This window comes from Microvirga sp. P4_A5 (assembly GCF_056402495.1).
Window position 1 is genome coordinate 1 of sequence record NZ_JBFUHH010000026.1, and the last position, 44,810, is coordinate 44,810.

A 44,810-nucleotide genomic window follows, 5' to 3' on the forward strand; every position below is an offset into this window, starting at 1 on the left:
CTTATCGACCGGCTCTGGCGCCTCCAGGACGACGTTGAGGCGGTCAAGGCGGAAGCGGAGCGGACAAAAGAACTCGCCCGGCAACTTGCGGCCGACGCGACCTTGGAGATCAGCAAGTCGCTGGACCAAGCTGCCGAGCGAGCGCAGCAGCGCGTGCGGGAGGCTGAGGATGCTGTTGCCGCCATCCTATTCTCGCCGCCTGTGGCGAGGATCGTGCGTGTGATGTCTGACGGCCGGACGGTGTGGGCTGCCTTCGAGGCCGGCCCCACGACCCCAAAGGCGGTGGCCGAGGCCTTCGGGAAGGCGCTGCCTCCGCTTCTTGCCATCCTAGGCGAAATCGGGATCGCGAGAGGTGTCGAGGCGCAGGCCGCGGCTTTATGCGGATCGGTCACCGATGCGCTTCGCGCGGGAGTCGACGTAGTACTTCCGTCAGCCGGCCTCCCAGAACTATCAGCCGCTTGCCATAACGCCTTGTCTCGCGGCGAGCTTCCGAATTCGTGCCCAGATGCGGGGCTGGTCACTACGCTGTTCGATTTGAGCGCCGACCTTAAGAGGCGCACTGAGTCGCTCGGGTTCAGCCAGGAATTCAAATCCCTGCAGGCGTCGCTCGTCGCCGCGATGGTTAGCCTTGCGGCACTTGGGGAGGCTCGCCGGGCCCTTGGTACGACATTGCCAGCGGGGGGATTGGCGGCTTGCGCTCTGCCCGGACCGGATGTCGCCCTCGTTTTGAGGCAGGTCGGACTTCGCCAAGCCCAGGTGCTGGACGCGCTAAGGCGCGTTGCGGACGAGGGCTGCGCACTGGCCGAACGGTTCGTCGTCCGCACACCTGAGCAGGCGAGCCGCGAGATGCTTCAGGCTGCACTCCGGCTCGCCGCGCACGCGATCGACCAGATTCCCGTCGTCACGCTGTTGGGACTGGCCGAGGCCGCGTTCACGGAGCTCTCCCGCAAGATCAGTGCTGTCGCCCTCCTGGTCCCCCAAAATTCCGACTCTTCAGCGGCACTCAACGTCCTTGCGGAGACGGTCGCGTCAGCTCCTGCGAAGATCGTCGAGCACCGCAACCTCCTCAGGACAAGTACCGGTAAGCTTCGACAAATTGCCGATGGTGCTGCTGCCGCCACCAGCGCGAGCCTCGCAGAGGCGGTCGCAGCAGCTCGGCGCGATGCGCAGCAGCGGTCCTGCTCGCTGCCGACGAAATCCTAGTGCGTGCGGAAGCGCTGCTCGCTGGGATTCTACACGACCTGATCGATGCCGAAGCGACTCCCGTGGTCAGCCTTGTATCCGTGGCAACGGACTTGTTGAAGCAAGCAGACGGTCTCCTGGCCTTGTTGGAGGTACCGTACGACGCGCTGATCGAGGCACGTGACCTCCTCACCAAGCAGATCACGGACCAGACCAATCCTATCGTGGTCAGGCTACTGACCGCCGCGGGAAAAAGGCTCCAGGATGGTCAGGACGTCGACCGTAAGGATCTCTTCATGATCAATCCGCGTGACAATGGGGGTGTGCGGATTGACGACTTTATCGCCGAACGAAATCTCATCCAGGGCGCGCGTGACCGCCTTGAAGCGGGAGATTCAGAAGGGGCGCTGGGAAGCCTCAGAGCGCTTGGGAAAGCATATAGCAAGCCCGCGCTAGTTGTCCTTGTAGACCGGTTCGCACGCATTGACGGAACATTCCTAAAAACTGTCGTCGTCGAGGCGCTAGATTTGCGGACACTCCGAGCGGAACTTGAGAAGCTCGTCCGGGACCTCGTCCCGACAAGGGCGACTCTCAGCTATGATCTTTCCGCCGAACTCGACAAGTTTCCAAAGGGCCAGGAGATCTTCGTCCCAGCCTCGGGCACCCGGCTCGACATTGCGGCCCGCACGGTCGTCGACTTGCGGATACCAAACAAGGCGCCGGAAATCCGCGTCGACGGCAAAGTTGGTCCCTTCAAAATTGCGCTGCTGGGCAAGTTCGAGGCCGTTATCCTCCATTTCCGCGGGCTTACCTTCCAGTCTGGAGGCGGACGGACTTCCAGCTTCGACGTGCGCTTCGACAAGGTCGAAATCGGCAAGCAGGCAGAGTTCCTCAAGCAACTCGAGTCCTACATCACGCCGAAGGGTGGCCGGCCACCGATCCGTCCATTGACGGATCGGCCCGGTATTGAGGCCAGCTACGGGGTCAATCTCGGCTCCTTCGGGGTCGGTACGCTCAGCTTCTCGAACGTCACGCTGAATGCGGGCGCGCGGCTGCCATTCACGCCCACCGAGGCTGAGTTCTTCGTCTCGATCGGCAGGCCCGATGCGCCGTTCCTGATCTCCTCGACCATCTTCGGAGGCGGCGGCTACCTCGCCCTGCTCGCGAACCCACAAGGCTTTGTGGGGTTGGAGGGCAGCTTCGACTATGGCGGCGTGTTCGCGTTCGGCTTTGGTCCTTTGACAGGCTCTGGTCAGATCACGCTCGGCGTATTCTTCCGGTCGGGTCGGGGGGACCCCCAGCCACAACTCGGCGTCAACTTCATCGCACGCGGCGCCGCGAACATCGCCTGCTTTGGCTTTTCGACCTCGCTGTTCGTCCGGCTTACTTCGAAGGATGGTGGGCCGATGCAAGGCCTTGCCACATATACATTCGGTTTTTCCCTCGGATTCGACGATATCGAGTTCAAAGTCGACGTCTATGTCAACCAGGGCGCATCAGTGGGCAAGGGCGGCTCGCCCGCGAATCAGGCCAACTTGCTCGAACTGCCTGCCTTCCTGCAGACCGAGTATGCCGCGCTCCCCGCATCCAAGAAAGCGAAGCCATCCGCGAAGCAGCCAGTGGTTAGCGCCGTCGCCGACGGGCCTGAATTGCGGGTGGAAGGACCCTCGCAGGAGGCCGACTGGTTCGGCTACCGGGGTCTGTTCGACCGTTCACTCTCCCCCCTCTACCCTATCTGATAGGACACCATGACCAAGCAATCGCACACCGTTTTGCACGAGGCGCTGGGTCCCACTCCAGCCAATACCGACCTGATCTCTGTCGGTATCGGCGTCCGCGTGGTGCCGGGTGGCWTTGTCGACGTCAATGGCGTTCATGCCATACAGGCCACCCTTATCTTGGCACCAATCGCGGCTCCTGCTGCAGCCAGTGCGTGCGGCGCCTCAGTGGACCTCGCTAATTGGCCAGAGGCCGTCGAGGTTCTGCTAACCGAAACCGATGTCGTGAGCCCGTCCGCCGTACAGGCCGGGCAGTCGAACTTGCGCATCCTCCTCTCGCCTGTCACGGATGGCCCCTTGGTGCCAGCGCCGGATAGGGTGACGAAACTCGATGCATTCCGGGCGATGTTTCACCAGCAGAGTTCGACCGGCGTCAGCGATATGGGGAAATGGCGACAACAACGCCGCAGAGACATAACCGACATCGGCGAGATGTGGCGTCGTCTTATGGCACCGAATGGTGATAAGGACTGGAAGGCGCTTGCGGATGCTCTCTCCATTACGCCGGGCAAGACGCTCACTGATCTCAGCAGACCGTCGACCGATGGTGGTAGAGCGCCTCCGGACATCCGAAGCGTGGGCCGTGGCGAAGCCGCACTCCTCTTTGGGCTTGAGCGTGCAAGCAGCCTCGTCGCGAGGCTTAAATTGGCTGACGACGAGGCATGCACCGCCCGGGCCGTCGAATGCAACCTGGGCGCGCCACGCGTCCCGCCCCAGCAAAGGACGTCCTTGACGGACGCAGACCGAGACGCCGCTGCTGCGACCCGCTCGACCACCACCGCTGCAACCCAAAAGAAGGCGGCCGCGGCCCTGACCCAACTCCGAGAGGCTGGCCTGAGCCGTGCCGCCTTGGCCGAACGATTCGGTGCCTACCTCGATTGCCTCAGTGCCAGCCAGTCCTCCGAGTGCATCGCCAAGGCCGCGGACGGCGACACGGAAGCAGTTGCCGCAGCCCTCGCGAGGAGCCTAGGTCGCCACGAGGACGCGGCGAAGCCGGTCCCACCCGATGATAATCGGCTTGCCAACTCGGAACGCAAGCGAAGGGCTGCTGAGGAGGCACCGCTCACCCGTCTGCGCAGCATCCAGTCGCAGCCATCTCTTGCAAGGCTGTTCAATCTCGTCGTGGACATCCTCATCCCCTATTCGGCCTTCGAGACGGCTGCGGGATCGGCCAAGCGCTATTTGGAAAGGCCTAGCATCGAGGGGTTCTCGCGCTTCGCCTTCCTATCTGCCGCCATCGAGTGCCGAGGCGCTACGCGGCGTACCTGGACAACTACGAAGATCCGCCTCCTGGACGACGTCAGAGATCACGGGACGCCGGATGCATGGGCCTGCACGCGGGCGGAACTAGATTTGTTCGCAGCCATGTCGGATGATGCGCAGCGAACAAGTCGAGACCAGTTGATCGCCGCGGGTGCCCTGCCCCAGATCGACGGGGTAGTCGACCTCGGGGCCGCACGCGTCGTCGGCGGTCGGCGCGAACCTCGCTTCGACATCGTCACTCTCGACCCCGTGCAGGCGGCAGAGGCGCGCCAAACTGCCGAGACCGGGCAGGCGGGCCCGCGACGCGATCTCCTCACGCTGCGCAGCGTGGGTATGGCCCTCGTTGACCGGTGGCGCGAGACGTCGGCGCTAGCTCAGGCGCTGGGGAGCATCAACCGCCTCGCCGGCGGCGAAGAGACTATCATCGACGCCGAGGATCTTACCGTCGGGCATCGCCTCGATGTAGCAGTGCTGGACCGCAAGGAAAAGGTTCTTCGGTGGCGCTCGCTGTGTGACCGCACCATCCTCTTCGACGAGACTCGCGGCGCAGCCGGAGCGTCACTCGGGAATTCCGAGATCGAAGCCCTGCTCAAGCGTGCCATTCCAGACCCAACGACGCGAGCAGATCTGGACGCAGCCTCTGTCGTCCTCTCCGCACGGCTCACCGACGCAGACGGCGACAATAAGACCGCTCATGTCGATGACATAGTCGGTACTTGGACAGGATCCCCGCTCGGGATCGACCTGAACAGCATCCCAGTGAAACTGAAGGACGCCGACGCATTACGCCTCGGACAAACCTACCGTATCAGAGGGCGCCCCGGGGCAGCCGCGGCCACGCGCATACCAGTACTCGCCTTCGGTGGAGGCTATCACTTCGGTCTCACGCCCCGACTTCAAGGTGGGGTCGCTCGACGGCTCGCTGGCGGCGAATGCTACGAGCGAGCCGGGGAAAACCGCTCGGCTCTCCCTGCACGCGAAGATGGCCCCCGCCGCTTTCTGCGGCACGAGAGGATCGAGGCACCGCTGGTCACAACCCCTCTCGGCATTCTGCAACGGCGTTTTGACGGTCTAGAAGACGGCTTGCACGAGTCGGCCCGCACAATTTTAGTACGCTCGCGGTTCGCGGACAAGGATGGTGCCTCGAGGCCAGCTGATTCGTTCGACGGGTCGTACCGCGTTGTCATCCCGCCGTCAGTTTCGCCGACCTTTGCCGACCGCCATGAAGTCTTCGAAGCTCTGAGGCCAGACAGCCTCGTCAGCTACGGCGCCTCGGGTCCGGCCTCAGGACAGCGCAGGTGGAATGGCCCGCCAGACGGCCTTGAGGACGTCGACTACGACTCCGCGGCGGGCGGGTTTCCAGTTTACGGCTTTAACCGCACGAGCGGCGGGGAGGTCGAGCCAGACATGCCGGGGGAGGCAATAATCCGCCCGCGCCAAGCCGGAGGTGCGGGACGACGCGACCCCTACTACCCGGATCCGGCTGCCCGGTACATCGTGGTTGCGGCGAGAGACCTTTCGGGGCGCCTCCTTCCCGGCGCTCCGCTCGTCGTTCCCGTGAGGACGGAGGGAATGACGTTCCCTAGGGTGCGTCCGATAGCCATCGACGTTGTCCCTGATCGGAACCGTTCGGATAAGCCCCTGACGCAGGAGCGCATCCTCGGGCTTGAGACAGAGGCCCGCACTCTGATTCGCGGCGGTGCCGCACTGTTCACCCATCCGCGCCCGAAGCTGGCAACCGTTCGAGTGGGCGGGGAAACGCTCACGCGGAATGGATCGGGAATCGCAGCCTCCCGGGTCGAGGTGAGACTCGAACCGGGAGACAGCTTGGAAATCGACCTGTGGTGCCTGCCGGACGTGGATGACCTCGCGCGTTGGTTCGATTTGATAGAGACGAGCGCACTGCTCGTCGCCCACGACCCCAAGGTTGGCGCAACTTGCTACGATTGCAACGGTTTCGATCGCCGGCTGGCGCTCCTCGGATTACCACAACTGAATCGCCTCATTGATCTCGCCGGGAAAAACCGGCTGGAGGTGGATGCGCTGATCTGTGCTGCCAACCAAGACCGTATCCCTCGCGGAGCCGTTCGGTGCATGGCACAGTTGGCCCATACAACCATCCTCGCGCGACCGACGCCCGAAGTCGCCGCCCGTGTCACTGTCACAGTGACACATGCCATCGACCGCCCCCTGCGCGCGCCTGCCTTGGCCCGCGCTGTCGCCGCACCTAGGCGAGCTTTCCCGTTGCCCCCGCGCCAGGATCGGCCACTCCCGACGGTGTCAACCGTCACAATCCACCGCCTTCTGGACGAGGCGAGAAACCGAGCCCTGGCGTTCCCCGGGGTCCCCGACGGAGCCCCTCCGGTTCCGGCGTTCGAGGACGAGGCGACCAACCCCCTGATCCTCGGCGCCGTAGACGTCGACGGCCCGACCACCGGGTTCTTTGAGATCCGAGCCGAAGCGGAGTGTCTTGTCTCAAGCCAGTTTGACGACGAACGCAGGCGGCGCACCGACTCCGAAGTCGCGCGTGGTCTCTGGCCGCGTAGCGCACTGACAGGAGAAAGGCTAACTCCTTTCGACGTCTACGGGTTCGAGGTGGCTGCGGACGGTACTGTCAAGTTGCCGCGCGAAACCGCGACGCTACTTCGTGCAGATGACTCGATTCCATTCCCGTTCGAGATCGGCCGGGGCGGGCTCACAGCCCGCGACCTACGGGGGGTGCAGCAACCGCCGCGGGAGGCGAGCCCAGCACCGGGACAGCCGCCGAACGAGGCGAAGAAGGAGGATGAACCGCATAGAAGTCGCTCATCGCAGCCCTTCCGTATTGGCGATACGAAAGCGCGCATTCTTATGCTTTCGGCCGTGGCCGGGTCACGCACGGCTTGGTGCTTCCGCCAGCCGAATGATGACGTCATCGCGGAGGCGGATGCGACGCGTAAATCCGATCCTATCCGCGTCGCACTGCAGGCCACGAAGGCGCCGGCGAAGGTTTCGCCTCTGACAGTCCTGCCGGCATTTCGGCTCGTGCCTGAGGAGTCGACGAACGACAGGGTCACCTCCATCCAAAGGCAGGTGCGTCTCAGGATCAGAATGCGGCGCCCTTGGTTCAGCTCGGGCACCGGCGAACGCCTCGGCATCGTGCTCTGGCCGCCCGATATCGGGCGTCAGCGGATCGACGCATCGGGCTCACGGGTGGCTCGCGATTACGATGTCGCGGGGAACGCGCTTCGCGACATGGATCTGGAAGCGTTTAATGACGTCGATCTGGGTCCCGGAGGCCCTTACGTCACCCGCTGGGGGGGCGACCCGATTAAGGGGCCTCAGGGCCAAGTCAGTTGGTTGATGCCGCCATCTGCCTTCGCTGACCTCGCAGGCGCCGCCGTACACGATGATTCCATCTCGGTAGGACCAAATCGGTTCCGACCCGAAGACCAGGGCGCGGATGCGGTCGACGTTGCCTACGTGCCGCGCGTCTCGATGCCGGTCCCTTCCGACCCGGCAGGGACGAATACGGCAACCCAGATGGAGGTAGCGCTCCTGACCTACCGCCCGCGTTTCGACGTCGATCAGGAGACCTGGTATTGCGATGTCTCCCTGAATCCCGGAACTGTGCCGGAACCATTCGCTAGGCTAGGGCTCGTCCGATACCAGCCGAACGCGCCCGCTCACCTTCGCACGTCCGAACCGGTCGTGGAGTGGGTCCAACTCCTGAACGAGCGGAAGGTCACGGTTGAGGTCGACCGCGATAATCCGGCACTTGTCCACGTGCGGGTGGACGGAACCGGGCGGACCCATGCGCCGATCGATCCGGCAGGCTACGACCCGGCGCGCGTTGAGTGCTGGCTTCATCGGCCCATCATGAAAGTGTCCATCCTCCGCCGGCGGCGAAACGGAATCGAGGAGGCCGCCAAAATGGCAGAGGGTCCTGATGGCGCACGCCCTGGGTTCAGCCGACGGGCCGAGCGCACCTGGGTGCCCACGACGCAGACCGAATGGTCCTCCTTCCTCATGGATTGGGACGATACGCTGATATTGGGTTCGTACTGCGCCTCTCCGGGCCGCGGCGCGTCTGCCACCCCGCAGTCCCCGGGGCCGATGGAGCGGGCCGAACACGCTTCACGGGCCTACGCGGCTATTCGGCCCGACGTGCCCGGTTGCTCCGGCATGGTCATGTCGTGGAGCACACGGTTTCTGATCGCAGGCGACCTCCTAAAGCCTCCCCCCGGGGAGAGCTATTCCGTTCTCGTCGAAGAAATTGAGCCGATGCCGCCGACAACGTACTCGGATGAGCCGATCGCGTTGGATAGGCCTCCCCCAGCCGGCCGGACAATCGTCGCCGTCTCTGGCCCGCGCTTCGCGGCTCGGGTGCCCATCGGCCCAAGTAGTTGAATGGTGCCCCACTTTACGCCGTGTCTGATGAGAAATGGACCGAATGCTGGCTTCAAAAAGCTTCAGCTTGGCCAACTGTTAGGGAAGCGGACAAGTTATTCGGACTGTCAAAGGGTTTCCCCTGCGAACTCCAAGAGATCCACTGAATCGACAGGGTCGTGCGTCTCTGCAATGCGCCAAATGGCTATGGAACTGTGAAGGGGCGCCTCACTGCACTGTACGACTCGGTCCAAGGCTTTGGAGATCAAATGCCTTCAAGAAACAGCCACTATCTTATCCTTCGGGCGGGCATTCTGTCGGCAAAAACCTGAACGGCTGTTGCGATATCTCTTCGGTCCCCCGAGACCGAGATTATCTGCACGACGCGCATAGCACATTTATTATTTCGGCGGCTTACTATAGCTATTGCCTCTTCGCCGAGTTTTTGCTCTGCGCGGGGTCTCAACATTATTGACACTACGAAGTGAGTACGACCGAAGATAGTAGCTCGTAGCGTATGCCGCCACGCGATACAGTTGTCACTTCTCAGGACGCACAATAAGCTTTCTACTAGGCGATGTAGTACTTTTCGTCGACCTTACATCATCTGGCAACAACAAACTGGTCCGCGAGGGAACCTCCTATGACACGAGTTCCACACGATATTCCATCTATCCTATGTGTGGCTCTTCTGACAGCTGCACTGGGCCCGGTTGCGACCGCATCGGCGGAAACGCTCTCACTTCAAGTGAAGTCGTATATTAGTTCGGTAAATCTTCTTGATCCGAATCAATTCGATCCAGATGCCAAATCCTGTCAAGCTGCTATGGCAGCGTTGGTCAATTGCGGGACTCTCAATGAGGATCCTCCAGATGGAAAAAAGGCATCCAAAGATTATCGCTTGTGGTCGGAGGTGACCATTGATGCTACGTGCTCGGGTAACAAGCTATCGAAGTGGGACATGAAGCCAGTCCAGCAGGATTTTGGATCGGAGTTCGTAATTTTTTCRACAACTGGAAACTTAGCCAAGCCGCTGACCGCGACTCCCGCTTTAAAGGGATCAACTCCGACCGATAAGGTCGATTTTGGATACCGCTTGCGTGGCCAGCCGAATCAAGCTGGCATTGACGTGATGAACAAAGTCAAACCGCGCACCTGCAGCTTCATTTGGCATGAGGTAGCGGGAACGTTGAGCTGCCAATCTGGCAAACCCGTTCTCACCGCAAATTTGAACGGCAGCAAGTTTCCCTCCCACCGTTTGTGGTCAGCGGGGCAGCCAATAAAGCAAAATCAACAGGGTCCTTTCAAAAACCTTTGGAAGTGTAGCCCCACGGATCCTTTGATGGTTCAATGACCAACCGACGGCAGGTTCGATCATTGTTCTCGCTCAAAGCCTCGAGCCGTCCGACTGGCACAATTTTCGAGAAAAGCTGTACCCATCGTTCGGCTGCCCGGACCGAGAGAAGCGGCGTCAGTTTATTCCGGGAAAATGCCCCTAGGTGGAGTACAAGGAAGCTATCACTGCGCAACCGAGTGATGCTTCCCATACGCTTCCCAATCGAGGCTTCTGGGAAGCTTGCCTTGAAGCTACAAGAACTAACACTACTTTGGGAGATTCATTCGCGGATATGGCGGAGCCGTATTCGGCAGTGCGGACATCGTAGGAAGATCGGCGCGGGGGAAAGCGCTGTTATGACGGCGCGTCGAATGGCTGGCAGTGTCGGTTGCGGTGGGCCGTGACGGCTTCTTTTTTTCCCGCTTCGCCTGCCGCAGGCGCTGATGTTGAAGAAATGCGTACGCGATCATGATCATGAGCGTATGTCGGTGCAACCCCTGCCATGATCGCCCTTCGAAATGATCGAGACCGAGTTCTTCCTTCATTTGCTGATGGGCCTGCTCGCACACCCAGCGCGCCTTGATGGTGGAAGCGAGTGTCTTCAAGCCCGCCTCCGCTGGCAGATTGGAAAGATAGTACTTGCGCTCGCCTGACGAGCGCCATTCGCCGATCAGCCATGCCTCTTCGCCCGGCATGTGCTGCTGACCTCTGTCGAGGATGCGTTGAGGTTGCCCGTCAGCAATACGAACACGCAGGGCGGCGAAACGAACTGTCAGAGAGCCTTTTGTGCCGCGACGCCAACTGACTTTCTTCCACACTGCCGCTGAAAGCCTGGTTTCAGCCGCCACCGAGAGGATGTCGGGGATCGGGTTCTTGCGCGGCCGTCCACGGTCTGCGACGGGGAAGATCAATGAAACGTCTGCCGGATAGACCTTCTGATGCTTGGGAATGCCCACGGCCCAGGTAAGGCCCCGCGCGCTCAAGCCCTGGCGAAAGGGCGCCGACAGACCATAGCCGGCATCGGCAAGAACGGTGCCGAAGCGCAGGTCGGCTGCCATCAGGCGGTCGATCTCCTCGAGCGCCATCTCGGGCTTGCTACGGAAATGCCGATTCTGTGCGGGAACGCCGGCCTTGATCATTCGAGTGGGATCGCTCGTCCAGCTTTCCGGAAGGAACAGGCGCAACCCCACGGCAACGGGGACCTCATCGCGGGCGAGCGTCAGCGATACCAGCGTCTGACAATTGGCTCTCTTGCCCAGCATGGACGCATATTGCGGAGCGACGCCGACCGAATGCTCACCCTTCTTGGGCAGGCTCGTATCATCGATCACCAGAAAGGCATCTGGAGCACCGACAAGACGATCGGCCTGCCGAGCCAACTCCTCCTCAAGCGGGGCTGCGTCCCAAACGCCGCCCGAAATGAAATGATGGAGCCGGTCGTAACGCTCGGGCGCAAAACGCGCCGCCATCGGCTCCATGCTCTTGCGATCGCCAGGCCCGATCAGACCCGTCACATAGAGGGGACACATCTGCCGCCGTTTCTTGTGACCCAGCTTCTCAACAAACGGTTTAAGCCAATCCGTCAGTGCAGCATCCCATTCCGCCATCGCTTTGCGCTCCTGAAACAGCGCAAAGCATCACCGCTCGTCGTAACCAATCCGTTAATCTACCAAAGTAGTGCTAAGTTGTTGATTTGGAATGGTACAGCCGCCCGGCTTGAACGGGGGACCCCCAGATCCACAAACAGCAGCTTGACCCGCAGCAGGCGCAGCGCACTTCCTAAGGTGTCAGAAGCTCTAGTCGTTTAATCGAAGTGGGCGCGAACGGCGCTTGGAAAAGATCACGCTCGGCGGCCGTCGCCATCGCCGGTCCGCAGATATGACGCGACGACGGTCGGCCCTTCGGTGGCGTTCCGGGCCACCAGCCCCGAGAAGAACCGGAGAAGATCAGATGCCTTGCGCTAGCAGACCGCGATCCACCTAAATCTTTGAAAAGATTGGTGGGTGCACAAGGGCTCGAACCTTGGCCCGCCGATTAAGTCTACTCCGCAAAGCGCCTGTCTGTTTTGGCTCAGATTTTGCAGTCTCCGATATCGCTCGGCAGCTAAGCGTTGAAGCCGGATCGCACTTCTGCAGCATCCAGTGCCGTGGCCAGCGAAAGTCGTCAAAGCATAGCTCACTGCCCTCAGAAATCCCCTGTGCGACAGGAACGAGCTAGTGAGCGTCTCGCGGTTAGTAATTATTTATTCCTGCTGAAAATAGAAGGCAGCTTCGGCCACCGGTTACCCCCACCGTTACCCGAGAGACAGAATGCATAAATCAATTTCTTAAATCTTCAACACAACTATCTGATTTTATTGGCGACCCCGCCTGGGCTCGAACCAGGGACCTACTGCTTAGAAGGCAGTTGCTCTATCCAGCTGAGCTACGGGGCCGCGAAGGCCGGGGGCCTAGTGGGTCCAGGGGCCGACCCGGTTGAACTTGAAATTGTCCGAATAGGCCATCGGACGCCGCTTCACTTCCTGCGGTTCCTCGACGCGATAGGCGATGCCTTCGCGCTGGGCATAGGCTTCGGCTTCTTCGCGAGTGTCGAACCACAGGCGGAGCTGCTGCCGCGTGTCGCCGGAGCTGGTCCAGCCCATCAGGGGCTCGATCTCACGGGGATTGGCCTGGTCGAAGGCGAGCAGCCACTGCTTCGTGCGGGCCATGCCGGACTGGGTTGCGGATTTGGCCGGCTTGAAAATCCGTGCTGCCATCGATTCGGCTCTCTCACATAATCCATCGGCAGAGATGGTCGGGGCGGCAGGATTTGAACCCGCGACCCTCTGGTCCCAAACCAGATGCGCTACCAGGCTGCGCTACACCCCGATGTCTCTCAAGCCGTGACGTTGCCTAGTGTTTTTTCCGCGGGGCCGCAAGCCCCTCGCTCGTATGAAGTGAGTATAACGGACGGGAAGCGAGCGGGGTCCCGGCAGCGGCGGCCCTTGCTGGATCAGCGTTTGAATAGCGGGTGCTCGATCCGGTCGCCCGCCTTGATGCCGAGCTTGGCGGCCGTGCCCGCATTGAGTTCCAGCACCGCGAGAACCGGTTCGCCGGAGGGAATGGTTCGGGTCGAGAGCGGTTCGGTATTGGCGGCGATCCGCGCAACGGTGCCGTCCTGCCGGACGAATAGCATGTCGAGCGGCAGGTAGGTGTTTTGCATCCACATGCTGACCGGCCCGACCTTGGCGAAGTCGAACAACATCCCCTGGTCGGCCGGCATGGCGCGACGATACATGAGCCCCTGCGCCCGGTCCGCATCGTTGCGGGCCACCTCGACCTTGAAGTTCTGCCGCTGGCCGCCCTGGGTCGCAATGGACAGCGCTTCGAGCGCCTGCGCATAGGCCAAGCTTGCGGAGGCCAGCAATGTCAGGCCGACGATGGCGGACGCGAAGCGTCCCGGGAGGCTGATTGTCATGAGAAATCAGTGCGAATGGGGGAGCGCGGTATCGGCGAGCCGAACCTCGGCGGCCATGAGGCCCTTCGAGCCATCGCCGAAACGCACGAAAACCTGATCGCCAGGCTTCAATTCCATGATGCCGTAGCGCCGCAGCGTTTCCATATGGACGAAAATGTCCGGCTTATCCTCGCCCTGCGTGAGGAAACCGAAGCCCCGCAGGCGGTTGAACCATTTCACCGTCGCGGCTTCGAGCCCGCTGGTCGCGACCACCTGCACGTGGGTGCGGGGCAGCGGAAGCTCGGACGGGTGAAGAGCAGTGGATTCGTCGAGGGAAACGACCCGGAAGGCCTGGAGGCCGCGGGGCCGCTGAACCGCCTCGACCACGATCCGCGCGCCCTCGTTGGCGATCTGGTAGCCGTCGCGGCGCAGGCAGGTGACATGGAGAAGGACGTCAGGCAGGCCGTTATCCGGCAGGATGAAGCCGAACCCCTTGGCCACGTCGAACCACTTGATCCGACCGCTCACCTGGATCAGATCCAGCGAAGGCTCCGCGGGCGTATCCCGCGCGACCTCGCGATGGCTGTGATCCTGAGATCCATCCTCGCGGAGGTCGAATGATCGTGACCGAAAATCGCTAGCCATGTACAAACCCGAACTCAAAACAAAACGCCGATTCTGAAAAGCAGGATAACATCGTCCTGTCTTAGCGAAAGCCCAGAAACGCGCTTTGACGGCCGAACTTTGCCAAGCATACGCGAATCACCTCAAAGATCATTGGCAATTTTGGACAGGATCGGGCCGATTTCCCCAGCAATTACAATGTCGGCCAGGTCATCCAAAGGGGTCGGCTCCCGGTTGACGATCACCAGGCGCGCCCCGTTTTCCTTCGCCAGCGAGGGCAGCGACGCGGCCGGATACACGACCAGAGACGATCCCAGAACGAGAAAAAGGTCGCTCGCCAGAGCCAATTCAAGGGCCGCGCGCATTCTCCCGGCGGGCATTGCCTGTCCAAACGAAACGGTGGCCGATTTCACGATCCCGCCGCAAGCCTGGCAGCATGGCGCCTCCCCCGTCGCCTCGAAACGGGATCTGATGTCCGGCAGTTCGTGCCGCGTACGACAGTCGAGGCAAACCGCGTAGGTGCCGTTGCCGTGAAGCTCGATGACCTGGTCGTCCGAAAGACCGGAGGCCTGGTGCAGATTGTCGATATTCTGCGTAATGACCGCCGGCATCTTGCCGGTTGCCACCAGCGCCGCGATGCCGTGGTGCCCTCGGGACGGCGCGGCATCGCGATAGAGATCGTCCATCGTGAACTTCCGCCGCCACGCTTCCCGGCGCGCGTCCGGGCTTTGCAGGAAAAGCGCGAAGGGAATCGGCTTGTTCTTCATCCATGGGCTGTCGGGGGAGCGGAAATCGGGCACGCCGCTTTCAGTCGATATCCCCGCGCCGGTGAACCCCGCGATGGTGCGGGATCCCCGGATCATGTCCTGGAGCACTGCGATTGACGTGGCGAGGGGATCGGGCATGAAGCTAATATAGGCGTACGGATTTCCGGGTCACGCCGCCATCCTCGAGACGGATCGTACCTTGGACAAACCGCCGCTGACCGCCCCTACCCTCGCCCGCCGCCGATGGGATGTGATCGACGTGGCGCGCGGCGTCGCGATCCTGGCGATGATCCTCTATCATTTCGGCTGGGACCTGAGCTTTCTCAAGCTCATCGAGACCAACGTACTGGCCATGCCGGCCTGGCGCTGGTTCGCACGTGCGATCGCCGGGTCGTTCCTGTTTCTCTCCGGCATCGGGCTGGTGCTGGCCCACGGACAGACGATCCGGTGGCAGCCGTTCTGGCGGCGCTTCGGAATCGTCGGCGGGGCGGCCCTGCTGGTGACCGTCGCGACCTGGTTGGCATTTCCCGACAGCTACATCTTCTTCGGCATCCTGCACTGCATCACCCTGTCGAGCGTCCTCGCGCTGCCGTTCCTGCGCGCACCGATGCCGGTGACGCTGGCTGTGGCGGTCTTGGTTCTGGCAGGGCCGCTGATCTTCACCGCTCCGGCACTCGACGCGCCATGGCTCGACTGGCTCGGACTTGGCGCGCTAGACCCCGTCGCGAACGATTACGTCCCGGTTTTCCCGTGGTTCGCCTTCGTGCTGCTCGGCACGGTTTTCGCCAGACTCATGATGAAGGATGAGCGGCCGCGCCTTCCGGCATGGCAGGCGTCCGGCAAGCTCTCGCGGGCCGTCATCTGGGCCGGACGGCACAGCCTGCCGATCTATCTGCTCCACCAGATCGTGCTGCTTGGAGCCCTCTCCGGCATCCTCCAGATCGTTGGGCCGAACCCCGTCGCCGAGGCGCGGCCCTTCACGGCCGGATGCGAGGCAAGCTGCGGGCAGCAGGGCGCCGCGGCCGCCACGTGCCAGGCGCTGTGCTCCTGCATCGTCGAGAACCTGCGTCAGGATGACAGTCTGTGGGCCAGGGTCCGCGCGAACGACGTGGACGAGGCCGAGCGCCTTCGCGTATCGCGCCTGACGCAGCAATGCCTGCGCCAGCCTTCGCCGTGAAGCTCAGACGACGTTGAGGCGCCTGTCGCCGGCGTCGTCGCCCCGCTCAGAGCGGGTTTCGGCCAGCAGGCAGAGAAGTTCGAACGCGATGGAGGCGCCCACCAGCGCCGTGTTGCCGGTCTGATCGAGCGGCGGAGACACTTCCACCATGTCGGCGCCCACAAGATTGAGATGGCGGAACCCGCGCACCAGTTGCAGCGCCTCCCGGCTCGTCAGCCCGCCGATCTCCGGCGTTCCGGTTCCGGGCGCGAAGGCAGGGTCGATGGAATCGATGTCGAAGGTGAAATAGGTCGGAGCGTTACCGACGACCTTGCGCGCTTCCGCCACTGCGTAAGCGACCCCCTTCTCACCGACCTCTTCCATGTCGATGATGCGGATGCCCTGATCGAGCGCCCATTGGCGCTCATCTGCCGAATACATCGTGCCGCGAATGCCGATCTGAACCATGCGTTTCGGATCGAGAACGCCGTCCTCGATGGCGCGGCGGAACGGCGTGCCGTGGGTCAGCTTCTGCCCGCCGAAATAGGTGTCGCCGGTGTCGCTGTGCGCATCCACATGGATAAGCCCGAGCGGCTGCTTGGCGCCAAGCGCGCGCAGGATCGGGTAGGAGATAATGTGATCGCCGCCGATCGAGAGCGGCGTGATGCCGGCCTTGTGGAGGTTGCGGATATAAGCCTCGATGCGACCCAGCGTGTCTTCCACATTGATCGGATTGATCGGGATATCGCCGATATCCGCGCAGGCGCAGAGATCGTAGGGCGCGACCAGCGTGCCGTAATTGACGAGCCGCATCAGCGAGGACGCCTCGCGCACCTGACGCGGGCCAAGCCGTGTGCCCGGCCGATTGGTCGTCGCGCCATCGAAGGGAATTCCGAGCAACGCGATATCGATTTCGCCGAGCGCCTGTTCGGGCTCGATATGCGGCAGCCGCATGAAGGTGGAAATGCCGGCAAACCGCGGCACCACCATGCCGGAGAGCGGCTGGTAGGATTCGAGATGCTTCGTGCGGGTGGCGTCGACGGGCGATGTCTTCTTCGCAATGCGGGTCATCAATCTGGTCTTTCGGGTCAATGGACGGCGCGGGAGAAGACGCGTTCGACGCGCTCCATGCCCCAGTCGATCTCGTCGCGGGTGATGGTCAGTGGGGGTGCGAAACGCAGCACGGTGCCGTGGGTATCCTTCGACAGAACGCCTTCTGCGAGAAGCGCGTCGCAGATGATGCGGGCCGACACGACGGTGGGGTCGATCTCGACGCCGACCCAGAGGCCCTTGCCGCGCACGTCGGTGACGATGTTGCTGCGGATCGCGCGCAGGCGATCCTTCATGTAGGCGCCCATTTCGGCGCTGCGCTCGACGAGTCCCTCGTCCTGAATGATCGCCAGTGCCTCCGATCCGATGCGGGCCGCCAGCGCATTGCCGCCGAACGTGGAACCGTGCGAACCGGGATCGAAGACGCCCATCACGTCCCTCGTGGCAACGAACGCCGACACGGGATAGACGCCGCCGCCGAGCGCCTTGCCGAGGATCAATCCGTCGGGACGGATGCCCTCATGATCATGGGCGAACCAGCGACCGGTGCGGCCGAGACCGGACTGGACCTCGTCGAGGATGAGAAGCACATTCTGGCGGTCGCAGAGCGCGCGAAGTTCGCGCAGGTAACCCTCGGGCGGCACCACGATGCCGGCCTCTCCCTGGATCGGCTCGATGAGAATCGCGCAGGTATTCGGCGTAATCGCCTCCGCCACTGCCTTGGCGTCGCCGAAGGGCACCGGGCGGAAGCCGCCGTCGAAGGGGCCGAAATCCCGACGATAGGATTCCTCCGAGGAGAAGCCGATGATCGTGGTGGTACGCCCGTGAAAATTGTTTTCCGCCACAATGATTTCGGCGCGGTCCTTCGGAATGTTCTTGAACCTGTAGCCCCAGCGCCGGGCGGCCTTGATGGCGGTTTCAACCGCTTCGGCGCCGGTGTTCATGGGCAGCGCCATGTCGAGACCGGTGACCTCGACGAGACGCGCGAGGAACGGCCCCAGAAGCTCCGTGTGGTAGGCCCGGCTGGTCACCGCGAGCTTGCTCGCCTGCTCCATCATGGCCTTCAGGATGCGCGGATGTGCATGGCCGAGGCTCACGGCCGAATACGCGCTCATCATGTCGAGGTAGCGCTTGCCCTCGACATCGGTCACCCACACGCCCTTCGCCTCGCGCAGCACGACGGGCAGGGAATCGTAATTCGCCGCGGTGACATTCTTTTCGAGAGCAATACTGTCCATGGTCGGCCTCCATGGAGAAGCCTAGCGGTCAGGCGATCCCGATGGGGCTGAATTCCTGCCCCGGCCCAGCCAATTCGGCTGTGACTCGCACAGACCGGGTCAATCCCGGCTGTCGCCCACCGGATAGGAATCGAAGCTCTTGAGCGTCTTCAGCACGAAAGTGGTGTGAATGCGCCCGATTCCGAAGCCGGGATCGGCCAGGAACGCCTCGGTCAGCGCCTCGTAGGATTGAAGCGATGGGGCGACGATCCGCGCCACGTAGTCGTTCTCGCCATTGACGACCTGCAACTCCACGATGGACGGGTGGGCGCACAGGGCGCGCTCGAGGCGCTGGCGAGCGGCGCTCGACGGGTCCCGCATGGTGATTCCCGCAAGCGCGATGATGTCGTGGCCGAGAGCCGCCGGCTCGATCAGCGCCGTGTAGCCGCGGATGACGCCTTTCTGTTCCAGCCGCTTCACGCGCTCCAGACAGGGCCGAGGCGACAAACCCACCTGCTCGGACAGGGCCTGATAGGTCATGCGCCCGCTCTTGGACAGCGCCTCGAGAATCGAGAGATCGATCCGATCCAGTGCGACTCTTCCGTGGCGTGCGGGCGGCTTCATGGCTCTTCTCGCAGAGAGGCTCGTCGGTCCATGCGGAAACGACGCGCCGGGGCGTTGTGGGCGTCTCTAGCGCAGCGCCCGGAATCAATCAAAGGCGAAGAAGCGCCGGCGAGGCGGCATTCCGGTTGAATCGCAGGCCCGGTCAGCCGAGTATGAGGGAGCGGCCCGGATTTTGCCGCGGGAGAACCTCATGTTCCTGCGTGAATGCCTCGCCGACCTTCCCCTCGTTGCCATCCTGCGGGGCCTTCGTCCCGAAAATGCCGAAGCGGTCGGATTGCGGCTCGTCGAGGAGGGCTTTCGGATCATCGAGGTGCCCCTCAATTCGCCGCAACCCTTCCGGAGCATCGAGATTCTCGCCAAAACGATGCCCGAAACCGTTCTCGTGGGCGCCGGCACCGTCCTCGATCCCGACGATGTGAATGGCGTTCTGGACGTGGGCGGAAAGCTCATCGTGATGCCCCATGCGGATGTGGCGGTGATCGCGCGGGCCAAGGAGCTTCGGATGGTGTGCACGCCCGGCGTCGCGACGCCCACGGAGGCTTTCGCCGCGCTCAGAGCCGGCGCGGACGGGATCAAGGTATTCCCCGCCGAGGCAATGCCCCCGCAGATCGTGAAAGCGTGGCGCGCGGTGCTGCCGCCGGAAATCATCGTCCTGCCGGTGGGCGGGATCAGGCCCGAATCCATGAAGGCCTATCTGGACGCCGGTGCGACCGGATTCGGTCTCGGCTCCGCGCTCTTCACCCCGGCCCTGTCCGTTGACGACGTCGGCCGGAACGCCCGCGCTTTCGCGAGTGCGTGGAAGGCCCTTCGCCCCGCTTGAAATCAGCGCGAGCGGGAGCCTCGCTGGCCCCGGAAAAACGGCACCGTCAGCAACCGGCGTCCGGCTTCGTCGGCGATCTCCAGCTCGATATTTCCCGCATCCGAGAGTTGATCGCGCAGCTCCTCGACCGTCGCGAGGGCTTCGGCGCGCGCTGCGTCGAGATCGGGAAGCTCGATTCCCTCGTCGTCCTCGTCAAGGTCGTAGCCGTCGCGGATGTTGAAGAAAAAGCGGGGCATGGCGGCACTCGGTCTCGCAAGTTCAGGTTCGGTGTCGAACCGACTCGAAGCCTGATGGGAAGTTCCGATTCCGTAAAGGGAAATAGTGGCGCGGCCTAGGGGAGTCGAACCCCTCTCCCCAGCGTGAAAGGCTGGTGTCCTAACCGATAGACGAAGGCCGCGGATCGGGGCTAAGCCGCCGAAGTGGGCGGACATATAGATGGGTTCGCGCGAGGGGGCAAGCGCAAGAATGGCCTATTCTGGCTTCGCCGCATCCATAATTCGCAAGGCCACTTTTTCACCGCCGCCCCAGCGATCGATGGACAGCGTTCCTGCGATGTGAAGACTAGCCCCTATGGCGCCCGAGAGCATTTCGCCGAGCGGTTGGCCGGCCGCCCGAAACGCCACGCCGCCGATGAACGAACCGTCTCCCGCCCGCAATTTCACCCTCACATGGCCGCCGCTGCCGACCTCTCTGGCTTCGACCACGCGATGATTGGCGAAGACGAAAATGGGCTCCGGTTGCGCCGAGCCGAACGGCCCTGCCCGCTCCAGCGCCTCCACGACGCTGGTCTGCGCGCCGCCGGCGGTGAGCGTCGCGTCGACGGCAAAATGATCTTCGAGAAGCGCCAGACCGACGCGCTCGGCAAGCTTCTCGGCGATGAATTCCCGAAACGCCGGCAACTTCGCCGTCTCGATGGTGACGCCCGCCGCCATGGTGTGACCGCCGCCCTTGATGGCGATTCCCGATTCGACGGCGGCCCGGACGGCGCTGCCGAGATCCACTCCCACGACCGAACGCCCTGAACCGGTGGCCGTGCCATCCTCATTGAGCGTGAAGGCGAAAGCCGGCCGACGGAAACGCTCCTTCGTGCGCGCCGCGATCAGGCCCACGACCCCCGGATGCCACGCCCCCGACGACGTCGTGACGATCGGCAGATCCGGTGCGGATTCGAGGGCGAACAGCGCCTGTGCCTCGGCCTCCGCTACCGCCTCCACCTCGATCGCCTGCCGCTCCCGGTTGAGCGCGTCGAGTTCGCCCGCGAGCCGGGCTGCCAGAATCGGATCTTCCGTCAACAGCAGGCGCGAACCCAAAGCCGCATCGCCGATCCGCCCCCCTGCGTTGATCCGAGGGCCGACGAGAAACCCGAGATGCCAGCATTCCGGCGCGCCCGCGAGGCCCGCCACGTCGAGCAGCGCCGAGAGCCCCGGCCGACGTCGGCTGCGCATGATGGCGAGGCCTTGCCGCACGAAGGCGCGGTTGAGGCCGACCAGCGGCACCACGTCGGCGACCGTCGCCAGCGCCACGAGATCGACGCTGCCCAGCAGATCCGGCTCGGGCCGGCCCTGGAAAAAGCCCCGTGCCCGCAGAGCGCGGTTGAGCGCCACCAGCGTCAGGAAGACCACGCCGGCGGCACAGAGATGGCCGAGGCCCGAGAGGTCGTCGAGCCGGTTCGGATTGACGATCGCCACGGTCTCGGGAAGCCGCTCCGGCGCCTGGTGGTGGTCGAGGACCACCGCATCGAGGCCGAGATTCTTCGCCTCGGCCAAGGGCACGATGCTCGCCGTCCCGCAATCCACCGTCACGAGGAGGCCCGCGCCCTGATCCTTCAGCGCGCGAATGGCCTCGACATTGGGGCCATAACCTTCCGTGATGCGGTCGGGGATATGGATGATGTAATCGACCCCGCAGGCGCGGAGATATTCCGCGAGCAGGGATGCGCTGCACGCCCCGTCCACGTCGTAATCRCCGAAGATCGCCACTTTCTCGCGAGCGATCACCGCGTCCGCCAGCCGGTTCGCCGCGATCTCCATGTCGGTCATCACGTTGGGATCCGGCATGAGATCGCGTAGGCGGGGATTGAGGAATCCATCCACGTCGGCAATGCCGACGCCACGTCCGGCGAGCACACGGGAAAGGACGTCCGGCAGTCCATGGGTCTGCGCAATCGCCAGCGCGATCGCACCCTGCGCCGCGTCGCAGCGCTCCGTCCATTTTCGGCCGAGGGCCGAGCGGGCGACGCCGAGGAAGGGACGGGAAGGCGAAAGGGGGAATGCTGATTCGTTCACCGCACCACCTTAGCGATCAATGGACGCAAAAGAAGGCGGCAGCCGAAGAACCCGGCCTATCCGCTTTGCGCAACGCTCTCCGGGCTGCGGCAGATCTGTGCGCCTATTCCGCCATAAGCCTGCCGGTAATCGGCAAGATGGAGCGCATCGGACATGCTCCCGGCCTTCGCAATGCCGAATTCCGCGGAGCGAAATGCAGTGAACGGATCGGCGTACTCGCAGCTCAGGGAGCCGCAAAGCTCTCGCAGACGCTGCGAGTAGGTCTGGATGGCCAAGACATCGAAGTGACCCCGCAATTCCGTTCCGACCGGAGGGATGGCGTTGACGATGACCCGGGCGGAGACGGATTGAAAGCGCCGGACAAGGGTTTTGACTGCCCGCTCGAAGGCATCCCGGTTTTCGGCATTCCCGGGCGCCTTCTTGAGAAGAAGATCGTTGGTGCCGATCGTCAAAACGACGACCGCCGGTCGGGTCGGAAAGGCGACGGACCGCATGAGCTCCGAATAGGTTTCGACCGCGGCGCCGCTGATGCCGCCATTCACCGTCTTTCGGCCACATGGAATGTAGTCCGGTCCGAACAACTCGGCGTGCGAGTCACCGGCGACGAACACGTAGCCCCCCGGCATTTCGGCCAGGTGCCGCCGGATGACCTCCACCAGCTGACGCCCGTAGGTTTCCGCGTTGAGCCTGGGTTTTGGAGCCAGATAGGCGTGAGCGCCCGCGCCGGCGAGAACGGCGGTCAGCGCGAAGATGACGATCTTGAAGCAGCGCCTGAGCACGTGGGAACCCGAATGGCCCGCCAAAACCGGCAGCCGTTTTCGAAGCCCTCGTATATGTTATTTCATCACATCACAACTGCCGGTTCGGGGAGGACTCTCAGCTGCGACCCTCACCGCTTCTCCGCGATCCTCTGGCGGACCAAGGGCGCGACCTTGGTCCCGTATAATTCGATCCCACGCATGAGCTTGGCATGAGGCATCGTGCCGATCGCCATCTGCAGCAGGAAACGGTCGTTGCCGAAGATTTCGTGCATGGCGACGATCTTGGCAGCGACGGTTTCCGGATCGCCGACGAAGAGCGCGCCGTGCGGCCCGCGAGCCTCGTCGAAATGGGCGCGGCCCGTCGGCCCCCAGCCGCGCTCTCCGCCGAGACGATTCATGACCTCGGTATGCGGAGCGTAGAAAACGTCCGCCGCTTCCTCGGACGTCGCGGCGACAAAGCCATGGACGTTGAGACTCGTGGAAAGCGTCTTGGGGTCATGCCCGGCCTTCAGCGCGGATTGACGGTAGAGGTCGAAGAAGGGAGCGAAACGGGCGGGCTCCCCACCGATGATGGCGAGCGCCAGCGGCAGCCCGAGGGTGCCTGCGCGCACGACGGATTGCGGCGTGCCACCGACAGCGATCCACAGGGGCAGCTTTTCCTGAACCGGTCTCGGATAGACGCCGCGATTGTCCAGCGCCGCCGTGTGGCGGCCACCCGGCCAGGACACTCTCTCGCCCTCGCGCAGCCGCATGAGGAGTTGCAGCTTCTCGGTAAAAAGCGTGTCGTAGTCATTGAGATCATAGCCGAAAAGCGGAAAGCTCTCGATGAAGGAGCCACGGCCCGCCATGATTTCCGCACGGCCGTTCGAAATGAGGTCGAGGGTCGCATATTGCTGGTGGACGCGCACCGGATCGTCCGAACTGAGGACCGTCACCGCGCTCGTCAGCCGGATGTTTTTCGTCCGCGCCGCGGCGGCCGCGAGGATCATGGCGGGGGCGGACGCGACGTAATCCGGGCGGTGATGCTCCCCGAGGCCGAACACGTCGAGTCCGACCTGATCGGCGAGTTCGATCTCATCGAGCAGTTCGCGGACCCGGCGCTCGGCGGCGGCCCCCGATGAGGCGTCCGAGAGAGCGATATCGCCGAAGGTGTAGAGGCCAAGTTCCATGAGTGCCCTGATCGATTCTTCGATTGTGGGAAATCCGTCCGATACGCGTCCGCGGTCGGGACGCCAGCCTGTGCGCCCTGGAGCGTCAGGCTGGCTGATATCCGCCTAGTCGAGATGGAATTTCGACAATTCGCGGTGTTCGCCGTAGATGCGCCGAACCGTGCCGGTGGCCGACCGGTAGACAATGGTTTCGGTTGTGATGACGTTGCCGCCGAATTTCACGCCCTTGATGAGGCCGCCATCGGTCACGCCGGTCGCCGCCACGATCACGTCGCCGCTCGCGAGGTCCTTCATGTCGTATTTGCGGTTGGGGTCGGTCACGCCCATCTGCAGCGCGCGGCTGCGCGTTTCCTCCGTGTCGAGGATCAGCCGAGCCTGCATCTGGCCGCCGATGCAGCGGAGCGCGCCCGCCGCCAGCACGCCTTCGGGCGCGGCGCCGATGCCCATATAGATGTCGATGCCGGTTTCCTGCGGCTGGGTGGTGAAGATCACCCCCGCCACGTCGCCGTCCGAGATCAGGCGGACGCCGACGCCGAGCTTGCGGATAGCCGCGATCAATTCCACGTGGCGCGGACGGTCGAGCACCAGCGCCGTCAACTCGCTGACCTTGACGCCCTTGGCCTTCGCCAGATTGTTGAGGTTCTCCTCGGGCGAGGCATCGAGGTCGATGGTGCCCTGCGGATAGCCGGGGCCGATGGCGATCTTGTGCATGTAGACGTCGGGAGCTGCCAGCAGCGTGCCGGATTCCGCCATGGCCATCACGGCGATGGAGCCGGGCATGTCCTTGGCGCAGAGGGTCGTGCCCTCCAGCGGGTCCACCGCGATATCGACCTTCGGGCCGTTCTTGTTGCCGACCTTCTCGCCGATGAAGAGCATCGGCGCCTCATCGCGCTCGCCTTCGCCGATCACGACCGTTCCGTCGATGGGGAGCTTGTTCAGCTCCCGGCGCATGGCGTCCACGGCCGCCTGGTCGGCGGCCTTCTCGTTGCCGTGGCCGCGCAATCTGGCGGAGGCGACCGCCGCGCGTTCGGTGACGCGCACGAGTTCGAGCGTGAGGATGCGTTCGATCAATTGGCCCGGTTGAACCGTAATACCCTGCGACATGGACGTGCCGTCTCCCTTTTGCGCTCAGAGCCTCGCGGCTTTCCGCGCTTTAAAAATGGCGAGCTTACGCTCGTTTTGAATTATTCGCGCTCGATCCGGATAACCTGGGGCGCCTCGGCGATAAGGCCATCCCCGGCAATCTTGTCGACCGCCGACCGGATGGCGGCTTCCGTTGCCGCGTAGGTGATCAACACCAGCGACACCGGAGCACCCGACCGGCCGTGCTTATCCTGATTAGCAGCTTTCTCGGATCGCTTCTGCAGAATGCTTTCAAGCGAAATGTCCGCCTCGGCCATCCGCGTGGCGACGCCGGCCGCGACGCCGGGCCGATCGGGGATAGTCAAACGAATGTAATAGCCGCCTTCATGCCGCTGCATCGGCGCGCGCGTCGCCTTCTCGAGGCTTTCGACCGCGCAGCCGAAGGGATAGCGGGCTTTGCCCAGAACCACGTCGGCAATGTCCGCGACCACCGCGGACGCGGTCGCATCGCCCCCCGCCCCCGGGCCGATCAGCGTGAGTTCCTTCACGGCATCGGCATCGATCGTCACCGCGTTGGTCACCCCCATCACCTGGGCGATGGCCGAAGATTTCGGCACCATCGTGGGATGGACCCGTTGCTCGATCCCCATTTCGGTGCGCTCGGCGACGCCGAGCAGCTTGATGCGAAAGCCCAGTTCCGACGCCATGACGAGGTCGAGGGGGGTGATGGAGGAGATGCCCTCCACATAAATCGCGTCCGCGTCGATCTCGGTCTCGAAGGCAAGGCTCGTGAGGATCGCGAGTTTATGGGCTGTGTCGAAGCCCTCGACGTCGAAAGTCGGATCCGCCTCCGCATAGCCGAGCCGCTGGGCATCCTTCAGGCATTCCTGAAATGTCAGGCCCTCGAGCTCCATCCGCGAGAGAATGTAGTTGCAGGTGCCGTTGAGGATTCCGTAGAGGCGCGAGATCGCATTTCCGGGCAACGCCTCTCGCAGGGTCTTGATCACCGGAATGCCGCCCGCCACCGACGCCTCGAAGGCGAGCGCGACGCCCTTCTCCTCGGCCAGCCGGGCAAGCGCCATGCCATGCTTGGCCAGCAGCGCCTTGTTGGCGGTGACCACATGCTTGCCTGCCCGCAAGGCGGTCTCCACGACCGCCCGGGCGGTCCCTTCCGAACCGCCGACCAGTTCCACCACGCAATCCACCTCGTCGGAGGCAGCGAGCGCGAGCGGGTCCTCGAACCAGCTATAGGCCGAGAGATCGAACCCGCGATCCTTGGACCGGTCGCGCGCCGAGATCGCCGTCACCTCGACCGGGCGGCCATGGCGGCTGGTCAGGATGGCGTTGCGGCGGGCGAGGATCTGAATGACGGATGCGCCAACGGTGCCAAGGCCGGCGATGCCGACCCGTAGAGGACGTGTCACGGACAGAAGCTCCTTTGGAAACCCGCGATGTGTTTACGAGGGCCGTGATCGCATGTCCATGCGCTGGCGCCGACCGCCTACACCGCCCTGATCAGCGGCACCACGTTGTGGAGCGTCGTGTCGGCGGTGTCGAAGAATTTGCGGAGGTTGCGGGCGGCCTGCCTGATCCGCTGTTCGTTTTCCACCAGGGCGATGCGCACGAAATCGTCTCCGAATTCGCCAAAACCGATGCCGGGGGCCACCGCCACGTCGGCTTTTTCCACCAGAAGCTTTGAGAATTCGAGGCTGCCCAGAGGGCGGAATTTCTCGGGGATCGGGACCCAGGCGAACATCGAAGCGGTAGGCTCGGGGACATTCCAGCCGGCCTTTCCGAAGGAATCGACCAGCACGTCCCGTCGGCGCTTGTAGGTCGCGCGCATCTCGCGGATGCAATCGTCCGGGCCGTTCAGAGCCGCGGTCGCGGCGACCTGGACCGGCGTGAAGGCGCCGTAATCGAGATAGGATTTCACCCGCGCCAAAGCGGCGAGCAGACGCTCGTTGCCGACCGCGAAGCCGATCCGCCATCCCGCCATGGAGAAGGTCTTCGACATGGAGGTGAACTCCACCGCCACGTCGATGGCGCCCGGCACCTGAAGGATGGATGGCGGCGGGTTCGCCTCGTCGAAATAGACTTCCGAATAGGCGAGATCCGACAGCAGGATCAGTTCATGCTTCTTCGCGAAGGCGACGAGGTCGCGGTAGAAATCGAGCGAGGCCACATAGGCCGTCGGATTGGACGGATAGCAGACCACGAGGGCGACGGGCTTCGGGATCGAATGGGCCACGGCCCGCTCCGCCGCCGGGAAGAAGGCCGGCGTCGGCTCGGCGGGCACCGAACGGATGACGCCCCCCGCCATCAGGAAGCCGAAGGCATGGATGGGGTAGCTGGGATTGGGCACCAGCACCACGTCGCCCGGCGCGGTGATGGCCTGCGCCATGTTGGCGAAACCCTCCTTCGATCCGAGCGTCGCCACCACCTGCGTATCCGGATTGAGCTTCACGCCGAAGCGGCGCTCGTAATAGCCCGCCTGCGCGCGGCGCAAGCCGGTGATGCCCTTCGAGGCCGAGTAGCGGTCGGTGCGGGGTTTGCCGACGGTCTCCACCAGCTTGTCGATGACGTGCTTGGGAGCCTGGAGATCCGGGTTGCCCATGCCGAGATCCACAATATCCGCGCCACCCGCCCGCGCCGCCGCCTTGATGCGGTTGAGCTGCTCGAAAACATAGGGCGGCAGGCGCTTGATGCGGTGGAAATCAGACATGGGCGTGGTCCTTGGCGTTAGTCCGTCTCGATCGTACGACAATGTGGCTTCAATCAGGGCGTTTTCGGCGCGGGCTTCTTTCCCGCCGGCTTTTGGGCGGCCGGCGTCGGAACCGGCGGTGGCGGCGGCGTGCCCCCGAGATTGGCCGCATCCGTCCCGCGGGCGAGATTGCGCGCCCGCTCCGCGTCGAGTTCCGCCTCGGCGGCCTTGACCTCCGCCGGAGTCCTGGGCGCCGTCGCCCGGCCGGGGTCGGAGGTGCCGATGGTCATGTAATCCAGCGATTGCGGCCGGGAACGTTCCACGAAATCGGCACGCGGCGCGACCGTCGGCCCGAGACCGGTGGATTCCAGGAGTTCGCCGGTCGGATTGGCGCTAGAGCAGGCCGACAGGCCAAAACCCAACAAAAGGGCAGCCATCCGGGCGGTTCGGCCACCCGCTGCCGTTGAAAAAATCATAATGATCCCAAGTCTCATGACATTGCGCTGGCATCTATGATGCCGCAATCGCTAAAATGTCGGAAATGCTGCGCATGAGCAATGCCTGCATGCCCCCACGGAGGCCGCCAGATGGACAAACCGCCCGGAACCGAGCAACCGAAACTGGCCTCCCCCGATTTTGACGAACTGTCCCGCAATCTCGCGCTCTTTCTCGAAGGGGCCGGCAAGGCGACCGCGGCCTATCTGTCGAACGGGCGGGCGGCGAAAGGCGGGTTCGCCGATGAGGCCGCGGAAGCCGTGAAAACCTTCGGCCACGTGGCCGAATCATGGATGGTCGATCCGCAGAAGGTCCTCGAAGCGCAAGCCAAACTCGGCACCCAGTTTCTGGAGCTCTGGAGTTCCACGTTGAAACGGGCGCAAGGCGAGGGAACGGAAGCCGTGGCGTCCCCTGAGCCGAAGGACGCGCGTTTCCAGGACCCGGAATGGTCGCATAACCCGGTTTTCGACTTCCTCAAGCAGGCCTATCTCATCACCTCCCGCTGGGCTGAGGACGTGGTCGAGGGGGCGGATCAGGTGGATGAGACGACCAAACAGAAGGCACGCTTCTACCTCAAGCAATTGTCCAGCGCCCTCTCGCCCTCGAACTTCCTGCTGACCAACCCGGAACTGATCCGCGAGACGATCCAGCATAACGGCGCCAATCTCGTCCGGGGCATCGCCATGCTGGCAGAGGACATCGAGGCCGGCGGCGGGGAGCTGCGCATCCGCCAATCGGATCCGAGCTTCTTCAAGGTCGGACAGAACATCGCGACGACGCCCGGCAAGGTGATCTTCCGGAACGATCTGATGGAGCTGATCCAATACAACCCGACGACGGATAAAGTGCTGAAGCGTCCGTTGCTGATCGTGCCGCCCTGGATCAACAAGTTCTACATTCTCGACCTCAACCCGGAAAAGAGCTTCGTCCGCTGGGCCGTGTCGCAGGGGCTGACGGTGTTCTGCATCTCATGGGTGAACCCGCACGAGAAACATGCCGAGAAGAGCTTCGAGCACTACATGCGCGAGGGGATTTTTGCGGCTCTGGATGCGATCGAAGACAGCATCGGCGAGAAAAAGGTCACGGCGGTCGGCTATTGCGTCGGCGGCACGCTTCTGGCGACGGCTCTGGCCTATATGGCGGCGAAACGCGACAAGCGTATCGAGAGCGCAACGCTTTTTACCGCGCAGGTGGATTTCACCTTTTCGGGCGACCTGAAGGTGTTTGCCGACGCGGAGCAGATCGGCGCCATCGAGAAGGACATGAAGAAGCGGGGCTATCTGCATGGCAGCCACATGGCGAACGCCTTCAACATGCTGCGCCCCAACGACCTGATCTGGCCCTATGTGGTCAACGTCTACATGAAGGGCAAAGCGCCCTTCCCGTTCGATCTGCTCTACTGGAACTCGGATTCCACCCGAATGCCGGCGGCCAATCACGCGTTCTACCTGCGCAATTGCTATCTCGAGAACAAGTTCTCCAAGGGCGAACTGGAGGTCGGCGGCGTGCGGCTCGACCTCGGGAAAGTGAAGGCCCCGATCTTCAATCTTGCGACCCGCGAAGACCACATCGCGCCAGCCAAATCCGTCTTTCACGGTTCAAAGTTTTTTGGCGGCCCGGTCGATTTCGTGCTCGCCGGATCGGGCCATATCGCCGGGGTGGTCAATCCCGTGTCGAAACCGAAATACCAATACTGGACGAATGGACCGGTCGAGGGAGAACTGGCCGACTGGATCGCGGGCGCCAAGGAGACGGAAGGCACGTGGTGGCCCTATTGGTTTTCCTGGATCGAGAAGCAGGCGCCCAAATGGGTGCCGGCGCGAGACCCCGCGGCCGRAAAACTTCCGCCTCTGGCGGAAGCGCCGGGCACCTACGTGCTGGAACGCGCGTAGGCGCTGCCTGAAGCCGCTCCCTGTCTCCTCACAAAAAAAGGCCGGCTCGAAAGCCGGCCTTTATTTCGCGAGGGGATGAGCGATCAGTACTTGCGGACGATCGGCGCCGGAATGGCGACAGCGGGGTTATCCCAGCGATACTTGACGGCCGCCGAGATGATATCGACCGACGCATCCACATCGGCAGCCAGCACCACGCCCCGGGTCGGGAAGAGCGGGTTGCCGGGCGCGATGTTGATGTCGGTGTTCCCGACCGTAAAGATGTGGGTGTAGGCCAGGTCGAAGGAGAGCTGGTCGCTCCAGTTATAGGTGGTTCCGAGCGACAGCCACACGCGATCGGTGTCGGGCAGGCGCGGGCTGCGCGTCTCGAGTTCGATCGGCGAAATTTCGTAGCCGACGCCGGCGCGCACTTTCCAGGCCGTGTTGACCTGATATTCGCCACCGACCGAGAAGAACCAGCCATCCTCATAATCGAGGGGCAGGTAAGGCGACGCGGAGAGCAGCGAGCCGTTGAGCTGGTTCAGCACGCGCGGGAAGCCGAGGCGGCTCCAGTTGGTCCACTCCGCCGTACCCTGCAGGGTGAAGGAATCGCCGATCCGCTGGCTGATGCCGACGCTAACCGATTCCGGCAGCATCAGCGACACCTTGATGGGGACGCCGAAATATTTGAACGAGCCTTCGAGATCGTGCTCGACGCCTGAGCGGTAACCGATACCGATCGAGGTTCCGGCGAACGGCGTCAGGGTCGCGCCCAGCGAATAACCGAAGCCATAGCTGTCGCCTTCCAGCCCGGCGCTTCCGGCGAAGGGGGACGGGTTCGCGGGCGACGGTCCGGTCGCGGAGAAGTAGCGCACTTTCAGGTATTGCGCGCGCAGGCCCGCACCGACGGAGAGCCAGTCATTGACCTTGTAGCCGACCGTCGGCATCGCCTCGAGGGAGAAGATCGAGGTGGTGCGGGCGTAGAGCTGGCCGGCCCAGATGGGATTTGGCTTCGTAGTCAGTCCGAACGGGGCGCCGGTGTACAAACCGATCCAGAGGCGGTCGTTGACCTGATAGCTGCTGTAGCTTGCGGGCACGAGCGCATCGAGACCGATATCGCCCGACGGGCCCAAGGCCCTGAGGCCTGCGGGAATCGTGTAGGTCGGATTGATCTTCGATTCGGGGATGACGCCGGCGGCGTGGAATTCCGCTTGGAAGCCGGGCGCCATCGTCATGGTCGCGGGGTTCCAGTACATGGACGAGACGCCGGCCGAACCGGACGCCACGCCGGCGAACGACATGCCCTGTCCGGTGGCGCTCTGTTCGCGAAGCGCGAAGGCGCCGGCCTGGGCGCCGCCCTGAGCCGCAACGAGCGTGAGAAGAGAGACCGCTGCCAAGGTCACTGAACGGGTCAAATGGCGCATAAAGATTTCCTGCCCTGAGACGAATATCGGTTTGCGGCGTGAGAATCCGCTTCTGAGGCACACTCTGCCGATGCTTCATTTTCGCCGCAATCGCTTAATGGGATGCCGCCACGGCGCGGCCCGCCCAACCCGCTCGGGGGAATTGTTTCAGGTTACTTCGACGGGTCGTCACGAATGTTTGAAAACCCAACGAATTTACGGTCGTTCACGTGTAAACGAACGTAATCGCGGCGGTTCCAGCCCCGAATTCGCTGGCGGTTGCGATATCTCTTTGGAGGTACTTTTGYCGCCGTTCGTGACAAAACGGCAACATCCAGCGGGGCGGAAAAAGCGCGTTGCCAACCCGGGCACTTCTAGCGATAACTCCATCACCTTGCGGCAGGAGAAGACGATGAAACTGGTGAGATTCGGAGCGTCGGGGCATGAGAAGCCCGGTCTTCTGGATGCGGACGGGAATATCCGCGATGTGTCGGGGGTAATTTCGGACGTTGCGGGCGAAGCGCTCGGCTCGGCGAGCCTTGCGAAGCTCAAGGCGGTCGACCCGAAATCACTGCCGCTCATCCCGGCGGGCCAGCGCATCGGACCCTGCGTGGGCAAGGTGGGGAATTTCATCGCCATCGGCCTCAACTACGCCGATCACGCGGCCGAAACCGGCGCGGCCATTCCGGCAGAACCGATCGTCTTCAACAAAGCGCCGTCCTGCATCGTGGGACCCAACGACGATGTGGTCATCCCCCGCGGTTCGGTGAAAACGGATTGGGAGGTCGAACTCGCGATCGTCATCGGCAACCGCGCGTCCTATGTGGGCGTCAACGATGCACTCGAATTCGTCGCGGGCTACTGCGTCTGCAACGACGTCTCCGAGCGCGAATACCAGCTCGAGCGCGGCGGAACCTGGACCAAGGGCAAGGGCTGCCCGACCTTCGGCCCGCTCGGCCCCTGGCTCGTCACGAAGGACGAGATCCCCGACCCGCAAAACCTCTCCATGTTCCTCGATGTGAACGGCGAGCGCCGGCAGAAAGGCTCGACGCGCACGATGATCTTCAACGTGGCGAAGATCGTCTCCTACGTGTCGCATTTCATGATCCTGGAGCCGGGCGATGTCATCACCACCGGCACGCCGCCCGGCGTCGGAATGGGCATGATCCCGCAGCAATATCTGAAGCCCGGCGACACGATGCGCCTCGGCATTGAAGGACTGGGCGAGCAGAACCAGCGCGTTGTCGCGTTCGAGCAGAAGGGCGCCGAGACGTCTGTGGCGCGGGGCTGAGGCCGGACCCTTTCGACGCCTCGACATCCGCGTGATGCCGACTCTCAGGTCAAAGCAGGATTCGCGGTGCTGTTGCGGATGACGAGCTGCGTATCGAGCCGGATGCGAGCCTGAGTGGGGCGGCCTGACAACAGGTCCACCAGAACCGTCGCCGCGGCCTGCCCCRGTTCGCGGCGCGGCTGGTGAATCGTGGTGAGGGCCGGCTCGGCGACCGCCGCGAATTCGATATCGTCGAACCCGGCGACCGACATGTCCTGGGGCACTCGCAGGCCAGCGGAATGCAACGCGCGCATCAAGCCGATGGCCATTTGATCGCTGCTGCAGAAGACGGCGCTGGGCCGCGACGCTCGCGCGAGCAGGTCACGCCCCGCCGCGACGCCGGATTCAACGGTGTAATCCCCGGTGATGACAAGGTTGGCGTCGAATTCGATGGCGTCCGCTCGCAGGCCATCGCGATAGCCGGCCATCCGCTCCTGTTCGAGCACGTTTCCGGGCGGCCCGGTGACATAGGCGATGCGCCGATGTCCGAGCGATGCGAGATAGCGTGTCATCGTCTGCGCGCCGAGGCGGTTATCGACCTCGATCTGCGGGATGTCGACGCCCGGGATCGCCTCGCAGAGGGCCACGAGTGGAATACCGATGGGAGCCGGAACGCCCCTGCCCTCGCGGCTTTGGCCGATCAAATGCCCGTTCAGCAGGATGGCGCCGTCAACCCGCCCTGCCGCGGCGAAGGCGGCGAAATGGGCCTCCTTGGCAGGTGAGCCATCGAGATCGCCGATGATCATGCCGTAGCCCGCCTCGAACAACGTCTCCTCGATCCCGCGCAGGATTCTCGAGAAGAAGGTGTTGGAGAGGTCGGGCAGAACGACGAGGACCATGCCCGTCTTTTGCGACCGCAAGGTCCGCGCGGCCGGGTTGGGAACGTAACCTGTCTGCGCGATCGCCGCGAGCACCCGGCCCCGGGTGTCGTCCGATACCCGATCCGGCGTTGCGAGCGCGCGGCTGACGGTGGCGGTGGAGACCTCCGCGAGTTTTGCGACATCCCGGATGCGTGCGACCCGAGCGGCGGGATTGCGTACCGGCCTCGCTCTGCGTCCGTCCCCGTCCATCCGATCTCAACCTCTTTGCGCGGCCTGTTTGACAGAACCCCCGCTTGCGGTAAAGTAAATGTAATCGATTACATCGCGACTTGTCGACCATCGTGACAAGCTAGGTGAGTTGAAACGTCCCGCCAGAGGACGGTTTTTGATCCAGGAGGAATCGAATGCGCCGCAAGCACACACACGACTGATCCCGGCGCGCAACGCGCCGATTGAACCGCTTTCGTTCAAGGAAGCGAACCGTTCCCGTTGCTGCGGATCGGACGATCGTCATGGACTTCGTACTTCGCGCAGAGAACATCTCGAAATCGTTCGGACCCATCGAGGTTCTGAGCGGCATCGCTCTCGATTTGAGGCCGGGCGAAGTGCACGCCATCATCGGCGAGAACGGCGCGGGAAAATCGACCCTGATGCGCATCGTGTCGGGCCATCTCTCACCCACCGCCGGCAACCTGTTCTTCGAAGGTGAGCCAGTCGTCTTCTCCGACCCGACCGAAGCCGAGCAGCGGGGCATCGTTCTCGTCCACCAGGAGATCCTGCTCGCCGAGGATCTGACGGTCGCGCAGAACATTTTTCTCGGACGCGAAATCGCGCGCTWCGGCCTTGTCGACGATCGCGCCATGCGCGAGCAATCCGATGCCGTTCTCTCCCAGCTCGGATCGCATGTCGATTCCGACGCGCGGGTCCGCGAGCTGTCCATCGCCGACCGGCAGATCGTGCAGATCGCACGGGCGCTTCTGGTGCCGAACCGCGTCGTGGTCTTTGATGAACCGACCGCCGTGCTGACGCCGATTGAGGCCGAGAGCCTGTTCGAAATCATTCGCCGGCTGCGGTCGCAAGGTGTCGGGATCCTCTACATCTCCCATCGCCTCGGCGAGGTGAAAGCCATCGCGGACCGCGTGACGGTGCTGCGGGACGGCAAGCGCGTGGGAACCCGCGAGACGGAAGGATTCGAACCGATCGAGATGGCGCGCCTGATGGTCGGGCGCGACATGTCGAAGCTCTATCCCGAAAAGCCCGCGACAGCCTCCGACCAGATCGTGCTGAGGGTCGAGAACGCCGCCGTGCCGGGCTATGTGGAGGAAGCGTCCTTCGCCCTTCGCCGCGGCGAGATCCTCGGCTTTGGCGGCCTGATTGGCGCGGGACGCACCGAATTGTTCGAGGGGCTCGTGGGATTGCGCCCTTGCAAAGGCTCGATCCTCCTCGATGGAAAGCCCGTCTCGTTTGGCAGTGCCCGCGAGGCGATGGCGGCCGGACTGGTCTATCTGTCGGAGGACCGGAAGGGCAAGGGGCTCCTGCTGCGTCAGAATCTGGGCACCAATCTCACGCTGGCGGCGCTGGAGAAATTCACCCGCGGCTCCTTCATCGACGTGAGAGCCGAGAACGAGGCCCTCGACAGGGCGATCCGCGATTTCGACATCAGGGCGCGCCGGCGCGACATGCTGGCGGGGCAATTGTCCGGCGGCAACCAGCAGAAGCTGCTTCTGGCCAAGATGATGCTGGCCGAGCCGCGCATCGTGATCATCGACGAACCGACGCGCGGCGTCGATATCGGCAACAAGGAACAGATCTATCGCTTCATCGCCGCCTTGGCAGAACAGGGCCGCTCGGTCGTCGTGATCTCGTCGGAGATGCAGGAACTGATCGGCCTCTGTCACCGCGTCATCGTCATGCGCGGCGGCCGTATCGCCGGCGAAGTGCAGCAATCGGACCTGTCCGAAGACGCCATCGTCTTTCTCGCCACGGGCGTTCACGAGGAAAGGGCGGCGGAGATCGCCGCGGGCCACGCATGACCGAAACCGTGCTTCGCGCCGGCGCCAGGGAGCGCCGCTTCTCCCTCGACCTGCGGGCGCTCTCGCCCTTCATCGCGCTGGTCGTGCTCATCATCGCGGGCTCGCTCATCAATCCCGACTTTTTGACCGCGTCGAACCTCATGAACGTCGTCACCCGTTCGGCCTTTATCGCCATCATCGCGGTCGGCGCAACTTTCGTGATCGCCAGCGGAGGGCTCGATCTCTCGGTCGGCTCGATGGCAGCGCTGATCGCGGGGGTGATGATCCTCACGCTCAACAAGGTCGGCGGCGCCGACATGAGCACCCTCGCGGTCGGCATGCTGGCGGCCATCGCATTGAGCGCGGCGTGCGGCCTTGCGAACGGGCTCATCGTCACCTTCGGCCGCATCGAGCCGTTCATCGTGACGCTCGGCACCATGGGCATCTTCCGCTCGCTCGTGATCTGGCTGGCCGCCGGCGGCACCATCACGATGCGCGATTCCGGCCTTCGCGAACTCTATCGCCCGATCTATTTCGGCAATGTCTTCGGCGTCCCAATCCCCATCCTGGCCTTCCTTTTCGTCGCGGCGATCGGTGCCCTCATCCTGTACAAGACGTCGTTCGGACGGCACGTGGTGGCGCTGGGGTCCAACGAGGAAGTGGCGCGCTATTCCGGAGTTCCGATCTGGCGGGTGCGAACCCTGGTCTACGTCATACAGGGGATCTGCGTCGGCATCGCGGTTCTGGTCTACGTGCCGCGCCTGGGTTCTGCGACGCCGACCACCGGCCTGCTGTGGGAATTGCAGGCCATCACGGCGGTCGTCGTGGGCGGCACCGCGCTCAAGGGCGGCGTCGGTCGCATCGGCGGCACGGTCATCGGCGCCATCATTCTCGAACTCGTCGCCAACATCATGGTGCTGTCGAACTTCGTCTCCGAGTTTCTCGTGGGCGCGGTTCAGGGCGCCATCATCATTGTCGCCATGCTGGTACAGCGAGGGCTGCATCGCGGGCGGTGAATCCGGGAGAGTCCCACCGGCAACAGATCGGGGCTCGGGCCATATCTGAGGGAGGACCACATGAGAAGAACGGCATTGAAGCTCGCAGCCGCCGCGGGATTGTTCGCGGGCCTGACCAGCCTCGCGGTGGCGCAGCCGAAAAGCGTGACCATCGGCGTCTCGATCCCCGCCGCCACCCACGGCTGGACCGGCGGCGTCGTCTACCACGCGCAGGAAGCCGCCAAGCAATTGGAGAAGACCTATCCGGGCCTCAAGGTCGTGGTGAAGACCTCTCCGGACGGCGCCTCGCAGGCCAATGCGCTCGACGATCTGAGCGCCCAGAAGATCGACGCGCTCGTCGTGTTGCCGTTCAACTCGGACGAATTGACGAATCCCGTCATGGAAGTGAAGAAGCGCGGCACTTTCATCACGGTCGTCGATCGCGGCCTGAAGGATGCGTCGATCCAGGACATCTATGTGGCCGGCAACAATCCCGAATTCGGTCGGGTCGCGGGCAAATACTTCGTCGACAATCTCAAGCAGGGCAACGTCGTGGTGTTCCGCGGCATTCCCACGGTGATCGACGAAGAGCGCGTTTCGAATTTCGAGAAAGCCCTCGAGGGATCGGGCGTGAAGGTCATCGACAAGCAATACGCCAACTGGAATCGCGACGACGCCTTCCGGGTCATGCAGGATTACCTGTCGAAGCACCCGAAGATCGATGCCGTGTGGGCCTCCGACGACGACATGGCGCTCGGCGTCATGGAAGCCATTCGTCAGGGCAAGCGAGAGGACATCAAGTTCGTCCTCGGCGGCGCAGGCATGAAGGACATCGTCAAACGCGTCATGGACGGCGACAAGATGATCCCCGCGAACGTCTCCTACCCGCCGGGCATGATCGCCACCGCCATGAATGTCACGGCCGCGCAGTTCTTCACGAACGCTCCCATGCGCGGGACCTACGTGCTCAATGCGCAGCTGATCACGAAGGACAACGCGAAGAACTACTACTTCCCCGATTCGCCCTTCTAGCCGCCACTCCGGTCCCTCCCCTCTTGTGGGGAGGGATTTCCGAGGAGATATCCATGAAGACCATGAAGGGACCGGGCCTCTTCCTCGCGCAATTCGCAGGCGATGCCGAACCGTTCAATTCCCTCGATGCCATCTGCCGCTGGGCCGGGTCGCTCGGCTACAAAGGCGTTCAGATTCCCACCTGGGATGCGAGGCTGTTCGACCTGAAGAAGGCGGCGGAATCGGCGGCCTATTGCGACGACGTCAAGGGAACGGCGAAGCGTCACGGCCTGGACATCACCGAATTGTCCACGCATCTGCAGGGGCAACTCGTGGCCGCCCATCCGGCCTTCGATGAGGCCTTCGACGGTTTCGCGGTTCCGAACGTGCGCGGCAATCCCAAGGCGCGGCAGGAATGGGCGGTCGATCAGCTCATGCTCGCCGCAAAGGCCTCGCAGCGACTGGGTTTGAACGCCCATGTGACATTCTCTGGCGCCCTTGCCTGGCCGTACATGTATCCGTGGCCGCAGCGTCCGGCCGGATTGGTCGAGACCGCCTTCCAGGAACTCGGTCGTCGCTGGCGGCCGATCCTCGACGCCTTCGACGAGGCGGGTTGCGATGTCTGCTACGAGATCCATCCCGGCGAGGACCTTCACGACGGAGCGACCTTCGAGCGCTTCGTCGACGCGGTCGCCGGCCATGAGCGGGCCTGCATCAATTACGATCCCAGCCATTTCCTGTTGCAGCAACTGGACTATCTCGCCTTCATCGACCTCTACCACGAGCGCATCAAGGCCTTCCACGTCAAGGATGCCGAGTTCAACCCGACCGGACGCGTCGGCGTGTACGGCGGCTACGAGAACTGGATCGACAGGGCCGGACGGTTCCGTTCGCTCGGCGACGGCCAGATCGATTTCGGCGCGATCTTCTCCAAGCTCGCCCAATACGATTACGATTCCTGGGCCGTGCTGGAATGGGAATGCTGCCTGAAGCATCCCGAGGACGGCGCTCGCGAAGGCGCGCCGTTCATCGAAAGCCACATCATCCGCGTCACCGAGAAGGCCTTCGACGATTTCGCCTCCGGCGGGACCGACGAGGCGGCCAACCGGCGGTTGCTCGGTCTCGACGCAGTCACCAGTGCGGGGAAATAAACCGATGGCCACGGGCTCCAGCGACAAGGCCATCCATCGACGTCTGCGCCTCGGTATGGTCGGTGGCGGGCGTGGCGCCTTCATCGGCGCGGTTCACAGGATCGCCGCGCGTCTCGACGATCGCTGGGAGCTCGTCGCGGGCGCGTTGTCGTCGGACCCGGAACGTTCGCGCTTGTCGGGGCAGGATCTGTTGCTGAAACCTGATCGTATCTACGGTGATTACGCTGAGATGGCGCGCCGCGAGGGGCGGCTGAAGGACGGAATCGACGCGGTCGCCATCGTCACTCCCAATCACGCGCATGCGGGAGCCGCGCAGGCCTTCCTGAAAGCGGGCATTCACGTCATCTGCGACAAGCCGCTGACGACGACGCGGCGCGAGGCCGACCGGTTGGCGAAGCTGGCGCGTGAATCCGGATTGATCTTCGCGGTCACGCACAATTACACCGGTTACCCCCTCGTTCGGCAGGCGCGCGCCATGGTGCAGGCGGGGGATCTCGGCGCCATCCGCGTGGTCCAGGTCGAGTACGCGCAGGATTGGCTCGCCACGCCAACGGAGGAGAGCGGCAACAAGCAGGCCGAATGGCGCACGGATCCGGCGCGCTCCGGCCCGGCGGGAGCCGTGGGCGATATCGGCACGCACGCCTTCAATCTGGCGGAGTTCATCGTCGACGACGACGTCGTGGAACTCTCCGCCGATCTGCACACCTTCGTGCCCGGACGCCGGCTCGACGACAACGCGCATATGATGCTGCGCTTCTCATCCGGCGCAAAGGGCATGCTGTGGTGCAGCCAGGTCGCATCGGGAATGGAGAACGGGTTGCGCATCCGGGTCTTCGGCGAAAAGGCCGGGCTCGAATGGCAGCAGGAAAACCCCAATGTGCTGGCGTTCTCGCCGCTCGGCGAGCCCCTCCGCCTGATCCGCCGCAATGGAGCAGGCACCGGAGAGGCCTCGCGGGCGGCGTCGCGCATTCCGCCGGGGCATCCGGAAGGCTATCTCGAGGGCTTCGCGCAACTCTACGCCGATGTCGCCGAACAGATCGCAGCCCGGATCGAGAACCGGCAGCCCAATCCCCTCGCCTTGCAGGTGCCGACCGTCGAGGACGGCGTCCGGGGCGTCCGATTCATCGATGCGGCCGTTCGATCCTCGCAGCGCAAGGCCGCCTGGGTCTCGCKTTGAGGATCAGGCGTCGTCCGTCGGCGGGGCAAGCAGAAGGTCGCATGCCTGCGCCAGCGCCAATCTGTTGGCGCCGACAAGGACCRCCCGGCTTCCCAGCGAACTCGCGCGGACCGCGAGATCGACGGGCGACGAGGCGATCAGCGCGCGAACGCGCTCGACTAGTTCGGTCCGCGCGCCGATGCTGCCTCCGAGGACGATGAGTTCCGGGTCGACCAGCGCGCGAACGGCCATCAGCGCCTGCGCCAGGATTCGGGCCGTGTAGTCGAGCGTCTCGCGCGCGGCCGTCTCGCCCGCAATCATCCGTTCAAAAATCTCGCGCACGGAATTCGCCGCCTTGCCGCCATGCTCGCGGTAATGTTTCAGGATGCCGGCGCTTCCGATGGCGGTCTCCAACGGTCCGAGCGGATAGCTCGCCGTGGAAAACGGATCGCTTCCGAGCGGCAGGAACGCGATTTCGCCGGCCGCGCCGTGCGCCCCGCGCATCAGCCGACCATCCGCGACGAGCCCCATGCCGATGCCGGTGCCGAGCGCCACGAAGGCGAAATTCTCCATGCCCGCCGCGCCTCCGTGCCAAAGCTCCCCCATCGCCGCGAGATTGACGTCATTCTCTATCCGGACGGCGCAGCCGAGCCTGCTCTCCAAGGCCGCCACCATGTCGATCGCTTCAAGACCCGCGATGTTCGGCGAGATCGAAACTTTGCCCGATCGGGTATCAAGGACGCCGGGACTTCCGATCGCAGCGGAGCGCGGCAGGTCCCCACCCCGACCGCATTGCCGGCGGAGCCGCTCGCCAATCGCGCCAATCTGTTCGACCACCTGGATTCCGCCGCCCCGGTCGGTCGGTTCGATACCCTCCGCAAGGATCTCTCCGCTGAGATCGGAGAGCGCGACATGCACCTTCGTGCCCCCAAGATCGACGCCCACGACGAGTTCGGGACGGTCGACCAGTTCGAACGCACCACCTTTTGGCGATGCGATCCGCCGGATGCGGCCAAGACGCGCAAGGTCGTCGAACAGTTGCGACGGGCAGCCCTGCCCCGCGACATCGGCAACGGTCGCCGGGCCGCGTTTCAGCGCCCCAAAAACGGTTCCAACCTCGATCGATCGTGCGAGCGACATGGGGTTCAAAAGGGGCAATATCTTATTCATTCATCAAAAACGGCCGACAACAGGAAAGGGGCCGACCCCGCGCAAAACGATCTTTGCACGGGCTCGGGAACGCCAGACACGCAATGGGAAGAGCCGGGGATGCATTGGCGCACCCCCGGCCCAAATCTTACGACTTGTAGTGGTCGTCGATCATCTTCTGCTCCTGCTGAGCCGCCTGCTTCACCGCCGCGAGAGGATCCTGGTTCTGCAGGAGCACGCGATCGAGCATGTCCTGGAAGATCTGCCCTTGCGCTTCCTCGGCGACGAAGTCGGTCGTCGAGGCGTAAGTGAGACCCTGCAGCATCGGTCCCGACAACGGATCGGCGAGGTTCTTCGGGCTCAGGGCGACCTCGCGCTTTGCCGGCAATTCGCCGGTCTTCTCGAACCAGAGCTGCATGGCGTCGTTCGTGGTGAGGAAGGCGAGGAACTTGAGAGCCGCGTCGCGCTTCGCGCCCGTGACGTTCGCGGCGATCCCGTTCACCCAATACGACGAGTAGTTACCCTTGACGCCGTTATGAGTCGGCAATTCGGCGACACCCCAGTCGAACCCGCGCGCGGTCTTGAACGTCCCGAGACGGAACGAACCGTCCACGTGCTGCGCCGCCTTGCCGGCCCGGAACGCCGCCTGGCTCTCTGACAGGAAACCTGCCGCCGCGACCTTATGCTTGCGTTGCAGATCGGTGTACCACGCGAGCGCGGCAGCACCGGAATCGTCCGCATAGGTCACTTTCCGGAAATCGTCCGTGTAAGGCTTGCCGCCGAACTGGCGCACCAGCACCTCACGCCACCAATGGTAATCCTGGGACGGGATGCCGATCGTCGCACCGGCGGTGATGAGGTTGCCGCTGCTGTCGTGCTTGGCGACCGCGAGCGCATTCTTGACCATTTCATCGAGGGTCGCTGGCGGCTTTCCATCTGAAGCGCCCGGCTGGCTCAGCAAGGTCTTGTTGTAGAACAGGCCCAGGCTGCGCACCGCCGTCGGCACCGCCCAATAACCCTCGCTGGTCTTCATCATGCGGACGAAATCGAAATAATCGCGATCGATTTCGGCAGGGTTGAACATGTCCGCCGGCAGGGGCTGGATGAGCTTCGACTTCGCGTATTCGCGCATCCAGCCGAAGAAGAGCTGCATGACGGCCGGCCCCTCGCCCGCCGGAACGGCCGCGGCCGTCTTGGTGCGATATTGCGCATAAGGGAAATGCGTGTGCTTGACCTTGATGCCGGGATTAGCCGCCTCGAATTGCACGATCAGAGCATCGATCGCCTCAACACGCTCCTTGAAGAAATACTGCCAGTAATCGATCTCGACGGCTTGGGCGCGCGCCACCGAGGGCGCGCCCACGACCAGGCCCGCGGCGGCGGCCCCCGTGGCGAAGGTGCGTCGAGTCAGGCTGTGGCGTGGCATTTGATCAGTCATGGCGATGTCTCCCTTGTGATGAAGCTGAGAATTTGGCAGGGCTTGTCGTCGCGGGGTCGGCCCGCGCGATGGTGGACCGGGCGATGCGGCGATTGGAACTGGCGAACGGCGTGCTGTTCAGCCTGACGGACGCGGAGCCGCCTCCCGCCGCATGGAGCTATTCGTTCCCGGAAGCCAGCCTCGCCGACCACGCGCCGGTCGTCGCGAAATGGCTTCCCGACAAATTGTTTCACACCCGTTTCACGAGCTTCGCATTCCAGCGACACGGCCGGATCATCGTCGTGGACGCGGGAATCGGGGCCGGGTCGAGCGACTATTTCGACGGGCTGTCCGGCCGGCTGCCCGATGAGATGGCGGAAGCGGGGCTTGATATCGCCGCCGTCGAGCATGTGATCTTCACCCATTTCCATCTCGACCACGTGGGTTGGGCGACCAGCCGCGACGGCAAAGCCTTCTTCCCGAACGCGCGTTATCATGCGCCGAAAGCGGAACTTGCCCATTGGCTCGAGAAGGGCGACACGTCGGCCCTTCCTCATCACGTGAAGGCCTTCAATGCCCACATCGCACCGCTGCTCGAAAGCCGGCGCCTCGACGCCGAGGACGCAGGAGCGGTCATCGCTTCCATCGACGCGATGGAGGTCACCTACAGGGCCGTTCCAGGACACACGGCCGGGCATTGCGCGGTCGTGATCGCCGGCGGCGGCGAGACCATCGTGATCGCGGGAGATACCTGGCACAGTCCAGCGCAGATCGCCGTTCCCGAATGGTGCCATCGGGCCGACCGGGATCCGGACTTGGCGCGCCGATCCCGCGAGGCGCTCGCGGATTGGGCGTGCGCGCATCGCGCGCTTGTCGCGGCGGGCCATTTCGGCGAGGAGATCTGCTTCGGACGCGTCGAGGCGGATGACACCGGCTCGAGGACATTCGCGCCCCTCGCTCGGACGAGCGGATAGGATCGGTCGGGTGGCGAAGCGGGAGCCGGATCGCTCAATCATGCGGGCGCCCTCCCACTGCCAAGTCTCCTCCCGACAACTCCCGCTGGACGGGTTGGCGCGTGGGGCGAGGCCGCGCTCTCGTGGCGCGTGGCTGCGTCGTCAAGCGGCTGAACAGCGGCAGCGTCGCGCCGCCGAGCGCAGCCGAGTCACCGCCCGCGCGGCCGATCAGAATCCGCTTCGACGGCCGATCGCTGCGCTGGCTCACGCTGGGCAGCAGCGGCTGCATGCGGGCCAGTATCTCGCCGAGATAACGATCGGGGACCTGGCCGCCCATGACCACGGCCTCGGGATCGAAGAGATTTTCGATATTGGCGATGGCGACGCGAAGACATTGCGCCGCGCCCTCGAGCCATTCGTCGAGAATCGCGGCATCGGCGGCAAAGAGGGCCTCGTGGTCAAGGTCGACCGCGTCGAGGTGGCCGGCCGCGACCAGCATCCGCCGCAAGGCATCCACCGACGCGATGGCCTCCAGTCTCACGGGTCCATCCGCGGATGGAAGGCCGAGATGCATGCGGCCGATCTCGCCGGCATTGCCGAACGCCCCCATCACCGGCTGGCCTTCGACGAAGAGGCCGCCGCCGATACCTTCGCTGATGTAGAGATAGAAGAAGGTCCGCAGATCGCGCGCAACGCCGTTGAGATGTTCGCCGATCGCGGCCGCGGTCGCGTCGTTTCCGACGAAGACGGGAAGCGACAGGGCCGCTGCGAAGCGCTCGCGAAATTGCGCACGCGACCAAGCCGGCATGGCGAGCGGATCGCGCTCGTTCTCGTCGACCGAGCCGAAAGGCCCCGGCAGCACGATGCCGACGCCCCAGAGACGAGCCATATCGACTCCCGCTCGGCCGGTGAGGTCGTCGATGAGGTGGCGCAGACTCTCCAGCGCGGTGTCGGGATCGTCGGTCCGGCAGACGAGCGTGGTTCTGGCGCGGATATTGGCGCCGAGATCGCAGAGAATGCCCGTCAGCCTGCCCGCCTCGACCTGCACGCCGATCGCAAACCCGCCTTCCGGATTGAGTGCGAGATCGACGGGTGGCTGGCCGCGCGCTGACGGTCGGCGCCCTCGTTCCTCGATCAACCCTTCACGGAGCAGCTCTTCGACCAGCGACGTGACCACCTGTGGCGAGAGGCCGGTCGCTGCCGCGATATCCGTGCGTGCCGCCATCCGCACATGCCGCAGCATGTCGATGATCACGCGGCGCTGGTGGCCACGGCGATCGAACGGGGCGAGACCGGAGACGCTCATTGGCGCCAGTCCTTTGCATTGCGGCGATGGTTCATCGGCACTTGCGTGAAGTATCGCTTGCAGCATGGGCTGCTTTTCATATTAAATCAATCGGTCGGATTTAATCGGCGGCAGGGCACCC

At 63.7% G+C, this 44,810-nt stretch carries 35 protein-coding genes and 3 tRNA genes; 14 read left to right on the forward strand and 24 right to left on the reverse strand.

Annotated features, from left to right (window positions below; genetic code table 11):
- From AC1DVM_RS09475 to AC1DVM_RS09490, 4 genes are all read left to right on the forward strand, one after another.
- The coding region (locus AC1DVM_RS09475) for a hypothetical protein (RefSeq protein ID WP_477253977.1) at window positions 1–1,203 on the forward strand (1,203 nt) is incomplete at its 5' end.
- Window positions 1,203–2,921, forward strand: a complete 1,719-nt coding sequence (locus tag AC1DVM_RS09480) for a hypothetical protein (protein ID WP_477253978.1) — start codon at window positions 1,203–1,205, stop codon at window positions 2,919–2,921. The genes AC1DVM_RS09475 and AC1DVM_RS09480, both read left to right, overlap by 1 nt.
- A 768-nt stretch (window positions 2,922–3,689) precedes the next feature.
- On the forward strand, window positions 3,690–8,612 hold the full coding sequence (locus tag AC1DVM_RS09485) for a hypothetical protein (protein ID WP_477253980.1): 4,923 nt from the start codon (window positions 3,690–3,692) through the stop codon (window positions 8,610–8,612).
- 622 nt (window positions 8,613–9,234) lie between these two features.
- Window positions 9,235–9,945 carry a hypothetical protein gene (locus tag AC1DVM_RS09490; protein ID WP_477253982.1) on the forward strand — a complete coding sequence of 237 codons (711 nt, stop codon included), beginning with the start codon at window positions 9,235–9,237 and terminating at the stop codon, window positions 9,943–9,945.
- A gap of 248 nt (window positions 9,946–10,193) precedes the next feature.
- Here the strand turns inward: AC1DVM_RS09490 and AC1DVM_RS09495 are convergent, their stop codons facing one another.
- The 7 genes from AC1DVM_RS09495 to AC1DVM_RS09525 form a co-directional block, all read right to left on the reverse strand.
- Window positions 10,194–11,534 carry an IS701 family transposase gene (locus AC1DVM_RS09495; protein ID WP_477253984.1) on the reverse strand — a complete coding sequence of 447 codons (1,341 nt, stop codon included), beginning with the start codon at window positions 11,532–11,534 and terminating at the stop codon, window positions 10,194–10,196.
- A 750-nt stretch (window positions 11,535–12,284) separates the two neighbouring features.
- Window positions 12,285–12,361, reverse strand: a tRNA-Arg gene (locus AC1DVM_RS09500).
- Between the two features lie 15 nt (window positions 12,362–12,376).
- Window positions 12,377–12,682, reverse strand: coding sequence for an ETC complex I subunit (locus AC1DVM_RS09505; protein WP_477253986.1), 306 nt, complete (start codon window positions 12,680–12,682; stop codon window positions 12,377–12,379).
- A gap of 35 nt (window positions 12,683–12,717) precedes the next feature.
- Window positions 12,718–12,794: transfer RNA gene (locus AC1DVM_RS09510), tRNA-Pro, on the reverse strand.
- 124 nt (window positions 12,795–12,918) lie between these two features.
- Window positions 12,919–13,383, reverse strand: coding sequence for a DUF192 domain-containing protein (locus tag AC1DVM_RS09515; RefSeq protein ID WP_477253988.1), 465 nt, complete (start codon window positions 13,381–13,383; stop codon window positions 12,919–12,921).
- 6 nt (window positions 13,384–13,389) lie between these two features.
- A complete protein-coding gene (locus tag AC1DVM_RS09520; RefSeq protein WP_477253990.1) occupies window positions 13,390–14,007 on the reverse strand; it encodes a cold-shock protein in 618 nt (205 codons plus the stop codon).
- Between the two features lie 122 nt (window positions 14,008–14,129).
- A complete protein-coding gene (locus AC1DVM_RS09525; RefSeq protein ID WP_477253992.1) occupies window positions 14,130–14,891 on the reverse strand; it encodes an SIR2 family NAD-dependent protein deacylase in 762 nt (253 codons plus the stop codon).
- 61 nt (window positions 14,892–14,952) lie between these two features.
- Here AC1DVM_RS09525 and AC1DVM_RS09530 point away from each other — a divergent pair, with 61 nt between their 5' ends.
- Window positions 14,953–15,930, forward strand: coding sequence for a heparan-alpha-glucosaminide N-acetyltransferase (locus tag AC1DVM_RS09530; protein ID WP_477253993.1), 978 nt, complete (start codon window positions 14,953–14,955; stop codon window positions 15,928–15,930).
- Between the two features lie 3 nt (window positions 15,931–15,933).
- On the opposite strand, the gene speB is transcribed toward AC1DVM_RS09530, so the two are convergent.
- From speB to AC1DVM_RS09545, 3 genes are all read right to left on the reverse strand, one after another.
- The gene (gene speB / locus AC1DVM_RS09535; protein WP_477253995.1) at window positions 15,934–16,980 is read right to left on the reverse strand and encodes an agmatinase; all 1,047 of its coding nucleotides are present in this window, start codon (window positions 16,978–16,980) and stop codon (window positions 15,934–15,936) included.
- A 17-nt stretch (window positions 16,981–16,997) separates the two neighbouring features.
- Window positions 16,998–18,197 carry an ornithine--oxo-acid transaminase gene (rocD, locus tag AC1DVM_RS09540; RefSeq protein WP_477253996.1) on the reverse strand — a complete coding sequence of 400 codons (1,200 nt, stop codon included), beginning with the start codon at window positions 18,195–18,197 and terminating at the stop codon, window positions 16,998–17,000.
- Between the two features lie 99 nt (window positions 18,198–18,296).
- Window positions 18,297–18,800 (reverse strand): Lrp/AsnC family transcriptional regulator, encoded by a 504-nt coding sequence (locus AC1DVM_RS09545; RefSeq protein WP_477253998.1) that lies wholly within the window; start codon window positions 18,798–18,800, stop codon window positions 18,297–18,299.
- 190 nt (window positions 18,801–18,990) lie between these two features.
- Between AC1DVM_RS09545 and AC1DVM_RS09550 the strand changes: the two genes are divergently transcribed.
- Complete coding sequence (locus AC1DVM_RS09550; protein WP_477254000.1) at window positions 18,991–19,620, forward strand: 2-dehydro-3-deoxy-6-phosphogalactonate aldolase; 630 nt, start codon at window positions 18,991–18,993, stop codon at window positions 19,618–19,620.
- A 2-nt stretch (window positions 19,621–19,622) separates the two neighbouring features.
- On the opposite strand, the gene AC1DVM_RS09555 is transcribed toward AC1DVM_RS09550, so the two are convergent.
- The 9 genes from AC1DVM_RS09555 to AC1DVM_RS09595 form a co-directional block, all read right to left on the reverse strand.
- The gene (locus AC1DVM_RS09555; protein WP_477254001.1) at window positions 19,623–19,856 is read right to left on the reverse strand and encodes a DUF6894 family protein; all 234 of its coding nucleotides are present in this window, start codon (window positions 19,854–19,856) and stop codon (window positions 19,623–19,625) included.
- 86 nt (window positions 19,857–19,942) lie between these two features.
- A tRNA-Glu gene (locus tag AC1DVM_RS09560) sits at window positions 19,943–20,017 on the reverse strand.
- A 73-nt stretch (window positions 20,018–20,090) separates the two neighbouring features.
- Window positions 20,091–21,905, reverse strand: a complete 1,815-nt coding sequence (gene recJ / locus AC1DVM_RS09565) for a single-stranded-DNA-specific exonuclease RecJ (RefSeq protein ID WP_477254002.1) — start codon at window positions 21,903–21,905, stop codon at window positions 20,091–20,093.
- Window positions 21,906–21,961: 56 nt separating this feature from the next.
- A complete protein-coding gene (locus tag AC1DVM_RS09570) occupies window positions 21,962–22,684 on the reverse strand; it encodes an SGNH/GDSL hydrolase family protein (protein ID WP_477254004.1) in 723 nt (240 codons plus the stop codon).
- 110 nt (window positions 22,685–22,794) lie between these two features.
- A complete protein-coding gene (locus AC1DVM_RS09575) occupies window positions 22,795–23,835 on the reverse strand; it encodes an LLM class flavin-dependent oxidoreductase (RefSeq protein WP_477254006.1) in 1,041 nt (346 codons plus the stop codon).
- Between the two features lie 105 nt (window positions 23,836–23,940).
- Entirely contained in the window at window positions 23,941–24,939 is a 999-nt protein-coding gene (glpX, locus tag AC1DVM_RS09580; RefSeq protein ID WP_477254008.1) for a class II fructose-bisphosphatase, read from the reverse strand.
- Between the two features lie 80 nt (window positions 24,940–25,019).
- The gene (locus AC1DVM_RS09585; RefSeq protein ID WP_477254009.1) at window positions 25,020–26,342 is read right to left on the reverse strand and encodes a homoserine dehydrogenase; all 1,323 of its coding nucleotides are present in this window, start codon (window positions 26,340–26,342) and stop codon (window positions 25,020–25,022) included.
- A gap of 77 nt (window positions 26,343–26,419) precedes the next feature.
- A complete protein-coding gene (locus AC1DVM_RS09590) occupies window positions 26,420–27,640 on the reverse strand; it encodes an LL-diaminopimelate aminotransferase (protein ID WP_477254011.1) in 1,221 nt (406 codons plus the stop codon).
- Window positions 27,641–27,693: 53 nt separating this feature from the next.
- Window positions 27,694–28,056 carry a hypothetical protein gene (locus AC1DVM_RS09595; RefSeq protein ID WP_477254013.1) on the reverse strand — a complete coding sequence of 121 codons (363 nt, stop codon included), beginning with the start codon at window positions 28,054–28,056 and terminating at the stop codon, window positions 27,694–27,696.
- A gap of 150 nt (window positions 28,057–28,206) precedes the next feature.
- Here AC1DVM_RS09595 and AC1DVM_RS09600 point away from each other — a divergent pair, with 150 nt between their 5' ends.
- Window positions 28,207–30,006: a PHA/PHB synthase family protein gene (locus tag AC1DVM_RS09600; protein ID WP_477254015.1), complete on the forward strand. Its 1,800-nt coding sequence runs from the start codon at window positions 28,207–28,209 to the stop codon at window positions 30,004–30,006.
- Between the two features lie 83 nt (window positions 30,007–30,089).
- On the opposite strand, the gene AC1DVM_RS09605 is transcribed toward AC1DVM_RS09600, so the two are convergent.
- On the reverse strand, window positions 30,090–31,409 hold the full coding sequence (locus tag AC1DVM_RS09605) for an OmpP1/FadL family transporter (protein WP_477254016.1): 1,320 nt from the start codon (window positions 31,407–31,409) through the stop codon (window positions 30,090–30,092).
- A 391-nt stretch (window positions 31,410–31,800) separates the two neighbouring features.
- Here AC1DVM_RS09605 and AC1DVM_RS09610 point away from each other — a divergent pair, with 391 nt between their 5' ends.
- Window positions 31,801–32,679 (forward strand): fumarylacetoacetate hydrolase family protein, encoded by an 879-nt coding sequence (locus AC1DVM_RS09610; protein ID WP_477254018.1) that lies wholly within the window; start codon window positions 31,801–31,803, stop codon window positions 32,677–32,679.
- A 44-nt stretch (window positions 32,680–32,723) separates the two neighbouring features.
- Here the strand turns inward: AC1DVM_RS09610 and AC1DVM_RS09615 are convergent, their stop codons facing one another.
- Window positions 32,724–33,788 (reverse strand): LacI family DNA-binding transcriptional regulator, encoded by a 1,065-nt coding sequence (locus AC1DVM_RS09615; protein WP_477254020.1) that lies wholly within the window; start codon window positions 33,786–33,788, stop codon window positions 32,724–32,726.
- Window positions 33,789–34,051: 263 nt separating this feature from the next.
- Between AC1DVM_RS09615 and AC1DVM_RS09620 the strand changes: the two genes are divergently transcribed.
- Genes AC1DVM_RS09620 through AC1DVM_RS09640 form a run of 5 tightly spaced genes read left to right on the forward strand, consistent with a single transcriptional unit; the run spans window position 34,052 to window position 39,885 of the window.
- Window positions 34,052–35,572 carry a sugar ABC transporter ATP-binding protein gene (locus AC1DVM_RS09620; RefSeq protein WP_477254022.1) on the forward strand — a complete coding sequence of 507 codons (1,521 nt, stop codon included), beginning with the start codon at window positions 34,052–34,054 and terminating at the stop codon, window positions 35,570–35,572.
- A complete protein-coding gene (locus AC1DVM_RS09625) occupies window positions 35,569–36,567 on the forward strand; it encodes an ABC transporter permease (RefSeq protein ID WP_477254023.1) in 999 nt (332 codons plus the stop codon). Before AC1DVM_RS09620 ends, AC1DVM_RS09625 begins: the two co-directional genes overlap by 4 nt.
- Before the next feature lie 60 nt (window positions 36,568–36,627).
- Window positions 36,628–37,578, forward strand: coding sequence for a substrate-binding domain-containing protein (locus AC1DVM_RS09630; protein WP_477254025.1), 951 nt, complete (start codon window positions 36,628–36,630; stop codon window positions 37,576–37,578).
- A gap of 53 nt (window positions 37,579–37,631) precedes the next feature.
- Window positions 37,632–38,708: a sugar phosphate isomerase/epimerase family protein gene (locus AC1DVM_RS09635; RefSeq protein ID WP_477254026.1), complete on the forward strand. Its 1,077-nt coding sequence runs from the start codon at window positions 37,632–37,634 to the stop codon at window positions 38,706–38,708.
- A gap of 4 nt (window positions 38,709–38,712) precedes the next feature.
- Window positions 38,713–39,885 carry a Gfo/Idh/MocA family protein gene (locus AC1DVM_RS09640; RefSeq protein WP_477254028.1) on the forward strand — a complete coding sequence of 391 codons (1,173 nt, stop codon included), beginning with the start codon at window positions 38,713–38,715 and terminating at the stop codon, window positions 39,883–39,885.
- 3 nt (window positions 39,886–39,888) lie between these two features.
- On the opposite strand, the gene AC1DVM_RS09645 is transcribed toward AC1DVM_RS09640, so the two are convergent.
- Entirely contained in the window at window positions 39,889–41,004 is a 1,116-nt protein-coding gene (locus AC1DVM_RS09645) for an ROK family protein (protein ID WP_477254030.1), read from the reverse strand.
- A 157-nt stretch (window positions 41,005–41,161) separates the two neighbouring features.
- On the reverse strand, window positions 41,162–42,439 hold the full coding sequence (locus tag AC1DVM_RS09650; protein ID WP_477254036.1) for an extracellular solute-binding protein: 1,278 nt from the start codon (window positions 42,437–42,439) through the stop codon (window positions 41,162–41,164).
- 95 nt (window positions 42,440–42,534) lie between these two features.
- Between AC1DVM_RS09650 and AC1DVM_RS09655 the strand changes: the two genes are divergently transcribed.
- A complete protein-coding gene (locus tag AC1DVM_RS09655) occupies window positions 42,535–43,404 on the forward strand; it encodes an MBL fold metallo-hydrolase (RefSeq protein ID WP_477254032.1) in 870 nt (289 codons plus the stop codon).
- A gap of 34 nt (window positions 43,405–43,438) precedes the next feature.
- On the opposite strand, the gene AC1DVM_RS09660 is transcribed toward AC1DVM_RS09655, so the two are convergent.
- Window positions 43,439–44,689, reverse strand: a complete 1,251-nt coding sequence (locus AC1DVM_RS09660) for an ROK family transcriptional regulator (protein WP_477254034.1) — start codon at window positions 44,687–44,689, stop codon at window positions 43,439–43,441.
- Window positions 44,690–44,810: the final 121 nt, after the last annotated feature.

Bases quoted from the DNA above. Each gene is read 5' to 3' on its own strand.
- AC1DVM_RS09515 (WP_477253988.1), bottom strand. From the start codon at position 13,383: ATGACAATCAGCCTCCCGGGACGCTTCGCGTCCGCCATCGTCGGCCTG.
- AC1DVM_RS09520 (WP_477253990.1), bottom strand. From the start codon at position 14,007: ATGGCTAGCGATTTTCGGTCACGATCATTCGACCTCCGCGAGGATGGA.
- AC1DVM_RS09550 (WP_477254000.1), top strand. From the start codon at position 18,991: ATGTTCCTGCGTGAATGCCTCGCCGACCTTCCCCTCGTTGCCATCCTG.
- AC1DVM_RS09625 (WP_477254023.1), top strand. From the start codon at position 35,569: ATGACCGAAACCGTGCTTCGCGCCGGCGCCAGGGAGCGCCGCTTCTCC.
- AC1DVM_RS09630 (WP_477254025.1), top strand. From the start codon at position 36,628: ATGAGAAGAACGGCATTGAAGCTCGCAGCCGCCGCGGGATTGTTCGCG.
- AC1DVM_RS09610 (WP_477254018.1), top strand. From the start codon at position 31,801: ATGAAACTGGTGAGATTCGGAGCGTCGGGGCATGAGAAGCCCGGTCTT.
- AC1DVM_RS09495 (WP_477253984.1), bottom strand. From the start codon at position 11,534: ATGGCGGAATGGGATGCTGCACTGACGGATTGGCTTAAACCGTTTGTT.
- AC1DVM_RS09605 (WP_477254016.1), bottom strand. From the start codon at position 31,409: ATGCGCCATTTGACCCGTTCAGTGACCTTGGCAGCGGTCTCTCTTCTC.
- AC1DVM_RS09545 (WP_477253998.1), bottom strand. From the start codon at position 18,800: ATGAAGCCGCCCGCACGCCACGGAAGAGTCGCACTGGATCGGATCGAT.
- glpX (WP_477254008.1), bottom strand. From the start codon at position 24,939: ATGTCGCAGGGTATTACGGTTCAACCGGGCCAATTGATCGAACGCATC.
- AC1DVM_RS09655 (WP_477254032.1), top strand. From the start codon at position 42,535: ATGCGGCGATTGGAACTGGCGAACGGCGTGCTGTTCAGCCTGACGGAC.
- AC1DVM_RS09650 (WP_477254036.1), bottom strand. From the start codon at position 42,439: ATGCCACGCCACAGCCTGACTCGACGCACCTTCGCCACGGGGGCCGCC.
- AC1DVM_RS09555 (WP_477254001.1), bottom strand. From the start codon at position 19,856: ATGCCCCGCTTTTTCTTCAACATCCGCGACGGCTACGACCTTGACGAG.
- rocD (WP_477253996.1), bottom strand. From the start codon at position 18,197: ATGGACAGTATTGCTCTCGAAAAGAATGTCACCGCGGCGAATTACGAT.
- AC1DVM_RS09660 (WP_477254034.1), bottom strand. From the start codon at position 44,689: ATGAGCGTCTCCGGTCTCGCCCCGTTCGATCGCCGTGGCCACCAGCGC.
- AC1DVM_RS09575 (WP_477254006.1), bottom strand. From the start codon at position 23,835: ATGGAACTTGGCCTCTACACCTTCGGCGATATCGCTCTCTCGGACGCC.
- AC1DVM_RS09635 (WP_477254026.1), top strand. From the start codon at position 37,632: ATGAAGACCATGAAGGGACCGGGCCTCTTCCTCGCGCAATTCGCAGGC.
- AC1DVM_RS09525 (WP_477253992.1), bottom strand. From the start codon at position 14,891: ATGCCCGATCCCCTCGCCACGTCAATCGCAGTGCTCCAGGACATGATC.
- AC1DVM_RS09590 (WP_477254011.1), bottom strand. From the start codon at position 27,640: ATGTCTGATTTCCACCGCATCAAGCGCCTGCCGCCCTATGTTTTCGAG.
- AC1DVM_RS09505 (WP_477253986.1), bottom strand. From the start codon at position 12,682: ATGGCAGCACGGATTTTCAAGCCGGCCAAATCCGCAACCCAGTCCGGC.
- AC1DVM_RS09595 (WP_477254013.1), bottom strand. From the start codon at position 28,056: ATGGCTGCCCTTTTGTTGGGTTTTGGCCTGTCGGCCTGCTCTAGCGCC.
- speB (WP_477253995.1), bottom strand. From the start codon at position 16,980: ATGACCCGCATTGCGAAGAAGACATCGCCCGTCGACGCCACCCGCACG.